General features: G+C 39.5%; 48 protein-coding genes and 1 pseudogene (1 of these 49 only partly in view). 20 read left to right on the top strand and 29 right to left on the bottom strand.

All coding sequences use genetic code 11. The features are described 5' to 3' along the window. Window positions 1-702, top strand: partial view of an ATP-binding response regulator gene (locus tag M595_RS01495; protein ID WP_023064159.1) — the 3' portion only. The gene continues 3 nt to the left of window position 1, outside the view; 702 of the gene's 705 nt are visible here — the last part of the coding sequence; the start codon falls outside the window, past its left edge; its stop codon occupies window positions 700-702. Window positions 703-712: 10 nt separating this feature from the next. Here the strand turns inward: M595_RS01495 and M595_RS01490 are convergent, their stop codons facing one another. Beyond that, window positions 713-1804, bottom strand: a complete 1092-nt coding sequence (locus M595_RS01490; protein ID WP_023064100.1) for an isocitrate/isopropylmalate family dehydrogenase — start codon at window positions 1802-1804, stop codon at window positions 713-715. A 140-nt stretch (window positions 1805-1944) separates the two neighbouring features. Between M595_RS01490 and M595_RS01485 the strand changes: the two genes are divergently transcribed. Both M595_RS01485 and M595_RS01480 read left to right on the top strand, forming a co-directional pair. After that, the gene (locus M595_RS01485; protein WP_023064076.1) at window positions 1945-3822 is read left to right on the top strand and encodes a methyl-accepting chemotaxis protein; all 1878 of its coding nucleotides are present in this window, start codon (window positions 1945-1947) and stop codon (window positions 3820-3822) included. Between the two features lie 104 nt (window positions 3823-3926). Then, window positions 3927-5234: pseudogene (locus M595_RS01480) on the top strand (TAXI family TRAP transporter solute-binding subunit). A gap of 10 nt (window positions 5235-5244) precedes the next feature. Here M595_RS01480 and M595_RS01475 read toward each other — a convergent pair. The 5 genes from M595_RS01475 to M595_RS01455 form a co-directional block, all read right to left on the bottom strand. After that, window positions 5245-6339 carry a GGDEF domain-containing protein gene (locus M595_RS01475; protein WP_023064203.1) on the bottom strand — a complete coding sequence of 365 codons (1095 nt, stop codon included), beginning with the start codon at window positions 6337-6339 and terminating at the stop codon, window positions 5245-5247. Between the two features lie 265 nt (window positions 6340-6604). Beyond that, window positions 6605-8491, bottom strand: coding sequence for a sensor domain-containing diguanylate cyclase (locus M595_RS01470; RefSeq protein WP_023064091.1), 1887 nt, complete (start codon window positions 8489-8491; stop codon window positions 6605-6607). A 161-nt stretch (window positions 8492-8652) separates the two neighbouring features. Further along, entirely contained in the window at window positions 8653-9186 is a 534-nt protein-coding gene (locus M595_RS01465; RefSeq protein ID WP_023064144.1) for a Rab family GTPase, read from the bottom strand. A gap of 2 nt (window positions 9187-9188) precedes the next feature. Then, window positions 9189-11852: a BON domain-containing protein gene (locus tag M595_RS01460; RefSeq protein ID WP_023064134.1), complete on the bottom strand. Its 2664-nt coding sequence runs from the start codon at window positions 11850-11852 to the stop codon at window positions 9189-9191. A 13-nt stretch (window positions 11853-11865) separates the two neighbouring features. Beyond that, the gene (locus M595_RS01455) at window positions 11866-12471 is read right to left on the bottom strand and encodes a hypothetical protein (RefSeq protein WP_023064113.1); all 606 of its coding nucleotides are present in this window, start codon (window positions 12469-12471) and stop codon (window positions 11866-11868) included. 240 nt (window positions 12472-12711) lie between these two features. On the opposite strand from M595_RS01455, the gene gatB reads away from it, so the two are divergent. Together gatB and M595_RS01445 are read left to right on the top strand one after the other, a co-directional pair. After that, a complete protein-coding gene (gene gatB / locus M595_RS01450) occupies window positions 12712-14196 on the top strand; it encodes an Asp-tRNA(Asn)/Glu-tRNA(Gln) amidotransferase subunit GatB (RefSeq protein WP_023064119.1) in 1485 nt (494 codons plus the stop codon). Between the two features lie 1457 nt (window positions 14197-15653). Continuing rightward, on the top strand, window positions 15654-16601 hold the full coding sequence (locus M595_RS01445; RefSeq protein WP_040483411.1) for a ribonuclease Z: 948 nt from the start codon (window positions 15654-15656) through the stop codon (window positions 16599-16601). Window positions 16602-16655: 54 nt separating this feature from the next. Here the strand turns inward: M595_RS01445 and M595_RS01440 are convergent, their stop codons facing one another. Then, a complete protein-coding gene (locus M595_RS01440; protein WP_023064169.1) occupies window positions 16656-17261 on the bottom strand; it encodes a hypothetical protein in 606 nt (201 codons plus the stop codon). 276 nt (window positions 17262-17537) lie between these two features. On the opposite strand from M595_RS01440, the gene M595_RS01435 reads away from it, so the two are divergent. Together M595_RS01435 and M595_RS01430 are read left to right on the top strand one after the other, a co-directional pair. Next, window positions 17538-19751, top strand: a complete 2214-nt coding sequence (locus M595_RS01435) for a phosphoketolase family protein (protein ID WP_023064209.1) — start codon at window positions 17538-17540, stop codon at window positions 19749-19751. A 167-nt stretch (window positions 19752-19918) separates the two neighbouring features. Beyond that, window positions 19919-21922 carry an adenylate/guanylate cyclase domain-containing protein gene (locus M595_RS01430; RefSeq protein ID WP_040483410.1) on the top strand — a complete coding sequence of 668 codons (2004 nt, stop codon included), beginning with the start codon at window positions 19919-19921 and terminating at the stop codon, window positions 21920-21922. Window positions 21923-22004: 82 nt separating this feature from the next. On the opposite strand, the gene M595_RS01425 is transcribed toward M595_RS01430, so the two are convergent. Then, entirely contained in the window at window positions 22005-24266 is a 2262-nt protein-coding gene (locus M595_RS01425) for a reverse transcriptase domain-containing protein (protein WP_023064137.1), read from the bottom strand. Window positions 24267-24271: 5 nt separating this feature from the next. Further along, window positions 24272-25090: a class I SAM-dependent methyltransferase gene (locus tag M595_RS01420; RefSeq protein WP_023064098.1), complete on the bottom strand. Its 819-nt coding sequence runs from the start codon at window positions 25088-25090 to the stop codon at window positions 24272-24274. Window positions 25091-25149: 59 nt separating this feature from the next. Between M595_RS01420 and M595_RS01415 the strand changes: the two genes are divergently transcribed. Then, window positions 25150-26118 (top strand): DUF1848 domain-containing protein, encoded by a 969-nt coding sequence (locus tag M595_RS01415; RefSeq protein WP_023064201.1) that lies wholly within the window; start codon window positions 25150-25152, stop codon window positions 26116-26118. A gap of 43 nt (window positions 26119-26161) precedes the next feature. On the opposite strand, the gene M595_RS01410 is transcribed toward M595_RS01415, so the two are convergent. The 8 genes from M595_RS01410 to M595_RS01380 form a co-directional block, all read right to left on the bottom strand. Further along, window positions 26162-26398: a hypothetical protein gene (locus M595_RS01410; RefSeq protein WP_023064204.1), complete on the bottom strand. Its 237-nt coding sequence runs from the start codon at window positions 26396-26398 to the stop codon at window positions 26162-26164. A 111-nt stretch (window positions 26399-26509) separates the two neighbouring features. Further along, window positions 26510-26755, bottom strand: a complete 246-nt coding sequence (locus M595_RS01405) for a DUF167 domain-containing protein (protein ID WP_023064182.1) — start codon at window positions 26753-26755, stop codon at window positions 26510-26512. A gap of 64 nt (window positions 26756-26819) precedes the next feature. Further along, window positions 26820-27275, bottom strand: coding sequence for a cupin domain-containing protein (locus M595_RS01400; protein ID WP_023064223.1), 456 nt, complete (start codon window positions 27273-27275; stop codon window positions 26820-26822). Window positions 27276-27634: 359 nt separating this feature from the next. Then, on the bottom strand, window positions 27635-27724 hold the full coding sequence (gene petN, locus M595_RS28945) for a cytochrome b6-f complex subunit PetN (protein ID WP_071809853.1): 90 nt from the start codon (window positions 27722-27724) through the stop codon (window positions 27635-27637). Between the two features lie 103 nt (window positions 27725-27827). After that, complete coding sequence (locus tag M595_RS01395) at window positions 27828-28277, bottom strand: 6-carboxytetrahydropterin synthase (protein ID WP_023064116.1); 450 nt, start codon at window positions 28275-28277, stop codon at window positions 27828-27830. 6 nt (window positions 28278-28283) lie between these two features. Then, entirely contained in the window at window positions 28284-28898 is a 615-nt protein-coding gene (locus M595_RS01390) for a 7-carboxy-7-deazaguanine synthase QueE (RefSeq protein ID WP_023064178.1), read from the bottom strand. 33 nt (window positions 28899-28931) lie between these two features. Further along, on the bottom strand, window positions 28932-29297 hold the full coding sequence (locus tag M595_RS01385) for a translation initiation factor (protein WP_023064150.1): 366 nt from the start codon (window positions 29295-29297) through the stop codon (window positions 28932-28934). A gap of 158 nt (window positions 29298-29455) precedes the next feature. Continuing rightward, on the bottom strand, window positions 29456-30034 hold the full coding sequence (locus tag M595_RS01380; protein ID WP_023064106.1) for a pentapeptide repeat-containing protein: 579 nt from the start codon (window positions 30032-30034) through the stop codon (window positions 29456-29458). Between the two features lie 188 nt (window positions 30035-30222). On the opposite strand from M595_RS01380, the gene M595_RS01375 reads away from it, so the two are divergent. Beyond that, a complete protein-coding gene (locus M595_RS01375; protein ID WP_023064189.1) occupies window positions 30223-31428 on the top strand; it encodes a 5-(carboxyamino)imidazole ribonucleotide synthase in 1206 nt (401 codons plus the stop codon). Between the two features lie 131 nt (window positions 31429-31559). Further along, the gene (locus M595_RS01370; protein ID WP_023064174.1) at window positions 31560-33350 is read left to right on the top strand and encodes a two-component system response regulator; all 1791 of its coding nucleotides are present in this window, start codon (window positions 31560-31562) and stop codon (window positions 33348-33350) included. 319 nt (window positions 33351-33669) lie between these two features. Here M595_RS01370 and M595_RS30955 read toward each other — a convergent pair whose 3' ends face one another. Then, window positions 33670-33810, bottom strand: coding sequence for a hypothetical protein (locus tag M595_RS30955; RefSeq protein ID WP_161809800.1), 141 nt, complete (start codon window positions 33808-33810; stop codon window positions 33670-33672). 428 nt (window positions 33811-34238) lie between these two features. Between M595_RS30955 and argZ the strand changes: the two genes are divergently transcribed. Both argZ and M595_RS01360 read left to right on the top strand, forming a co-directional pair. After that, window positions 34239-36350 (top strand): bifunctional arginine dihydrolase/ornithine cyclodeaminase, encoded by a 2112-nt coding sequence (argZ, locus tag M595_RS01365; protein ID WP_040483409.1) that lies wholly within the window; start codon window positions 34239-34241, stop codon window positions 36348-36350. A gap of 112 nt (window positions 36351-36462) precedes the next feature. Then, a complete protein-coding gene (locus M595_RS01360; protein WP_023064143.1) occupies window positions 36463-36645 on the top strand; it encodes a DUF8621 family protein in 183 nt (60 codons plus the stop codon). Between the two features lie 4 nt (window positions 36646-36649). Here the strand turns inward: M595_RS01360 and purN are convergent, their stop codons facing one another. Further along, on the bottom strand, window positions 36650-37300 hold the full coding sequence (purN, locus tag M595_RS01355; protein ID WP_023064210.1) for a phosphoribosylglycinamide formyltransferase: 651 nt from the start codon (window positions 37298-37300) through the stop codon (window positions 36650-36652). Between the two features lie 117 nt (window positions 37301-37417). Here purN and M595_RS01350 point away from each other — a divergent pair, with 117 nt between their 5' ends. Then, entirely contained in the window at window positions 37418-38311 is an 894-nt protein-coding gene (locus M595_RS01350; protein WP_023064149.1) for a carbohydrate ABC transporter permease, read from the top strand. Window positions 38312-38626: 315 nt separating this feature from the next. Beyond that, window positions 38627-39529, top strand: coding sequence for a ChaN family lipoprotein (locus M595_RS01345; protein WP_023064099.1), 903 nt, complete (start codon window positions 38627-38629; stop codon window positions 39527-39529). A gap of 7 nt (window positions 39530-39536) precedes the next feature. Here the strand turns inward: M595_RS01345 and M595_RS01340 are convergent, their stop codons facing one another. Continuing rightward, entirely contained in the window at window positions 39537-40823 is a 1287-nt protein-coding gene (locus tag M595_RS01340; RefSeq protein ID WP_023064165.1) for a Glu/Leu/Phe/Val family dehydrogenase, read from the bottom strand. Window positions 40824-41208: 385 nt separating this feature from the next. Between M595_RS01340 and M595_RS01335 the strand changes: the two genes are divergently transcribed. Continuing rightward, complete coding sequence (locus tag M595_RS01335) at window positions 41209-41802, top strand: DUF4126 domain-containing protein (RefSeq protein ID WP_023064131.1); 594 nt, start codon at window positions 41209-41211, stop codon at window positions 41800-41802. Window positions 41803-41812: 10 nt separating this feature from the next. On the opposite strand, the gene hemH is transcribed toward M595_RS01335, so the two are convergent. Further along, window positions 41813-42976: a ferrochelatase gene (gene hemH, locus M595_RS01330; protein WP_023064196.1), complete on the bottom strand. Its 1164-nt coding sequence runs from the start codon at window positions 42974-42976 to the stop codon at window positions 41813-41815. Window positions 42977-43078: 102 nt separating this feature from the next. On the opposite strand from hemH, the gene M595_RS01325 reads away from it, so the two are divergent. Further along, a complete protein-coding gene (locus tag M595_RS01325; RefSeq protein ID WP_023064195.1) occupies window positions 43079-43738 on the top strand; it encodes a class I SAM-dependent methyltransferase in 660 nt (219 codons plus the stop codon). Window positions 43739-43889: 151 nt separating this feature from the next. Further along, window positions 43890-44150, top strand: a complete 261-nt coding sequence (psaK, locus tag M595_RS01320) for a photosystem I reaction center subunit PsaK (RefSeq protein WP_009787601.1) — start codon at window positions 43890-43892, stop codon at window positions 44148-44150. Between the two features lie 159 nt (window positions 44151-44309). Here the strand turns inward: psaK and M595_RS01315 are convergent, their stop codons facing one another. Beyond that, window positions 44310-45869: an FAD-dependent monooxygenase family protein gene (locus M595_RS01315; protein ID WP_023064107.1), complete on the bottom strand. Its 1560-nt coding sequence runs from the start codon at window positions 45867-45869 to the stop codon at window positions 44310-44312. Window positions 45870-46009: 140 nt separating this feature from the next. Continuing rightward, the gene (locus tag M595_RS01310; protein WP_023064241.1) at window positions 46010-47062 is read right to left on the bottom strand and encodes a hypothetical protein; all 1053 of its coding nucleotides are present in this window, start codon (window positions 47060-47062) and stop codon (window positions 46010-46012) included. Window positions 47063-47279: 217 nt separating this feature from the next. Between M595_RS01310 and M595_RS01305 the strand changes: the two genes are divergently transcribed. Further along, window positions 47280-48149: a DUF4351 domain-containing protein gene (locus M595_RS01305; RefSeq protein WP_023064254.1), complete on the top strand. Its 870-nt coding sequence runs from the start codon at window positions 47280-47282 to the stop codon at window positions 48147-48149. A gap of 46 nt (window positions 48150-48195) precedes the next feature. Here M595_RS01305 and bchH read toward each other — a convergent pair whose 3' ends face one another. After that, window positions 48196-51870, bottom strand: a complete 3675-nt coding sequence (gene bchH, locus M595_RS01300; protein WP_023064249.1) for a magnesium chelatase subunit H — start codon at window positions 51868-51870, stop codon at window positions 48196-48198. 206 nt (window positions 51871-52076) lie between these two features. Between bchH and M595_RS01295 the strand changes: the two genes are divergently transcribed. Together M595_RS01295 and M595_RS01290 are read left to right on the top strand one after the other, a co-directional pair. Further along, window positions 52077-53042 (top strand): glycosyltransferase family 2 protein, encoded by a 966-nt coding sequence (locus tag M595_RS01295; protein WP_040483407.1) that lies wholly within the window; start codon window positions 52077-52079, stop codon window positions 53040-53042. Window positions 53043-53061: 19 nt separating this feature from the next. Continuing rightward, entirely contained in the window at window positions 53062-53715 is a 654-nt protein-coding gene (locus M595_RS01290) for a TVP38/TMEM64 family protein (RefSeq protein WP_023064155.1), read from the top strand. Window positions 53716-53740: 25 nt separating this feature from the next. On the opposite strand, the gene M595_RS01285 is transcribed toward M595_RS01290, so the two are convergent. The 5 genes from M595_RS01285 to M595_RS01265 form a co-directional block, all read right to left on the bottom strand. Further along, entirely contained in the window at window positions 53741-54331 is a 591-nt protein-coding gene (locus tag M595_RS01285; RefSeq protein ID WP_023064160.1) for a YkgJ family cysteine cluster protein, read from the bottom strand. A gap of 288 nt (window positions 54332-54619) precedes the next feature. Then, entirely contained in the window at window positions 54620-55324 is a 705-nt protein-coding gene (locus M595_RS01280; protein WP_023064086.1) for a metallophosphoesterase family protein, read from the bottom strand. A gap of 129 nt (window positions 55325-55453) precedes the next feature. Further along, a complete protein-coding gene (locus M595_RS01275; protein ID WP_040483406.1) occupies window positions 55454-56188 on the bottom strand; it encodes a metallophosphoesterase family protein in 735 nt (244 codons plus the stop codon). Continuing rightward, window positions 56181-56693 (bottom strand): L,D-transpeptidase, encoded by a 513-nt coding sequence (locus M595_RS01270; protein ID WP_040483405.1) that lies wholly within the window; start codon window positions 56691-56693, stop codon window positions 56181-56183. The genes M595_RS01275 and M595_RS01270 overlap by 8 nt, the downstream gene beginning before the upstream one ends. Before the next feature lie 71 nt (window positions 56694-56764). Beyond that, a complete protein-coding gene (locus tag M595_RS01265; RefSeq protein WP_023064164.1) occupies window positions 56765-57403 on the bottom strand; it encodes a bifunctional 4-hydroxy-2-oxoglutarate aldolase/2-dehydro-3-deoxy-phosphogluconate aldolase in 639 nt (212 codons plus the stop codon). Window positions 57404-57671: the final 268 nt, after the last annotated feature.

The following is a 57671-nucleotide window of genomic DNA, read 5'->3' as shown; positions in this document are numbered from 1 at the left end:
AAAAAAATACTGGTTATTGAAGATGACGAAGCAATTAGAATGAGTATCCTAGAACTACTCATGATCGAGCAATATCAAGGGATAGGCGCAGAAGATGGATATCAAGGATTAGAACTGGCAAAAGAGGTACAGCCGGATTTAATCATCTGTGATATTATGATGCCTGGTTTTGATGGATATAGTGTTTTAAATGAGTTACAACAAAATCAGGGTACTGCCAATATTCCCTTTATTTTTCTGACAGCAAAAACCGAACGCCATGATCAACGAATGGGAATGGAACTCGGTGCCGATGATTATATTACTAAACCTTTTACGACAACTGAACTGCTAGAAGCGGTTAAAACCCGACTCAAAAAGCAGCAACACTATTTATCTAAATATAAGCAAGAACAAGCTTATGTACAACAACTTAACGATAAAGTTGCGGCTTTAGAGCAAGTCAGTCATTCTAAAGAAAAACAGCTTACCCAACTTTCTGAGGATTTACGCGCTCCACTTTCAACGATTCAAATGGCAGTTGAACTGTTGAGTATGGCTCCATCTTCCCAACTCAATTCGGTCAAACTCAAGGAAAAACAAAAACGTTATCTAAAAATTTTACAAGAAGAATGTGATCGAGAATTAGAGATTCTCAAACAAATATCTAACGTTCAACCGGAGCCACAATCGACAGAAACAAAACCCATGCGTTGGGGTTAAAAACTCAATTTCAAGGATTTAAAGTTGACCAAACTTCTAATTTATTTTCAACTCGGCGAATCACTTCGTTTGTAAACTCACTCATCATCAACTGCCCCCCTAAATCGGGAGTAGCTTTGCCTGCTTGTAGGGTTTCAAACACACTTTCATAAATCGCGCGAGAAGCCCGTTCCGCTTCCGATGTTCCCACATAAACTAACAACGCCGCCCCTGCTAAAATCATCGCCATCGGATTAGCAATGTTTTTCCCTTGTAAAGCCGGAGCCGTTCCGTGGGGGGCTTCGGCCATCACGGTTGTTACCTGACTTGCCGTTTCATTAAACCCCAAAACTAAACTCTCGGAACCTGCAATACTTCCGTACATTTGCAAAACCATATCTGAGAGCAAGTCTCCATCTCGGTTCAACGCCGGAATCACCAATGCCTCACCTGTGGTTTGCAATAGTAGGGCAAAAGTGGCATCTATCAACAAAGGTTGATAAGCAACATCCCCATAACGCTGAGAAGCCGCATCCAATTCTTCTTTAAACATCCCCTCATAGACTGGACTGACCGTAAATTTCGGCCCCCCAAAGACTCGCGCCCGGGTTCGTTGGGCATATTGAAACGTAAATTCAGCCACCGCCCGACAGGTGAGGCGAGAAACTTTTGAAGTTCGGAAGGCAATTTCATCTCCATTTTCGCCTAACTCCCGCCATTCTTTGGCCCCGTAAGCATCATCAACGGCCATTCGCACAATCGCAATGGGTGCATACACTCCCCCAATTGGCCGAATACTGGGAATTCGTCGCCCGATGCGTAAAATTACTTTTGCTTCCAATGCTTCGCGTAAAATAGCATTGGGACTGCCAACATCGCCAGGAATTTCCGGGGTGACGGTTGCGGCTTTGAGGGCGAGTCTACTTTCACGAGTCGTTTGGGCGGCTTCATGGACTACTCGATTATTTGTAGCTCGGCGATTTTCTAAGCTTAAATCAAAATCGATGAAGTTTAAAGGTTGGCGAGTGACCGAAGGGTTGAGAACACGCAAGGCTTCTGCGAGTAACTCCTCTCCAGTTTGGTCGCCGTGCATGACAACGAGATTGGGAATATATTCGCTCATCAGCACAGGAATTAATTTATGATCGTAGTTTACGATATCACTAAGTCATCTAAATTGCTAGTCAACTCCAGCAAAATAGAATATCTCAACAAATTTACGATTGAAATGATTTCATTCACACTCCTTTAATCACTAATCCTATGTTTGATCTAACAGGCTTTTTTAAAAAACTTCAGAATAAGTTTTTAGCCTTGCTCATTATCAGTACAATTATTCCGGTCTCTATTCTCACTGGATATGGTGTTATTTCTTCGACCGAGGCTTTAACAGATTCTGCTTTAAACCGAGTTTATTCTGCGGTGAGTTATACCGGAAAAGAAATTGAAAACTTTCTTGAAGATGTCAGTGGAGATGTTTTATTTCTGAGTAATAGTCCGACTTTAGTTGAGATGATTCAGACTGAAAATAATCAAAATGCTAATCAGCAGAATAATTTATCCTTTGAGCAAGGTCGGCAGAATCTTCAAACTCTATTCTTTAATCTAGCAAAAATTAAACCCAATTATCTACAAATTCGCTATCTTGACGAACAAGGCAATGAAATCGTTAGAGTTGATTCTGTACAAAACAAGATTGATATTATTGCAGACTCTCAACTCCAAAACAAAGCAGATCGGGACTATTTTATGGAAACAATAAAGCTAAAAAAAGGAGAAGTTTATGTTTCTGAGGTGAATTTGAATCGAGAACGAGGTAAAATAGAAGTTCCTTATAAACCTGTAATTCGGTATGCGACACCGATTTATGATCAAGCTGATAATAAACAAGGCATCATTATTATTAATGTCAATGCAAAGGCTTTTATTTCGATGCTTCAGAATGCTAAATCGTTTGAGAGTAGTCAGGTTTTTTTGATTAATTCTGATGGATATTATTTGGCGCATCCCAACCCAGATAAAACTTGGGGATTTGAGTTTAATAAAAATGAAACAATATTCAATGATTATCCGACTTCAGTTGTTGATAAAATCCTCTCAAATCAGCAAATTGATATTTTAACAGAGACTGATCGGTTAATTGGTTACTATCGTCTTTTTCCTAATCATAATAACGAAATTATTGTGGTTTCCACGACTCCAGATGAAACAGTTTTTGCTTCGGTGACTCGCTTTAAACAGGTAGCTGGATTAATTGTTTTTATGGGATTACTAATTTTATTAGGGGTGCAGCTTTGGATTGTACAACGTTTGATTAATATGATCAAAGAACTGGTGAGGAATATTTCGTTTTTTTCAACAGAAATAGTCTCAAATATTAGCGATCAAGAAAATATGACGAATCAACAAGTTACAGCAGTGAATCAAACGACAGTAGCCCTTGATGAGTTGAATACAACATCCCGACAAGTTGCCGAACAAGCTGTGGCTGCTTGTGTTGCTGCACAACAAGCTTTAGCATTGGTTCAAGACGGAGTAGAAACGGTTCAAGAAACTCATTCAGGCATCTCAATGTTGGAGAAAAAAGTGATAGAAATTGCTCAAAAAATTACTAAACTTCAGCAACATACTTATCAAATTTCTACGATTGCTCAAATTATTCGTGATATTAGCTATCAAACCAATATGCTCGCTTTAAATGCCGCAGTTGAGGCAGTACGTGCTGGAGAACAAGGAAAAGGTTTTGGTTTAGTCGCCAGTGAAATTCGGATATTAGCGGATCAAAGTAGTCAATCCGTTGAGAATATAAATTTGTTAGTTGATGATATCCAACAATCAATACAATCGACTGTAAAAGCAACACAAGAAGGAACAAAAACGGCTCGAAATGGAGTATTAGTTGCTCAAGCCACAACCGAAGCTTTTTCAGGGGTTGCTCAAGCGGTGAATGAGATTGTTATGAATAATCAAAGTATTTCTCATGTGACTCAACAACAAGCCGTTGCGATTGAGCAAATATTAACCGCTATGACAGATATTAATACAGCCGCAAAGCGCAATGCAAACAAAATTAGCCAAACTCGAACTCAAACAAAAACCTTAAACGACTCTGCTGTGAGTTTGAAAACTGTTTTACAATAGAGAATCTCTAAAAAACATCAGGAAGTTATATTTATCTATCGATATTTTTTTGATTTTTCTGTTATCGTTAAAACTTCAGTCGTTCTAGCTTGTGTAATTTTATCATGCTGAAAAAACTTGCTTTTTCTTTGGTAATTATCAGCATTATCATGGTGAGTTTATTTACAATTTTATCTTTGAATAACCAGAGTAAAACATATAATTTAACGATAGCAACTGGATCTACAGATGGTGAATACTATTCTTTTGCTCAGGCTTTATCTGAAGTTATTTATAAAAATAATCATAAAATAAAAATTAATATTTTAGAAACTGAAGGTGCAAAGCAGAATATAGAATTGTTAAAAAATAACCAGGCAGATTTAGCTCTAATTCAAAGTGATCTCTCTATTCCATCTAATACTAAAGCGGTTGCTTTTTTGTTTCCGGAAATGTTTCATTTAATTGCCACAGATCAATCCAAGATTAACAAGGTTAGTGATCTAAAAGGAAAACGCATTGCTTTGATGCCAGAGGGAAGCGGTTCTTATAATTTGTTTTGGTTATTAAGTCAGCATTATGGTTTGAAAGCCGATGATTTTGAAGTCATTGCTGTTCCGCCTGAACAGGCTTATACTTTACTCAATCAGAAAAAAGTTGATGCTTTGTTTAGAGTAATTGCTTTAGGAAATGCTGGAATTAATGAACTGCTTAAATCTGGTGAAAATCGTTTAGTTCCTATCGAACAAGCGGCTGCACTACAACTCTTTCAACCTGCTTGAGAAGCCAGTAAAATTCCCGTTGGGACTTATAATGGTTCGATTCCGATTCCAGCAGAAGATTTACCGATTGTGGCTCTCCGATCAGTTTTAATTACTCAGAAAAATATAGACAAAACTGTAATTTATGAAATCACTCAAATTTTATTTGAATCTCGTAATGAATTAACAACTAAAAATCCCCAAGCTGCGATGATTCATAAACCGGAATCTCTACAAGATTTAGGTTTTTCTTTCCATCCTGGAGCCAAAGATTATTATTATCAAGATGAACCAACCTTTTTAGAGAAATATGCTGAACCGATGGGATTTGTACTTTCGGTGGCTGTATTAGGAATTTCGAGCCTCTGGCAATTTCGACTCTGGTTTCAAGGACGACAAAAAAATCGGGCAGATTTATATAATTTAGAACTGATTAGCATCATTGATCAAATCAACTCGGCTGAAAGTATTGCTGAGTTAAAAAACCTTCGTCGTCAATTATTTACGATTTTCAAAGAAGTGATTATTGATCTAGATAAAGATCGAATTTCCTCAGACTCTTTTCAATCTTTTACCTTCACTTGGAAAGTAGCAATCTCCTCAATTCATCACCAAGAGAATCTACTAAGAACTAATTCTCATCAACAGCTAACTGAACCCAAGCTAAATTAAAGTAAATCACTTAAAAATCAGATCGAACTAACACACAATCACCCTCTTTTTTAGCTTGTTTAAGAGCTTTTTCTGAATGCTGAATTAAAGTTTTGACTTCTTGAATTGGAGTGGGTATAATACTTGTAGTCCCCAAACTCATTGTCACATAACAACTCATCGGTGAATCTTGATGCGGAATTTGTAATAATTTCACCCGAGTCCGAATGGCTTCTGCTATTTTTACAGCCCCTTCTAGATGAGTATTGGGTAGAAGAATTGCAAAGATTTCTTGATCGTAACGAGCAACTAAATCCGCAGGTCGTTTAGCCGTTTCCAGAAAAACCGCCGCGACCAATTGTAAGCAAGAATCTCGGGCTGCACTACCATAAATTTGATGATAATGTTCAAAACCATCAACTTGACAAAGAATTAGAGAGAGAAAACAAGACTCTCGTTCTAATCGTTTCCACTCTATTTCTATGATTTTATCAAAATAGCGACGATTAGAAATTTGAGTTAAATCATCTTTAATTTTTTGTTGTTTTAGCTGTTCTTTAACCGCTTTTAATTGGATCAATAATTGAGCTTGTTGAATAGCAATTGCCACTTGCATTACTATTTGATTCAGAAAATTCAGTTCAAAAGGTTGCCAATCTCGCCGATCACGTTGATGAATAACAAGCATTCCCCAAAGTTGAGATTTAGAAGTTTCTTCAAAGTGATAATTGTGAACTAAAATTGGCAAAATGAGTTCAGATTGAATTCCAAGTTGAAACTGTTGAGCTTGAATTGATTCATCAATTTCAGAAGGATTACAAACTGTTCCTTGCTCAAGTTGATGTAAAATTTTGTCAGAGTTCCAGGAACTATATAAAATATTTTTCAGACTCAAACTTTCACTCTCTGATAAAGATTCAGAGAGGAGTATATCAAGATTGGCAACGGGTTTATGATAAATTAAAATGCGATCAGCCCGAATAATTTTCCGAACATTTATTGTAATAATATTAAGAATATCTTGAAGATTTTTCTTTTGATAAATTGCATAGGAAATTTTGCCCAGTACATACTCATGTTCTTGAAGCTGATAGCATTGAGTTTCCCATGATGTCTGTTTATTCATACCCCAGATGTGATCAAATAATATTAGATTAGATGAGGTAAAAGATTAAACAAAGCGACAAGATTAAAAGTTTTAATCTAGGCTGCAAAGATTTTTAGTGATAATCTAAGTCTCAATATTTTGATCCAGAAAATCACTGAGATTGGTCTAATCAACCTATGAATTAACCCTTGATTTTGATCGAGCGCCTTAGCCTAAAACCTCCTGTTGATTAGCCCTATTTTAGCTTTCAGTTCCAGTTTAACCTCATTTACCGGATCAGGCTCTAGTTTGCGGCTACAAAGACCCGATCGCGTCCATTTTTTTTGGCTTCGTAGAGAGCTTGATCGGCTCGGAGAATTAAGGTTTTGGGCATCAGAGGCGGTTCAGGAATGGTACTGGCGACCCCAACACTAATCGTCACATAGGGTGCAACGGGAGATTTTTCATGGGGAATTTGTAGCGCTCGAACTTTGGAGCAAATCATTTCTGAGACTAAAATTGCGCCTTCGAGATCGGTTTTTGGTAGGAGAATCGCAAATTCTTCTCCCCCATAACGAGCAACTAAATCCCCAGATCGTTTGACTTCTTCTTGCAAAACCTGAGCTACTTTTTGTAAACAACTATCTCCGGCTAAATGACCATAAGTATCGTTATAGCGTTTAAAATAATCAATATCACAAATAATCAACGATAAAGTTTCTGTTTCTCGCCGCAGTCTATTCCATTCTTGGGAGAGAATTTTGTCAAAGAAACGACGATTAGCGACAAGAGTTAAGCCATCCGTCATTGCCATTTTTTCAAGTTCTTGATTAGCTATTTTTAGTTGTTCATAAAGTTCCGCTTGTTGAATTACAACTGCTATCGGTGTTGCTAACTGTTCAAGTAAGTGAACTTCCCATTTTTCCCAACGCCGACTCTGAGTCAGTTGACAAGCAATCAACATACCCCATAATTTATTTTCAGGACATGATAAAGAAGAAGTTGATGAAGTTTTAGTGATGATGGGTATAATTAATTCGGAATTTATTCCGAGTTCTAGCCACCAGTTTCGTAGGTTAGCTGAGAGAAAAGATTGATTGAGATCATCAATACTAATAACAATTCCTTCTTCTAAGACTGACAAAAAATACGAAGGAACTAAAGCTTCTTTGGGTAAATTATTAAATTGTTTCGCTAAATTTAAACTGAAAGAATTGGCGACAATATTTCCTTCATCTTCAAAAGTAATTTGATAAAATAATACCCCATCAACTTTCAAGAGTTGTCTCACTTCACTAACAGTTGTTTTGAGAATATGTTCTAAACTTAGTGATTGGCGAATGCGTTGAGTCATTACAGTCAAAAGATTATTCTGTTCTAACTGATGATGAAATTGTAGTTCAAGTTGTTTTTGTTTAGTGATATCTCGACCAATCCAAAGTAATTCTTGACGTTCAAAGGGACTGCGGCTAAATATAGAGCAAGAAAAAGAGATAATAATTTCTTTTCCCGTTTTAGTTTTACAATAAAGTTCAAAACTATTATGGTGCATTTTGTCTAAAAGAAAATCTGACAAATCCATCGTATTTTTGGAGTGTTGATCTGAAAAAATATGAGCAATAGATTCATCAATTAATTCATCTTCTTGATACTCAAGTAGATTTTGTGTAGCTTGATTTATTTTAGTGATTATCCCAGATGAATTAGTAATTAATAATATATCATTCATGGCGTGAATGATTTGATTAGTATAATTATTGGCTTGTTCAAGTCGAGAAACAGAGAGTTCATACTCTTTATAAATTTGGCTATATTTTTGTTCTCTAACCATCCATTCAGTTTTGTCATCAAATAAAATGATAATTTCTCCATCTAAATAGGTAAAATTTTCTTCGTTTTTTAAAATATAAGCATCAAAATATACAGGAGAATCTGTTTCTACATTTCTCGCAATTCCTTTGAATTCAAAATGACTGATTTGATCTTCTAATAGTTGCTCATAAATGGATTCAAGTCCCACAAATTCAGGAAAACTTAAACTAATCTCATTTCCATGTTTAACATTTTCAGGACAGTCTGAAAATAGATTTACATTTAGAGAAAATTCTACAATAATACTCTCACTATCTATGGAGATATATTCATAGTCAATTTGTCGAGGGGAAAAAAACGTTTTGAGTAATTCATTCATAACGTACTCTTAATAATTATCCTATTGGTAAATACTTTTAACGAAAAATATCAAGAAAATAAAGAATTTTATAAAAAATCATCAATTAATTAAAATCTTAATTACAAAGTTATCTAATTTAAAAAAGATTTAAAAAATTCCCAGATATAATTCTTTGATCATCATATCTTAGGAATAAACTGATGTGACAATAAATGAAACATTTCGTCAACATAAGCCCCCGTTTTAGCCGAAGTTTGATAAGTTGACAAAATTTGATTTGTTTTGTTATTGGAAGATTGATGAATTAATCCCTCTAGGTTTTCAGGATCAAGTAGATCAATTTTATTGAATGCGACGACAACCCAGGCTTTTGGATTAATCGATAAAAACAAATTAATATGTTCAGAAATATTATCCAGCGTCTCTTGACGGGTAACATCCCCCACGACCACAGCCCCACTCGCACCCTGCAAATAACTGGGCGTAATTCCTTTAAACTTTGTATGACCCTCCAAATCCCAAATTAATAGTTGAATTGACTGCTGAGATCCAGTTTCAGAAGCAACTAAATCCACTTGTTTACGAGAAATTTTTACCCCAACCGTCGAAAGATACTGATCACTAAACTGACGATCAACAAACCGTCGAATTAAACTCGTTTTTCCCACGCCAAAGTCACCAATTAAACAGATTTTTTTAGAAATTAAAGCCATGACTACTTTCCCTGATCTTCTGGTAATATTATCTCAAAAATAACCGCTCGACTCAACCAATCTGGCTGATTTTCTTCAACTCCAGGTGGACGTTCATTTTTTCCGATTGCTGTCATTCGTCTACGATCAATCCCATAACTTTCTAAAGCTATTTGTACGGCTTGTGATCGCTTCCAAGCCAACTTAGAATTTTTCTTCGTTTTTTCTTCGGGATGACTATACCCAACAATGCGAACTTTTAGATTCGGATATTGCTTCAAATATTGAGACACTGGATAAATTTTGATAATCATATCTTCCGACCTAAATTCATCTGAACTTAGGTTAAAATAAACTCGGGTAGCAATCGGTACAGGTTCCACTTGAATACTCGATACAACTGAGTTCACACCCTCAATATTCTCAAAAGCTTGAGTCACATTTTCCCTATCACTTGGCTGAATAACTTTCCCCTCAATAGTGACTTGATCCGGTTCATACTGAGTAGAAATCGAAATCCCATTCATTTGATTGAGAGTCTCAGTCATCCGTTGAACTTCAGCCTCCACTAACACTGGATCAGGCGGAACCTTAACCGCTATAATATCGTTATCAACCGTCCAATTCGGTACAATTTGCTGCACAATTGTTTCTGCTTTTTCTCGTAAGCGTTGATTGGGTAACTTTCCATTTAACATCACTGTATTACCCTGAGCATCCACTGTTAACCGATAAATTGCTAATTCGGGTTCAGAATCCAACGCTGTCATGACTTCAGTTTCAACTCGATGAATCACACCACTACGATATTGAACAATTGCCAGAGGAATCAAAACCGAACCCAAAATTATCCCTGTTAGAAACAATAATGTTTTTGGAGATTTCTCCTGATGTTGCTTCGTTTCCACTTCCATCAGCTTTTCTAACTCAGCTAAAATTTCAGGAGGAACCGTTTCCGGATCACCCTCAAATGTCTCTATTTCCCGTCCATACTTCTGAGTAATTTTAATCAGCATTGTCCGAATTTTTTTCAGAAATTTATTTTTAATTTCACCTTGAACAATCACCGCCAAATAACAATATCCTGCCACTTCAATGACAATCCGAGAATCGCCGTATTCAATCTCATTGAGTTCTTGAACTTGCTCGGCTTGTACAATACAATCATTCACAAAACTCCGAATCGCGGTCAGCATTCCCGCCAACATTTCTGATTCTAATCTCGCCTCACCCGACTGCTGAACTTCTGAAATAATCAAACCCGAACCTTTATGAATCAAAAATACTGCTTGCACAGTACATTTCATCACCTCTTGCCAAATCAGTTCAGCCTCAGAAATTCCCTGTAGTTTTGCGCGAATTTTTCGGTTAATCCCCTCAATACTAAAAGCATTAGAAACTTTATCATTAATCTCTTGAATTGCTTCACCTAAATAGCGAGTAATGGTACTTCCAATCACAGGATAAAGCGCATCTACCATCGAATCTCGCTCTAAAATCACCTGTTCTTTGATCACTTTACCCATTGTTGGAGCTAAAGCATCTACAATTTCATCTTGATCTAAACGAATTTGTTCTCGAATTGCCGATCCAATTTCTGGCCCGATTGCTTGAGCAATTTCCTGGGGAGAATTGCGAATTTGATGTTTAATTGCTTCAGGGATTAAATCTGCAATTGCTGCACTCATTTGTTCACGATTATCCTTCGTTCTCGCCAGAATTACCTGATCAATAATCGGCTTCAAAGCTTGAATAATATCTTCTTTAGAATCATTAACTTTATGATTTAAAATATCGGCAATCCAGGGACGAATTAACTGAATCAGTTGTTCGGGTTCATAAATCTGATATTCAAGAGATTTTAACTGAGAAGAAATTGTCTCAAGTAACTGACGCACTTCCGGCAAATCCGATTCAAAAATCTGTTGTTTTAATTGTTCAAAATCTGAGCGTGTAGACCCAAAAATTAAATCTTGTAACTGTTCTAATGAATCATCAGAATTAGACGCTGTAGATTCAACCCTCAAGCTTTCAAACGCTTCTAATACCTCCTCTAGTTCTTCTGGATCAGATTGAGATTCAGCAGGAGAAGATTCTTCTATTGTCAAGTCTACTTCTGTTTCCGCTTGATGAGATTTAACAGGCGTCACCGAATAACTAACATCAACAGCATCTGTCGGAACTTCTAATAAAGTGTGTAGAGAAGTTAAATCAACATCCTCATAATTTAATAAAATTTCATCTTGTTTATGGGGTTCTTTTTTGGGCTGATCATTCTCAGTTGATTTGTGATTTTTTTGGAAAGAGACATCATTTTCTGGAGAATGATCAAAATGTTCTGATTTATGATTTTGAGCTGATGTTTCAAGAGTTTCTTCTGATGAATCAGCAACAGATGGATTGACAGCCTCAAACAAAAAATCCAAAACTTTTGATTCAGTATCAGTATTTTGTGAGGATTCTAGAGATTTATCTGATGTAGCTTTCTTCGGTTTTTCAGATGAATTGGATCGAGATAAATTCTCTGATTGAGTAGAAGTTGAAGTTTGCCCCGGAGACATCTGTAAATCAAGCAACAGTTCTAGTAAAGGCTCTAGAGCTTTTACTTCTGAAACGCTTGATTTTTCAACCCGAGATGCACCAGAATCAAATGAAAAAGAATCGGATTGTTTTTTGGAGACTGCCATCACTTTTCCCTAATTATTGATGCTGTCCTTCAGGAAGTAAATAATCGCCATTCACCTCTTGTTCTGTCGCTCCTTTTAAAACGGGGACAAACTCCGTTTTTTTCAATCTCATGCCCACTTCAAACAAAATTTCAGCCATCTCACCCCGAGCCACTTTACCTTCACTTAGATGAGAAAAACGACGTTCTAACTCCTCAAAAACTTGAGTCCTCAGCGTTTGAATTTCCTCCTGCGACTTATCTCTCGATTGAGCAATTTCTGACTTCATCGACTTCGTTTGGCTTTCTAAATTCTCTCGAATCGCATCAATATTATGAGCAAATTTTCGATTGGTTCCCTCAAGTTGGTGTCTGAGATCAGCCGTTTCTTCTTGAGTGCTAAGTGTTAAAGTTTTAATTTTTTTCTCAACTCCATCTACAGAAGTCTTAAGTTCACTCAACAAAGCGATCCGCATTTGCTCAATTCGATCCTGAAGATTTTGTTGAACTAAAGATAGGTTTGACTCCAATTGTTCAAAGCGATTATTATATTCTCGGGATTGTCCTCCGAACAGGATATCACGGATTTGGTCAATATTTCCCAACCGTTCTCGCATTTCTTCTTTAGATATATCAGCCATCAGTTTTCCTGTAACTATAGTTTGACAAAGGTTTTAAAGAGAGTCGGCACCAAGATCAGCGCACTCATCGGTTCACCTTTAGTTTAACTTGCACTGTTCACTAAACTATTATCAGGTGTGATAACCACTTATATATCTTAACAACCGGAATTCCCTCAACCTCAACATCGGTTTCCCTCAACACCCACAGTCAATAGAGCGATACAATAAAACCAGTCGTCGCTCAACATAATCCCGTCTATGACCAGTGCAGCATCGGTAAAAACCGAATACGAAGTTATTATTGGGCTAGAAACCCATTGTCAACTCAGTACCGAAACCAAAATCTTTTCGAGTTCCTCGACTGCCTTTGGTGCCGATCCCAACACCAACATTGATCCCATCTGTCTGGGCTTACCTGGAGTTCTGCCTGTCCTCAACCAAAAAGTCTTAGAATACGCCGTTAAAGCCGGGTTAGCCCTCAACTGCAAAATTGCTCCCTATAGTAAATTTGATCGTAAGCAATATTTCTATCCTGATCTACCTAAAAATTATCAAATTTCTCAATATGATCTCCCAATTGCTGAAAACGGTTGGTTAGAAATTGAGATCGTCGATGAGGATGGAAACGCTACTCGCAAAAAAATAGGCATCACTCGCCTACACATGGAAGAAGATGCAGGGAAACTGGTTCACGCCGGGAGTAGTGGTCTTTCCGGTTCAACCCACTCAATGGTTGATTATAATCGCGCCGGAATTGCCCTGATTGAAATTGTCTCCGAACCTGATATTCGTTCGGGAATAGAAGCTGCTGAATATGCCCAAGAATTGCGTCGTATTGTCCGTTATCTTGGGGTTAGTGATGGCAATATGCAAGAAGGTTCGCTGCGGTGTGATGTGAATATTTCCGTTCGTCCCGTTGGACAAAAAGAGTTTGGCACGAAAGTCGAAATTAAAAATATGAACTCTTTTAGTGCGATTCAACGGGCGATAGATTATGAAATCGAACGTCAAATTGAAGCCCTTGAAACTGGAGAAAAAATTAGTCAAGAAACTCGGTTATGGGAAGAAGGATCGCAACGCACCATTAGTATGCGAAGCAAAGAAGGTTCTAGTGACTATCGTTATTTTCCTGAACCCGATCTGCCTCCGATTGAAGTTTCTCCCGAACAATTAGAAGGCTGGAAAGCACAACTTCCTGAACTCCCGGCCCAAAAACGTCATCGCTATGAAACCGAGTTAGGATTATCCCCCTATGATACTCGTGTATTAACAGATGATTGTTCGATTTCTGAATATTTTGAAACCGCAGTTCAAGCGGGTGCGGATACCAAACAAGCCGTTAACTGGGTGATGGGTGATATTACCGCCTATCTTAAAAATGAAAAACTGACGATTAGTGAAATTGCCCTCAAGCCTGATGGTTTAGCGGAATTAATTGGTTTGATTGATGCCGGAACTATTAGCGGTAAAATTGCTAAAGATATTCTTCCTGAGTTGTTAGTTAAAGGCGATTCACCGAAAAAGTTAGTTGAGAAAAAAGGCTTGATTCAAATTTCTGACACTGGAGAGTTGGAAAGCATCATTGATGAAGTCTTAGCTGATCATCCCAGTGAAGTTGAAAAATATAAAGGGGGGAAAACCAAGTTGAAAGGCTTTTTTGTTGGTCAAATTATGAAGAAAACTCAAGGACGCGCTGACCCCAAATTAACCAATCAGTTGTTAGAGAAACGGTTAAACGCCTAACGAAATTTAACCTCTGATTTTGAGTTTTTAGCCCTTCTCCAACATCAGGAGGGCTATTTTTTGTCCGTGTTTTCTAGAGTTATCAACCTAGACATAGCATATATTACTGTGTATAATGAATAGGATCACAAGTTGAAAACTACACATCTTGATCGCTTTTATTGCCTCTCTTGTTCAGACTAACGGATTTTCCTCCGGTTCACAGATATTCAAAATAGTCTTGAGACTGATCTCAACGGGTGATAGGACATTCTCGCGGTTGGGAAAATGAAACCACAACACCCACAACAAAAATCGACAAGAATTTCAACTCAGCCGTTTCTAAAGTTGGATAGAGAAGTAGATTTACCTAAAATAACAGGTCTTTTTTTTGGAGATGAACCCGACTTCAAAAACGAGGAATGGGCGAGGAATTCCCCTGAACTGAAGGGTTTCAGACACTAATTCTTCTCCTCTAATCTTTCCATTTTGCTCTCTGACTTTACCGACCTTTACTAAAGCTTTATAAACAACCCGTCACTCTTTACCAAAGCTTTAAATGAGGGGCTTGACCCCACATCCCAAAACGGTTATATTATGATAGTAGATGCACCCTGATGGTAGGGAGAGTTGCCAAAGCGACTCTCTCTTTTCTTTTGTGCAATTGTGTGAAAAACTTGTGAAAGAATAAATCATCGGATCATCACTGTAACTTTACTCATAACTTTGCCGTATTGGTCTGTTTTTCAAAATGAACATGGCGTTATGCAAAGCCCAGGGAACGTCAAGCTTCATCGAAGACTTGTCTTACCTCTTTATCTTTAAAAATCCCACCCAGGCTTTTTTTAAAACCGAGACACGTAAGCTTTGGAAAGATGAGGAGATGAACCTTGTCAAATTCGGAGCAATTTTGTAAACTATCAAGATAGTTTTAGTGATAATATTCAGGAAATTATTGCTAAATTTAAGTTTCGTAACCAACGGGACACTCTCGAAAAAAGTAACCGCCTTTATGAATTAATTGAGAAGTTTATTTCTTCTAGTATTAACTTGAGTTATAAACCGCTCAAAAATACCGACAGTGAGATTATTAAAGGTCGAAAAACTGTTGGTGAATGAGAAAACAGAGTCTATGAACCTACTCTCGCTACATTAAAATATCTAACCCGAGTTGCAGAGCAAATTGAATTTGAGTCTGAATAAGCATAAAAGTAAAAACCCATATTGACATTTTGAGCAGTAACAACCACAATATTATTACAATACTTTGATCAAAGATGTGTACAAAATTTAAAAACTTGTGTCAATACTATTACTTATGTACTATAATTAATATTTTGACTCATTAATCAATTGAAATGGGTAGATTTCTCAAATTACGTTACAGTTGTCAAAATTACGAGAATCCTTTTTCAGTCAAGATTTTATTGAATTGATTGATGATTTTCTGCCTGTGTTCAATCATGGAATGATCAAAAATGCAGATTACTTTTTTAGGAACGAGTTCCGGTGTCCCGACGCGATCGCGTAACGTTTCCAGTATCGCTTTGCGTTTGCCCCAACGGGCGGAATTGTGGCTGTTTGACTGCGGTGAAGGGACTCAACATCAATTTTTGCGTAGCGATCTCAAAGTCAGCCAAATTAGTCGCATTTTCGTGACACATATGCACGGCGACCATGTGTTTGGGTTAACGGGACTGCTTGCCAGTTGTGGTTTAGCGGGAAATGTCAAACGAATTGATTTGTACGGGCCACCGGGACTACAAGAGTATCTGCAAGCCAGTCTGCGTTTCTCACAAACTCATATTTCTTATCCGTTTACGGTTCATCCTGTTCAGCCGGGAGTGGTTTACGAAGATGATGAATATATTGTCAGTTGTCAGCCTTTGAAACATCGAGTCACGGCGTTTGGTTATCGTATTACCGAGAAAGATAAACCTGGACGGTTTAATGTCGATAAAGCCAAGGCACTCGGAATTCCACCGGGGCCGATTTATGCGAAACTGAAACAGGGAGGGGTTGTCACGTTACCCGATGGTCGGAAAATTAACGGTTCTCAATTCTGTGGTCAACCTATCCCCGGACGGAAGTTTGTTTATTGTACCGATACGGTTTTTTGTGACAGTGCGGTTGAACTGGCCAAAGGTGCAGATGTTTTGGTTCACGAAGCTACCTTTGCCCATCAAGATGCAGAACTGGCCTTTCAACGCTTGCATTCGACCTCCACAATGGCGGCGCAGGTGGCGTTAATGGGGGGAGTTAAAAAGTTAATTATGACTCATTTTAGCCCCCGTTATGCGCCAGGAAATGCGATTTTATTGGACGATTTGTTAACAGAAGCAAAAGCGATTTTTCCCAATACAGAATTAGCGTATGATTTCTTCAGTTATGAAATTCCCAAACTTGAAGAAGCAGTTGTCGCTTGAAGGAATAGATGAGTAATTTGACCGTGATGCAAGTCTTGTGTCCCTCTCCTGATTTTACTCAACTTGTTCAATCAAATAATGCAAAATCCCTAGAACTTGACCCAAATTACTGAGATAATATTCATGCAAATCTATTTCTATTCTCTGATCAATTAGTTGTAGAAACTTCCAGTTTGTCCCGGTTGTTACACAGCCGTAAATGGTTTTGATTTCCTGTTGACGACGTTGGTTAAACAGTTGTGCGGCTAACATTTCAGCCATACATTGACCTAAAGCAGCAGGGATATTATCATTTTTGGCTTCAACGAATACGATAAAAGGAACTTCAATGGTGAGAGGATCGGAAGAATAACTAATTAAAAAATCACAGTTTCCACTTAACCCCTTTTCTAGATCTACTGTAAACTCTTGACCTGAAAATAGACTAATTTGAGTCTGAAGTTGGCTTTTGAGTTCAAATAATATCGGAGCGGTGATATATTCAGCTCGAGATTTTTGGCTATCAATTTCTAAGGCTAAAGGAACAAATTTTTCTAAAACTTGGGTTAAAAAAGGACTATACTCAACTTCAGAAATATTGGCAAAGATACCAAATTTTTCGCGGATTTCTATGCCAAAGTTTAATTTAATTTGTTCAATACTAAACTGGTTATAGGGCATACATCAATCACTCGCTGCAAAACTAAAATCCTTTCGGTAAAAACTAGAGACATTAACTGTGATCATAACGCGATCCCACCCTCACCGTGAAAATCAGCGCGCGGGAAATGACCTCACCACTCAACAATTGCGATCGCCATCTTTGAACTTTTTTGGATTAAACAATGATCTCAGATTATCCTTCACTAAAGCAGATGTAATTGGATTCAGTCCCCATCAATTGTAAAATAAACTTTAAATTGATTCAATGACTGTAAAATTGTTAGGGTATAAAATATGACAGTAGCCGCATCAAAACCCACATCAGCTACACCGGAGTTTTGCGAAGGAATTCAGCATTTTAGTGATAACTTTCCTGAATTTGACACCTATGGGAAAACCCCCGTAATTGCCGAAGGCAGTGTATCCATTAGTGATCCCACCGATCCGGCTGCCGCTTATCAGACGTTATTATTCGCCGATGCACTGCGTTACCTGATCCTGCAAGTTACCGCCAGTAAAGCCTCGGGACATCCAGGCGGTTTTGCGAGTCAAGTCGAAGCCTACGCTTCCCTGGTCTTGTTAGGTCACAAAAACATTATGACCGAAGTGGGGCATCATGCACCAGGATTTTACAGCGCGATGTTCATCGATCGCTCTTTAGAAGACATGGACATTTTTACCGTCCAACAAATGCGCGATCGCTTCCGAGAAATGCACGGACTCCTCGGCCACCTTTCTGGCTACATTCCGGGCTTACTCAACCCCGCAGGCCCTCTCGGACAAGGACAACATTTTGCAATGTCAGCGGCGATGTTACACCGGGACACGCTGTTTCCTTTCACCTTGGGAGACGGGGGGATGGGTGAACCCTACCCCGTGAGCAGTATCGCTCACTTCAACACCTCCTACCCAGAAGTCACAAACTTCTTACCCGTGTTGGTGTGGAATGGCTACAGCCAGGAGCATCATAGCATGGTCTCCACCAAAACTAACGAGGAAATGATCGCCTATTGGAAAGGCAACGGTTTCGCCGAAGTGGTGTTAGTCAATGCCAAAGACTTTGATGATCAAAACCAACCCGGAGATTACGTTGATAGTACGGCTTTTTCTTTTGCAAAGCGCATGGAATTCACCCAAGCCGTGTTAACGGGAATGGATCGGGCGGCGAAGTTAGCGATGGGCGGTAAACTCACCATCTTTATTATCAAACAACTCAAAGGCGCCGGGGTTCACGCACGGGGTTCTAAGTCTCACAACCTCTACCCGAAAGATACCCTCGACAGTCCCCACATGATCGAAGCCTTGAAACAACGCGCCCTTCCCCCAGAAGTTTGGCAACTGGTGCGAACTAATGCAGTTCGGGCGTCCGGCGGGCCAGCTTCTAAAACGGTTGTCACGGAGTTTGAATATCCTTTACCCGAGTTATTGGATGTTCCCTTAAACGAGTTTGCCGTCGGTGGAGATAAACAAGTTGCAACGACAGCGATGGGAGAGTTAGTCGCCTACGTTGGACAAAAAGATCCAAAATTTGTAATTACCAACGCTGACGGAAATGCCGCATCCGGGATCAATAACATTAATATTGCCCTGAAAATTGTTCACCCGACAACCGATGATCTGTATTTCCAAGGGCCAAAAGGTCAGGTGTACGAACCCCTGAGTGAAGATGCTTGCGCGGGGTTAGCCGCCGGGTTAGCGTTAATGGGCGTTCGTACCCTGTGGTGTTCCTACGAGTCCTTCGCTATTAATGGTTTACCCATCTGGCAAACGGTAACACAAGCAATGGCTGAGTTACGCCGTCTGACGCCTTCGACAATTACTTTATTCACCGCAGGGGCGTTAGAACAAGGGCGCAACGGTTGGACTCACCAACGTCCGGAAATTGAGGCTTATTTTGCGGCGATGATGCGGAATGGCAATATCTTCCCCTTATTCCCGACAGATGCGAACAGTATTCAGGTTTGTTATGACTGGGCGTTAACAACTAAAAATAAAGGCGTTACTATTACTGCGAGTAAGTCTCCTTTACCCATCCGTACAACCTTTGAACAGACTCGTTACGCACTCGATAACGGGGCGGTGGTGTTGCAAGAAATTTCGGGCGACAAAACGGTTGTGTTTGCGGTGGTTGGCGACATGACGTTAATTCCAGCCTATGAAGCGGCAGAACAATTGCAATCTCAAGGGATTGGGTCTAAGATTGTTTCGGTTATTAATCCTCGTCGTTTGTACCGTCCGAGTGATGTGGCTTGGGAGAGTTGTTCTCAACCGGATGGTCAGTTTATGAGTGATGAAGCGTTTGAGAAGATGTTTGGCGGCGATGCGTTAATTGGCGTAACGGGCGGCGGGAGTTTAATGTTAGAACCGATAATGTTACGCAGCACAACAAAACGAGATACTTTTGCTTGGAAACGAGGCGAAACTACTTCGAGTGCAGGTCAGTTGATGGCGTTTAACAATATTACCGCAGAGGCGTTAGTCAAACGGGCGGTTGAGTTCGTTGGCTAAGTCTCAACTCTCAAATTTGGTTAGTTGATTTCCTCCCCTATCTAATTTATTTAGGTAGGGGCTTGTTATAGTAAACAGGGGAGATTGATTAAACTGATGAGAATGGTGTTTATTGGTCAGTGCTAACCCACAAAGATATTGAAGTGTTTGGCTAATGGATCAAATTTATGGTGGTTAGTTCCTCCGCACTTTTACAATGGTTACAGCATAAAGCAGCTAATGTTTCCCTGCGAACCGTTTTGATTGTTCCGTTTATTACCCAGGTGGTGACAACTGTTGGTTTAGTCGGCTATTTTTCTTATTATAATGCCCAACAAGCGGTTAATGATTTGGCGTCTCAACTGCGAAATGAACTCACCGCCAGAATTAATCAACAGCTTGGAAGTTATATTAACGCACTTCATTCGATTAATCGTTTGAATGTGGATGCTATAGTTCAAGGTGAAATTGATTTTATTTCCGGGGACGGGGCGAACCAATTTCTACAACAAATTAAAATAGCGCCTTATGTTAATAGTGTTTATTGTGGGGAAGAACAAACGGGGAATTTTATCGGCGTGGGTCGTACCTCTGATATCAATTTTTTTGAACTAACAATTAGTAACGCTTCAACTAACTATAGTATGCACCGATATCGCTTGGATGTGCGAGCGGATCGAATGTATTTTATCCGCGAACTTAACCCTTATGATCCCCGTATTCGTCCTTGGTATCGAGCCGCTCAAGCTTCCGGTCAAGCGACTTGGAGCGAGATTTATTTGGATTTTACCAGTCAGCTTCCCACCATAACAGCAAGTTTACCTGCTTACAGCACCAATGGCAATAGTTTTGTCGGAGTTTGTGGAATTGATGTATTATTATCGGAGGAATTACGGAAATTTCTACAAAAATTAGAGATTGGGAATTCGGGAGAGGCGTTTATTGTTGATCGTTCGGGTAAATTGATTTCAAGTTCGGGTAATGATCGATTAAGAGTGAAAAATGAAATGCCGCTTAAAGCCTCAGAAAGCCGCAACTTGTTAGTTAATAAAACGGCTATATATTTAAAAAAAAATTATGGCAACCTCAAAAATATTCGCCGTTCTCAACACTTCGATTTTCAACTCGCAGGCGAACGTCACTTTGTCGAAGTTTTACCGTTTAAAGATGGTCGGGGTTTGGATTGGTTAATTGTGTTAGTAGTCCCAGAATCCGATTTTATGGCTCGCATTCATAGCAACAATCGCACGACTTTTTTACTCAGTATTATTGCTCTAATTATTACCACAATTTTAGGATTAATTACCGCCCGTTTAATTAGTTTTCCAATTACCCGCCTGAGTCAAGCCAGCCAAGCGATCGCTCACGGGGATTTTAATCAATCGGTTCAACGGGAAAACATCAAAGAACTGCGGATTTTATCGACATCTTTTAACAGTATGACTCAACAACTGCAAGAATCTTTTACGGCGTTAGAAAAAACCAATGAAGAACTAGAACAACGAGTGGAAGAACGAACTTATGAGTTGCGTTATGAAAAAGAAAAATCTGAACAATTACTCTTGAATATTCTCCCGAAAGCAATTGCAGATCAACTCAAACAAGGAGAAAGAACCATTGCTTCAGCTATGGAAGAAGTAACAATTTTGTTTGCAGATGTTGTTGGGTTTACGCCTTTATCCGCCAAGGTTCCCCCGATAAAATTGGTAAGTTTACTGAATAAATTATTTTCCAGTTTTGACCATTTAGCTGAACAATATAAACTTGAAAAAATTAAAACCATTGGTGATGCTTATATGGTGGTTGGCGGTTTACCCCTTCCCCAAGAAAATCACGCCGAAGCAATAGCAGAGATGGCGTTAGAAATGCAAGCTGTGATGGAAAATTTTCAAGCTGAAACGATTTTAGGAGAGATTGAAGACTGCGAACGGTTTCAAATTAGAATTGGTATTAATACAGGTTCAGTGGTTGCGGGGGTAATTGGAATTAAAAAGTTTATTTATGATTTGTGGGGAGATGCGGTGAATATTGCGTCTCGAATGGAGTCATCTGGAGAACCTGGAAGAATTCAAGTTACAGAAGAAACTTATCAACGATTAAAAGATCATTATTATTTGGAATATAGAGGGATGACTTCTGTTAAAGGACGGGGGAAAATGAAAACTTATTGGTTAATTGGAAAGAAAGGTTAACACTTTTGTCTGAGTTTTAACAGGCAATCTGATCGCAAAAAATAGATTTTAAACATTTTCTCAATGGTTACTTAATGCTAGATTAGTACATATAATCCGATATACTACCTGCGTTTGATTGCCGTTTACCGCTATAATATTTATCTCGAATTATTTTCGGTTCTTCATATTCAAATAAATCCGAATCACTCCCCTCTAACGCCACTTTAAAAGCTTCATCAAGCATATAATCACTATCTTCTCCTAAAACTTCCATGTTAATTTTTTTATCGTACATTCCCAAAATCAAAATATAGTTCTTTCTCAATCTTTTCATAGGAGGAGGATCGCTTTCCAAAGCTTGATAAATAGCATTAATGTGATCCTCTGTGGTGAACTGGTGTGCAACATGACTCAAGTGAAGCCAAGTTTCTGTAGACATTAAACATTCTACGATTGTACCCCCTGTTGGATATTCAACCATTTTTCCTGTCGGATATTCAACCCTTTTTTCTATTGAATATTCAACCATTTTTTCCCATACATACTCATTTATTGCGGGTAAAAATCGAATTCCCCGAAGAGTAACCGCTCTCATATATTCACTCCAAGATGTTGTTTGATCTTGATAAAATTCTAATATTTTTATCACCTCATGTTCTCCTCCTTGACGAGCTAGATTTTCTATAACTTGTAGTGGTTCAGGGAAAATCCAGGGTGTATAACAGAGAATATCCACAATTTCTTTTTTAACTTCTTGTAATCCCAACCAATACAGTTTATTAAGAGCAAAACGTATGCGTCTCTCCAATTGTTTTTTGATATTATTTGCTTTTTTTAGTTCGTTTTTTTTACTGTTTTGCATTTCTTTTAAATCGGTTAAACTTTCTTGAAATAACCGAATAAACTGATTGCTTAATTCATTTTTTTTCTGTATCCAATCCAAATTTAGGCTTTCAAAAGCTCTAGCCCAGTTCAAGATAGAATCATTCAAATCATCATAAGGGATTTCTGGGAACACTAACTCTTGCTGATTTTTTAATTGTGTTTTACGCTCTTCAGAATCGAATAAAAATCGATAGACTTTTCTACTTAAACGGGGTGGATCAACATAAATTTGAATAGAGTTCAAACAGGATTTGAATCTTTTTACTAGATGCCACCATAAATCATCATCATCTGTTCTATAAGACCGTTCAAATTCTCTACGAAGACTTGAACTTCCAATCCATAACAAATTCGTTAATTCATCAAAATTATCCTCTAAGTCGTTTAACAACTGATCTTCTTGTACAGTTTCTAGAAAATCTTCTACCCGAGTATAGATTTCCGTTTTATCTCGATTGAGATTTAATCCCAGATCACTTAAAGTTTTTGTTAGTATGTCCAAAACTTCATCTTTATCGTTAGGATCGGGGACAATAATAATCATCTCATCCACATATCGATAAAGCGTTGCATCCCACTGATTATCAGTAGGTTGCGAACCAAATATTGCATCAACAGATTTTAGGTATAAATTTGCATAAAATCCCGATCCAATACTTCCTTGAGTAATCCCTGATCCGATTTCATGCTCATTCAATTTTTTGTCCAGTAAAACTCTCAGTAACCAACCAATACGCTGACTTTCTGAAAATGTTTTTCCTGTCAACTCAATTAGATGATCCTGTATTATTTTTGTATAAAATGATTCTATATCGACTCGGATAACTACAGCATTTTCATAGTTTTTTGCATTATCTCGTGCCTTTTTAACAAAATCATTGTAAGCATCGATACGGTGACGATAAAGATATTCTGTCTCATCCTTATTGCAATTTAAACGATAAGCGTAGCTATTTCCTTGTAGCAATGAATTATCACCCAGTTTTTGGACAATTGATACAGATAAAATTTCTCCTTCTAGTCTAGATAAAGCTCGGGGACGACTCTGTGATGAACTTTTAACAAATTTGTAATTAAGATAGTCCTCCTGATGAGCAACTTCTTCTAGATATGCCATAAGTTGTTGTTGAAGTAATTTCAAGTTTTGAGTAAGATTTCTTTCAAATAAGCGAATCTCAACATCATCAAAAAATGACTCATGTAACAAATAACGTCTGGCGTGTACCCAAGCCAATTCTAAATTTTCTAAACTGGTAACTGTTTGCCAATCTTTATCTTTAGCCAAATGCTGATTAGAAATTGTCACAACAGTTAAATAGAAGGTTGCATGATAATTTTCTCTTGGATGTTTTGCCGATTCTCTCCAATAACAGCCTCTAGGATTTATAAAGTTCACTGTCTGTTTTTTCTGCTCACCAATATTTAAGGTTACAGAATGGGACTTTTTACGAAATTCTTGATCGAGAGCATCTTCCATCGCCTTTACAGGTTTTGAGTCTCTATCTGTACCGATTGTATTACAGATAATTTATCTATTGGAACTTCCTCCAAAACTTGTCTATAATTTGGAGCATATTCTCTGCTATAATTTGCGTAATCTTCGGAAATACAATTTGTATCAATTCCTAGTCTTTGCAAGCTCTTATATTTTTTGATTTGAGTTTCATGCTGCTCTTTAAGTAAATCGACAACTGTGGAATGAATCATTAAGACTCGGGGCAAAACAGGTAGATTCCATTGCTCGCGTTTTTTCTCTAACAAATCTCTGGCTTTAGAGCAAGCTTCTAATACCCGATTAGGTATGATATCAAACTCACAGTTAATATTGAGTGTAGCAAGTTTAGGCTTTAGCTCTGTCATAAACTGGTGATAAATTACCAAAGTAAATTCATTAATATCTATACCCACGCAGTAAATATTAAGTGATTGACGCAGATATCCTTCTTCTTTCAGGCGAATCAGTATCTCTAAAAAAGCGATTGATCCGGTTCCGCCTCCACAACCAATATCAAGAATACATATATTTTTGTTTTGTTCAATCCAGTTCAACAGGTAAGTCTTAGTAAGAACCTGATCGAAGGTATGTATCACTTTGAAATAGTGAGTATGAAAGAAATAAGAAAATTGAGCTGCTGCCATTTTTAAGCTTTCTTTCGTGAGCAACTCATCCATCTTTGCTTGATCACGATAAGGATAGGGAACCTGGCTATATCCTGCTGCTGCTGGCTGCTTAGATAGCCACTGATGTACCCCAGTGTAGGCTTCTTGAATCAAAGGATGAAATGATCTGGGTTCCGCCATTGTTGATGATAAAGTCAATAAGTGTTATAGTGTTTGTAGAGATTCACTAGGTGAATTCAATGAAAATCATCAGTGCTAGTCGTCGAACTGATATCCCGGCTTTTTACTCTCAGTGGTTTCTCAACCGCATAGAGGCTGAGTTTTGTCATCGACTCAACCCCGTGAGTAAGCAGGTTTATCGAGTTTCGCTTCGACCAGAAGACTGTTTAGCAATCGTATTTTGGACGCGATACCCCAGACAATTAATGCCTTATCTTGATTTGCTCAAAAATCGAGGCTATTGTTTCTACTTTCATTTCACCATAACTGGATATCAAAAAGCAATAGAGAACCATAATCCTCCATTAAAATTGGCGATTCAAGCCTTTCAAGAACTCTCTCAACAGCTTTCATCTCATCAAGTCCAGTGGCGCTACGACCCGATTATACTGAGCAATATAACACCTGAATCCTATCATGTGAAACAGTTTGACTATCTCAGTCAGCAGTTGGAGGGTTACACCCAACGCTGCTATTTTTCCTTTGTTGATTTTTATCAAAAAACCGAACGAAATTTAGGCAAAGTTGCACGACAAAATCAAATCCAATTTCAACATCCAACGTTAGAACAGCAAAAGCAACTGGTTGAAAAAATACGGGATATTGCTACATCAAGAGGAATCACGTTGTATTCTTGCTGTAATGATCAACTTGTAGGTGAGGGAGTTGAAAAAGCACATTGCATTGATTTTGATCTGCTGCAAAAATTACAACCTGATATTCATCATCGCTTAAAAGCTGCACCAACTCGACAGGATTGTGGTTGTGTTGAATCTGCCGATATAGGTGTCTATGAAACCTGTACTTTTGGATGTCAATACTGTTATGCTACGAATAAGCATGAAACTGCTGTGAAGCGTTTACAGGAACATGATCCAAGTGATACAGTTCTCTGGCGACCACCTGAATTATGTGGGATTGACTTAACTACACGAGAGTATCGTAAGAAACCAAAAAAAGCAGAAATAATTAATCCTTCTCTTTTCTAAGTTGTCAAAAATATCATCAATTTTGGTTATAAACTAATCGGGGTTAAAGTAAATCTTCAGGTGGCTTTCCATCCACCTCAACAACAACTAAATCATCAGAATAAAACCATTTAATTTTACCTTTGCGATCGCAAACGGCGACTAAATGATAATTATCTTCTTCTTCGACAACAGCCCACTCAAAAAACGCATTATTGCGAGCTGATTTATAAATCCCAAACCCAGTTCCCATTACAATATAACGTTTTCCACTTTTTTGATGTTCAACGATAGTTGCCATATTGACTCATGCTCTGATCTTGAATTAAAGGACTCATTTCCAGCTTGAATAGCTTCCTTGATGACTATCAACATTATTCTATCATCAAACTAATCCTTGCAACTCAAATCTTTAGTCCTCACTGATTATACAGGAATCGGGCAACTCAACTAATTTATTTTTCGAGGATAAACCGGATTTTATTGTAACTTGAGATTTGGGAATATTAAATTGCTTTGCCAAGACTTTAATTAATTCTTGATTAGCTTTGCCATCGACAGGAGGAGATTTGAGATGAATAATATAAGTCCCCTCCTCGTCTTTAAGCATTGATTGTTGTTTAGAATTGGGTTTTACTTTAACTGGTATAACGGCCAAAATACTCCTCCTAAACTGTATTAATAAAATCGTATTTTAGCACGTTTTTGTGATCATTAATCTATCAATTGAGAGTCGATCCTAAAGGAATTGGAATATTTAACGAGTGCAAAAGTGATTCCACCTCAGCAAAATCGTAAGGGAAGGGAGGCTGCATCGGACGATAATCTCGTTGGTGGGGTTCTCCATGACGTAAAACGGCATTCACAACTAAACAGGGTTCAGAACTCAGGTTAATCGCACCATGAGGAACACCGGGGGGAATTTGAATAACTGCGGGAATGCGATCGCTAACGGGAATATAATGATATTGACGATTTTGTAAGATTGCTATCACAAAAGTTCCTCGGACTCCGAGAAGTTGATCGGTTTGAAAGTGATGAACAAATAAGTCTTCAACCGCACCCGGAGGAACTTGAACAAGCAAGGTTTCGTGACTGGTTTGGGGAGTATAAAACTCAATCATTCCCGTTTTAATTGATTCTAAAGAACGGATTTCTACTTGTTTGATTAAACTCATATTGACTATTTTTTAAGTTTTTTAGAATTCTCTAACTTTAATTTAATTTATATTTTCTTTATTTTTTGTTAAAAAGATAACGAAATTTAATAATTTTTAGTATTGTTAGTTACCATTGATTAAAAAAAATTGAAAACCACACAGTTAACAATTAGTTGTGTAATAATAGAAAGTTTATAGCACTACGACGAAAGCTGAATAAATATTCAATAGAGAGGGGTAGGGTATATCAAACAATTAATTTAGTCATCGTTAAAATCAACATTTTTGTGATGTAATACACCTCAAAAGTTGATCAAAATTTAGGGTGGAAAAATATCCACCCCAAACATTAAGTGATCCTCCTAATTTCAGGGAATTTAGAAGCCGTTACGCCCCCAAACGACCATTGAAATAGAGAAAGTGAATACAACCAGAACAGCAACCCAACCCAATGAGAGAATATCCATAACAATCTACTAACGTAATGATGACAAAATTGTTTCACGTCTGATCATATCTCGAAATCGGCTTCTCCGCACAAACGTTTTGCCAGTTGAGATCACGATAGGGTTACTCGGAAAGCTGTAAGGTGGTGACTCGGCTAGGTGTTTCAGAAATACTGACACTTAGTAGTTTAACATGAGGTTCAACGGGAATCTGAGCAAAATACAAGCACATTTCTTCTGTGGTTCCGTGGGGACATAAGGGATGTTCATTAATTTTTTCGGGAAGTTTTTCCGTCCAAAGATTAAGTTTATTTTCCATTTCAACCATATCTAACCCATACAAATCTTCCGGTTGACAAATTGCAGCGAGTTCGAGAATAACTTCAAAGGTATGATAGTGAAAATCTGTCCAAATTGGTGGATTACAATGTTGACGACGAAAAGTCGCTTTAATTGTATAATTAAACGTGATCGGTTGATGATGAACTTGATTTTCAAGCGGAATTATTCCTTGATAGGGAATCTTTTGAGTCTCTTTAAGAGAAGTCGGATAGTGCCAACGAGAATCGATCATTTTTGATTAGTCTACACCCAAATATTTATGTAACTGAAGCGAAAGTCGATATTTTGGATATTGTTGGAGTAAGTTTAAAACGAGGGGTAAAGTATAATCCCGTTGTGTCCATTCAGGTTGTAAAAATATAGGAATTTGGGGTTTTAAGGATAAATATTGATCATAATATTTGAGTTCAGAACCCGTTTCAATCACCAATTTTATTTCCGAAGCTCGTTCCCACATTTGAGCAACAACGGGATAGTGAGAATTGAGATGTTCTTTCGGACTTAATGTGATCCAAGCTGAGGAAGAAATCGGTTGCCAAAATGAGCCAGATGTTTCTATAGAGACAGTGCGATTTGTGGCTTCAATACACTTGACTAAATCAGGAAGTTGAGGATAAATAAATGGTTCGCCCCCAGAAATCACGACTTTCGGCGATCGCAATTCTGCAATTAACGCCTCAAAAGAACGAAGATTGCGAGGTAAACCTTCACCCCCGTTTGCATATCCGGTATCACAATAATGACATTGAACCGGACACCCCGCTAACCGAATAAAATCTACAGGTGTTCCTGCCCAAAATCCTTCTCCTTGAATCGTATTTTGAAACGTCTCATGGATAGCAATTTCATTCATCAACGACGCCAAGCCTTTCTCCAACGCACTATTTTATCCTCCACTTATTTTAGCTTTGTATCCCAATTTTGTGAGAATCTCGGCTAACTTTTGAGCGTGATCCCCTTGAATTTCAATCGTATCGTCTTTAACCGTTCCTCCTGAACCACACTGCGCTTTGAGTTGCTTGACTAATTTTCCTAACGTTTCATCGGAAGTTTGAAAGCCGGAAATGACTGTCACCGTTTTTCCTTTACGTCCTTTGCGAGAAGCTTGTACTTTTAAATTTTGTTGGTTCGGGGGTAAATCGGGTTGACCTCGTTCGAGCGCAGCTGAATCTGTTGCTTGACCAAATTCGGAATAAATAACGCGATTTTTAGATGAATTTTTACCCGAATCAGAATTGTGCTTGGATGCCATAATTACTTTAGCTTTGAATTCCAACTCACCCAAAAAACTGAGTCTGGGTGTACAGTATCCCCCACGATTATCTAGAAATCAATGGGGGAAGTCACAGATTACTCCGCCGTAAAACGACGGAGACGGCACGGACCGTTGATAATAATCGCGAGTTAACATTAGCACATCGCTGCGTTGACCCGACGATTACTGCTCGCTTCTTCTAAAATAGCACCCTGCTCTTTGAGCTGGCTGACCACCTCAAACGCCAAACCCATCGCTTTAACAAACACCGCATCCTGAACAACCGCACCGGTCAAATTTGTTTGTTTGACATTGGCACCTTTGAGATTGGCATGAATCAAGGTAGCATTGAGGAGTTCAGCTTTGAACAGGGTAGACTTGCTCAAATCGGCATAACTCAAGTTAGCCCCCGATAAAATCGCCCCACTCAAGTCCGCACCGTGTAAGTCAGCCCCACTCAAGTCCGCCCCGGTGAGATCGGCTCGGGTGAGGTTGGCTCCGCTCAAGTTGGCTCCGCTCAGGTTGGCACAATACAAGTTAGCTCCGATCAAATTAGCGTTAAACAGACTCACCCCCAACAGGTTTGCCCGAAATAGGTTAGCCCGAAACAGGTTAGCCCTAAACAAGTTCGTCCCACTGAGGTTAGCGTTACTCAGTTCAGCTCGAAACAAGTCTGTATCCCGAAAATTTCGCTCTCCAGAGGCATAACGGGTTAAAAGTTCTTCACTATTCATGGTTAATGTTTGTTTTTTGTATTTTAGAGTCTATCTATTTCAATTTTCCTCAACCTGAAGCCAAATGAACCAATTGTTAGTGAAGACTTAATTGTTTGTAATTTTGAGCAAAATTTATTAATTTCGACGGTCAGTTTACCGTTTACCGATAAAATAAGGAGTAGTTTCAATCCATTAAGAAGCCAGTCATGGCAGAACAACTTCAAATTCGACCGCGAGTCGGTGTAATTGGTGGCGGACAGTTAGCCTCAATGATGGCAAGTGCAGCCCAGTCTTTAGGGGTTTCTGTGGTGGTGCAAACTCCCAATGCCAATGATCCGGCGGTTTCTCTGGCGACAGAGACAGTCTTTGCAGAGATTGAAGATGCTCAAGCCACGGCAGAGTTAGCCAATCACTGTGATGTGATTACCTTTGAAAATGAGTTTGTTGATCTCGAGAGTTTGTTTCCCCTCGCTCAACAGGGGATCTGTTTTCGTCCGCGTTTAGAAGCGTTAAGGGTTTTACTGGATAAATATGATCAGCTTTGTTTTCTGCAAGAATTGGGATTGCCTATTCCTCAGTTTCAAGCCTTAACAAAGGATGAAGAAGAAGATCAAGTTTTGAAAACGGTTGAAAAAGCTTGGGGATTTCCAGTTGTCTTGAAAACCCGTCGTCATGGTTACGATGGACAGGGAACTTTCATTCTTAAGGATGAGGCAAGTTTACGCTCAACTTGGGTAAAGTTAGGTGATTCTCCGGTATTATTTCAAGAATTTGTTCCTTTTGAACGAGAGTTAGCGGTGATTGCGGCTCGTTCGGTGACGGGAGAGGTGGCGGTTTACCCGGTAGTAGAAACCTGTCAAATTGATCAAGTTTGTCGTTGGGTGATTGCTCCGGCATCGATTACTCCGACTTTGACGGCTCAAATTGAAGCGATTGCCCACACCTTACTGAATAGTTTACACGCGGTTGGTGTGTTTGGCATTGAGTTGTTTTTAACGACTTCAGGTCAGATTTTGATTAACGAAATCGCTCCTCGAACTCACAATTCTGGTCATTTTACTTTAGATGCTTCTCATACTTCTCAGTTTGAGCAACATTTAAGAGCGGTTTGTGGTTTCTCTTTAGGAGATCCTCAAATGCACTGTCCTGGAGCAGTTATGGTAAACTTATTGGGTTATGAACAGGCGATGGTAAAACCCGGAATATTACAACCGTTGTATGGGGAGAAACAACAGCAACTCGCTGAAATTCCGAACGCTTTTGTTCATTGGTATGGTAAAACAGAATCCCGTCCCGGACGAAAATTAGGTCATGTAACGGTTTTACTAGAGACTCCATCGGCTGAACAACGCCAAAGAGAAGCTCACGCGATCGCACACAAGGTAGAATCGATTTGGTACGCTGATTGTTGACAGTTTAGCCTGTGAAATCGAAGATGATCAGGGGGGAATTCAAAGATGACTTCTGAAGTTGGCTGCTTATGTGTATTTTCTATTTTTTAAATTCTAGGTTGTGAATAGACTAACTTTTATTTTTCCTCAAAATGGATCAACAAACTCCTTCCCTCAACACTTCTGATATTCTCATTGTTGACGATCAACCCGCCAATTTGCGTCTGCTGTCACGATTACTCACTCGTAAAGGATTTGAGGTGCGTCAAGCGATTAACGGGACGATGGCTTTACAAGCTGTTCAGGCGAAATTACCTCAGTTGATCATGTTAGATATTATGATGCCTGATCTCGATGGTTATGAAGTCTGTTCTCGCTTGAAAGCTGATCCGAAAACGGCTGATGTTCCGATTATTTTTTTGAGTGCTTTAGATGATGTTTTTGATAAGGTCAAAGCCTTTACAGTTGGGGCGGTAGATTATATTAGCAAACCTTTTCAGTCTCAAGAAGTCTTAGCTCGTGTACAGCATCATCTCGCTTTACAAGCGATGAACCAAAGTATTTCTAAACTCAATACTGAGCTTGAACAGCAGGTTAAAGAACGAACTCAAGAGTTAGAAGAAGTTCATGCTCAACTCACCACACTAGCATTCCATGATGAGTTAACAGGTTTACCCAATCGAGCTTTATTTATTAATAGTTTAAATGAAGCTTTAAAAAATAATCAAGCTGATTCTTCTGATCAATTTGCTTTACTCTACATTGATTGCGATCGCTTTAAAGTCGTCAATGATTCTCTCGGTCATTCGGTCGGAGATCGTTTGCTGACGGCTGTGGCTCATCGGTTAAGCAATGCTCTCCCCCAGGTTAATATTTTAGCACGGTTGGGCGGTGATGAATTTGCGATTATCCTCACGAATATTCAAGAGATTAAACCTGCGGTAGAAGTGGCTGAAAAAGTGATTGAAACTTTATCAACTCCTTTTAAATTGGAAAAATATGATGTGTATGTTAATGCGAGTATTGGAATTGCTTTGAGTAATAGCAGCTACACTCAACCTCAACAAATTCTCCGAGATGCAGATGCGGCGATGTATCGAGCCAAAAAACAGGGAAATCGCTATCAAGTTTTTGACCCGACAATGCACCAAAAAGCGGTACAAACATTTCAAATTGAAACCGATTTACGAAAAGCGATTTCTCTGAATGAATTCAGATTAAATTATCAGCCTATTATTGATTTAAAGACTAATAAATTGATAGGATTTGAGACATTAGTTCGTTGGTTTCATACCAATCGAGGTTTGATTTCACCAATTGAATTTATTCCAGTTGCAGAAGAAACCGGTTTAATTATTCCGATTGGATATTGGATTTTAGAAGAAGCTTGTCAGCAGTTAAAAACCTGGCAAAATCAGGGTTTAGCCGATGAAGAATTGACGATCAATATTAATTTGTCGGCTCGACAATTTTCTCAAATTGATTTAATTGATCAAATTGACAAAATTTTAAAAAAAATTGATCTTGACTCTCGATCTATAAAATTTGAGATTACTGAAAGTGCAATTATGGAAAATCAGCAAAAAGCACAAAATATTTTAGAACAAATTCGCGACCGCGACATTCAGATCTGTTTAGATGATTTTGGTACGGGTTATTCTTCCTTGAGTTATTTGGACTGTTTTTCTATCGATACTTTAAAAATTGATAAATCTTTTACCGGACGTTTAGATGGAACTTTTGAAAAACGGGGGTTGGTTCCTGTTATTATTAATATTGCTCATCACATGGGGATGAATGTGGTTGCAGAAGGGGTGGAAACAGAAGAACAGTTAAATCAGTTAAAAGAACTTGATTGCGATTTTGGTCAGGGTTATTTCTTTGCTAAACCGTTGGACAAAGAAAATGCAACCAAGCTGTTAGAGTCTTCTCCTCAATGGTAAATCTGTAGGGTGTATTAAACCCGTTAAGTTTATTCAACCCAACAAAACTTTAAGAATTTGATGCACCCGACTTTTTAGCCTGAGAATTAATTCCCCGTCTAAAAATAAAAGTCGGTTAAAACCGACTCAACTCTTGATTATTGTATGAGTCCTCTGGAGAGGAGTTTGGATATCAGACAGGGGTTTTCACCTCTAATTTTTCTCTGTCTTTTATGGTAGAAATCGCCACAGTCTCCGCTTTGACAATAACATCTTTAGCTTCTACTGCAACTTTTTATTCAACTAATCAAGATTGTACTGTTACCCATTGTCCCAAAGATTATCCTTCAACTTGAAAACAAACTTGTTGCTTTTCTTCTCCCCATTCATAGGAAGTTGAAACGGCTAACACTTTACCTGATTTTACTTCACCTTTGATATCGTATTGAGTTATTTGAAACAACTGTTGGATACTCATCATGTATTCTCCAAGATAAGAAGGGATAATTGATGACTTTGACTTCGCACGGATCATCTTCAGTCTGAGTCTCTGATCAAAAAAATAATATTTTCACTGAAACCTCTACTCTTAAATTATACAACCGTGATCGGTAAATTTACGAAAATCAAAGATGCTTAAATAATCATCTTTTAGAATTACTCATTTCTGTGAAATTTAATTTCTACAAATGCAATCTAAAAATTCTCTGGAAAAAAGAATAAACCTGGGGAGTCAATAGTCAAGAAAATGTCATCAAGTGAACGTTGGCGTCCCCGAAGCTGCTACAATACTAGATTGGCATGATTAACAAAAAAGTTACCCACCTCTAAGCCTGAGAAGTGGGTTGAATGCTAATTGTATAAACTTCTGCTAAAACTCTGTTTAGCGTCTACCTAGTTCTACCTATTATGACCGATTCGATTCGCATCCTCATGTGTTCTCCAGACCACTACGACGTGGACTATGTGATCAATCCCTGGATGGAGGGCAATATTCACAAATCTTCCCGCGATCGTTCTGTTGAACAGTGGCAAAAACTTCATCATATTCTTAAAGATCATGCAATTGTGGAGTTAGTTAAACCCGAAAAAGGCTGGCCTGACATGGTATTTACAGCCAATGCAGGTTTAGTCCTCGATAAAACGGTTGTTCTCAGTCGCTTCTTCCACAAAGAACGTCAAGGCGAAGAACCCCACTTCAAAGCATGGTTTGAGTCTCAAGGCTTTACCGTTCACGAACTCCCCAAAGACTTACCCTTTGAAGGCGCTGGAGATGCCTTATTTGACCGCGAAGGACGCTATTTGTGGGCGGGATATGGTTTCCGTTCTGAACTTGATTCTCATCCTTTGATCGCAGAATGGCTGAAGATTGAAGTGTTGTCATTGCGGTTAATGGATGAACGCTTTTATCACCTTGATACCTGCTTCTGTCCGTTAAATGGAGGCTATCTGCTGTATTATCCGCCTGCGTTTGACTCCTACTCAAACCGTCTAATTGAAATGCGGGTTCCTCCCGAAAAACGGATCGCGATCGAAGAACCCGACGCCGTGAACTTTGCTTGCAACGCCGTTAATATTAACGAAACGGTGGTAATGAACAAGGTTAGCGATAATCTTAAAGCCAGACTCGCTGAAGCGGGTTTTAAGGTGATTGAAACGCCTCTAAGCGAATTTCTTAAAGCAGGGGGTGCCGCCAAATGTCTAACGCTGCGTGTGACTGAACCGATTATCCCCGATCGCCATGCAACGGTACAAATTGAAACCCGTACTGTTCGTATGGAAGGACATTTACTCGATGCGGGGTTAATTAACCAAGCCTTAGATTTAATTGTCGAAGGCGGGGGAAGTTTCAAAGTTCAACAATTTAATTTAGGTGAAGAACGTCAAAGTACATCTAATGCTTTGATTAAAATTACCGCACCCTCCCATCAGGTGATGGAAGATATTATTAGTCAGTTAATTGATATCGGGGCGGTTTCTTTAGAGGAAGATATTCAGGATGCGAAGTTAGAACCTGTTCATCAAAGTGGCGTCAGCCCAGATGATTTTTATGTGACGACTATCTATCCCACAGAAATTCGCGTCAATGGAGAATGGATCAGAGTTCAAAATCAACGCATGGACGGGGCGATCGCTGTTACCGAAACTTCCGAAGGAATTGTGGCAAAATGTAAATTACTGCGGGATCTCATTGTCGGCGAAAAAGTTGTCGTGGATGTCGCCGGAATTCGCACCATTCGCAAAACAGAATCTCGCGAACAACGCAATACCCCCCAAGAATTTGGCTTTATGTCAGCCGGGGTTTCGAGTGAACGTCGAGTTGAATTAATTGTCGAACAAGTTGCTTGGGAATTGCGCCAAATTCGCGATCGCGGTGGGAAAGTGATTGTCACCGCAGGGCCAGTTGTCATCCACACAGGCGGCGCCGAACATCTGTCTCATTTGGTCCGCGAAGGGTATGTACAGGCATTATTGGGTGGAAATGCGATCGCCGTTCACGATATTGAACAGTCGATGATGGGGACTTCGTTGGGTGTCGATATGAAGCAGGGAACAGCCGTTAAAGGCGGACACCGACACCATTTGAAGGTAATTAATGCCATTCGACGCTGTGGAAGTATTGCCAATGCGGTGGAAAAAGGGATACTCACCACCGGGGTGATGTATGAATGCGTCAAGAATCATGTTCCCTTCTCGTTGGCGGGTTCAATTCGAGATGACGGCCCGCTTCCCGATACGCAGATGGATTTGATTAAAGCCCAACAGCATTATACTGAGTTGTTGCAGGGTGCGGAGATGATTTTGATGCTTTCGACGATGTTACATTCCATTGGCGTCGGGAATATGACTGCCGCAGGTGTGAAAATGGTTTGTGTGGATATCAACCCCGCAGTGGTGACGAAACTTAGCGATCGCGGATCGGTTGAGTCTGTGGGTGTGGTGACGGATGTCGGACTGTTTTTGAGTTTGTTGGTTAAGCAGTTGGATAAGTTAACCAGTCGCTATCATCTAGAAGTTTAATCGGTCTTGCCCCCAATTTGGGGGCTGAGATGGATTGCTTTTTGAGGTCAAAAGAACCTCAATTTATGGTTTACTAAGGAATAAATCTAATCATTACAACCGAGAACAAACGATGACTACTCATTTTATTAGCGCTGAAATTGACATCCAAGACTCTCCTCAAAAGCTGCAACATGAGATAGAAGCGGAACTCCAAAAACGAGGTGAACCGTTGCGTTGGGCGATTACAAACGTTGATGAGAAACAGCAAAAAGTTCATGTTGAAGCGGTTGTGATTGGTGAGGAAAAATCTTAACTCATCATTTCTGTTGAAGTTGAGCGATCGCACCGACAATAATTTGATGTTCTTTCACCTGAATTCGAGCATGAAGGCTGTCTGGCGTATCATCTGGTAAAATTGGAACGGCTGCTTGCATTAAAATCGGGCCGCTATCGACTTCTAACTCAACCAAATGCACGGTACAGCCTGTAATTTTGACTCCGGCTTCTAAAGCTTGTTCAATCGCATGAATTCCCGGAAAACTCGGTAATAAACTGGGGTGAAGATTGATAATTTTCTGCGGAAAGGCATCAATTAAAACCGGGGTAACAATTCGCATCCATCCCGCCATGACGACCCAATCCACATCGTATTGATTGAAGGTTTTAACAAGATCTTGATCCAGGTCTTCTCGGGTAGAATAATCACGGTGATTGAGTAAAATCGAAGTGACCCCAAACTTTTTCGCCCGTTCGACCACTTTAGCTTTAGGGTTATTATAAATCAAAACCTGAATTTTAGCATTAAGTTTTTGGGCGGCGATCGCGGTGGCAATGGCTTCAAAGTTACTCCCGCTTCCTGAAGCTAAAATCCCTAATTTTAAGGGTTCTCCCTGGAATGGAATAGAAGGAAAAATTTCGGGAGAAATTAAACTTGGTGTTGGATCGACTGACATTAAATCGGAACTCATTGATACCTTAAAATTAACAAGTAAACGAACAAATAAACAAATAAATAAACTGATCCCTAAAATCTCGCTGTTGTTTAGAATAGTTCTACGCCCACCCAACTGCCAGCCAATTTGCAGATGAAACCTTTACCCACTTCTAACCAAAACCTTCTCGATCAAGAAGCGATCGCCGCTTGGATCTTTCTTGCTCCGGCTGCCGTTTTAATGGCTATCTTTGTAATTTGGCCGATTGTTTATCTATTCTATCTCAGCTTTACTCAGGGTAATTTTACCATTACTGGGGTGCATTGGGTTGGATTAAAAAATTATTGGCGATTACTGGTGAGTCCAGATTTTTGGCAAGTGATGGGAAATACGATTTATTTTACCCTTGCTACCGTCATTCCCAGTTTAGTGATTCCCTTACTCTTAGCAGTCTTGCTGAATCAAGCTTTAGCGTTGCGGGGAATTCTACGAACGGCTTATTTTATCCCTTCTATTACTTCACTCGTTGCGGTGGGTTTAGGATGGCGTTGGTTGTTTCAAACTGATGGCCCGATTAACGCTTTTTTACTGAGTTTAGGATTTGATCCGATTCCCTGGTTAAGCAGTACGGTTTGGGCGATGCCTGTCTTAATTTTACTCAGTATTTGGAAGCAATTAGGGTTTAATATGGTGGTATTTTTAGCGGGACTTCAAGCGATTCCTCTCAACCGTTATGAAGCCGCAGAAATGGATGGGGCAGGGTTTTGGCAACAGTTTTGGTACATTACTTTACCGGGATTAAGACCCACTTTAATCTTTGCTACTATAACCACCGCTATTTTTACCCTACGCAGTTTTGAGCAAGTTTATATGATCACCGGGGGCGGCCCTCTTAACTCTACAAATCTGTTAGTTTATTATATTTATGATCAAGCTTTTGCTCAATTTGACTTTGGTTATGCTGCGGCGGCGGCGACAATTTTATTGGCGGTTGCGTTAATATTAGTCTATATTCAATTACAAGTTTTTGGGGATGAAAATTATTAGTTTATATTTATAGAAGGTCATTATCTCTTAATATTTAACATCAAATTACAGTTTTTTGCTATCATTAACACTAGATTCACCTTCTGAATTTTATCACAGTAAATTGGATTCATCACAATAACCTGATCCGGACAGATTCGTATACTATTTCATCAAACCTTTACAAAATAGAGATTAGAGAATATCTCTCGTATTGGGACTGTTGAGATAAAAAGCCAAATTTTTGACAAAACGTAATCTTTGATGGTTAATAAAGCTAGGTTTTTTTTGTAGATTTAGCATTTCTAGCGTTGAGTTCTCTAAAAATCAATGAAAATGAATAAAGTTGCAGTCGCTAAATTTTTCACCTGGTCACTTGGATTATTTTTGTGGTGTACACCACCCGTCGGGGCTGAATATTCTCATCATCTGTATACTTTTGATTCTTCTAGCTTATACGCTGTAACTTCTTCTCAACAAAATATTTTACAAAATCTCGAAAGTGCAAACGTGGTGTACTTAGGAGAAACTCACAATCAACTTCAGGATCATCTTGCCCAACTTCAGATTATTAAACAATTATACCAAAAAAACCCTCAACTGGTCATTGCTCTAGAAATGTTTCAGCGTCCCTATCAAGGGGTTTTAGATCAATACATTGCCGGAAAAATCAGCGAAGCGGAGTTAATTGATAAAAGCGAATATTTACAACGTTGGGGTTTTCCGTGGGAAAATTATGCAGAAATTTTAAGATTTGCGCGGCAAAATAAAATCCCCGTTTTAGCGTTAAATACTCCGAGTGAAGTGACTCGAAAAGTGGCAAAAAGTGGCTTAGAGAGCTTAACAGCCGAAGACAAAACTTATATTCCTACTTTCAGTGAAATTCGCACGGATAATGCTGAATATCGGCAAATGCTCCAAGAGATTTACCAGCAACATCATCACGGAAAAGGCAATAGTACAGCTTTTGAAAACTTCTTTTTGGCTCAAGTGCTTTGGGATGAAACGATGGCAGAAACTATTGCTGAATATCTTCAGAATCATCCCAAATCTCAAGTCGTTGTCTTAGCGGGAAAGGGTCATATTATCTACAATTATGGAATTCCGAGTCGAGTGGAACGGCGGTTGAATGATCGCAATTTAGTTCAGCGTTCAGTGATCTTTTCTGCAAAAATAGAAGAATCGGTTGAGAGTAAAACTCCAATTGCTGACTATATTTGGAGAGTGGAATTAAAGTAAAATTGAGTTAGTTTTTGACATAAAAATCTCGGGTTCCTTTGGCATTAATCGCTTCTCCCAACCGATTTAAACCATGAACATAGGCTGCGGTTCGCATGGAAATACCAAGCTCTTGAGATAATTGCCAAATTTCTTCGGTTTCAGCAATCATTTTTTGTTTGAGACGAAGATTAACTTCATCTGCTGTCCAATAAAATCCACTGCGATTTTGTACCCATTCAAAATAACTGACCGTTACGCCTCCCGCATTCACTAAAATATCAGGAATAACCTGAATTCCCCGTGCTTCTAATATCTGATCGGCTTCGGAAGTTGTGGGACCATTGGCAACTTCAAAAATATATTTTGCTTTGATATCTTTAGCATTTTCAGCAGTAATTTGATTTTCCAATGCGGCGGGAATCAGAACATCAACATCGAGGGTTAACAGTTCTTCATTGCTCATCACATCATGTTCAACAATATTACAAACACTCCCTTCACAGTAAACCGCTTTCACGCTTTTGTTTGACTCTTTAAACTGTCGAACACTGGGAATATCTAAGCCATTTTTAGCATAAATTCCGCCTTGAGAATCACTCACTGCTACAACTTTATAACCCGCTTGGGCGAGAAGTTGGGCGAGAGTTGCGCCAGCATTTCCAAACCCTTGAATAGCAACGGTAGTATTAGCAGGAAATTGACTTAATTTTGCTAGAATGATTTCTATTACAAAAAAAGCACCCATTGCAGTCGCCGTATCTCGTCCTAAACTTCCCCCTAATGCGATGGGTTTACCTGTAACTACTCCGTTACAAAGTTGACGACGAATAATGCTATATTGATCCATCATCCACCCCATAATCATCGGATTAGTGTAAACATCGGGGGCGGGAATGTCAATATCAGGGCCAATAAAATCGGCGATCGCATCGACATATCCACGACTTAAACGTTCTAATTCTAGTTTTGAAAGTTCTTTGGGATTAATCGTAATTCCGCCTTTTGCCCCCCCAAAAGGTAAGTTTAAAACAGCACATTTAAAGGTCATCCAAAAGGCTAAAGAGGTGACTTCATCGAGGGAGACAGTCGGATAGTATCTCACCCCTCCTTTGGTCGGCCCTCTTGTGTCATCGTACCGCACTCGATAGCCTTGAAAAATTTTCAGTGAACCATTATCCATACGAACGGGAATGGAAACGATTAAACTAGATTTAGGAAACTTCAGTCGTTCGGTGGTATCTTCGGAAAGACAGACGTACTTCAAAGCACGTTCGAGTCTTTGGCTGGCATCTGCAAATAGGGAATCAGACATGAGTGTTGAGGGTAAACTTGATACTCTAACTCATATCACGGTAATTTTCAGTTTTTCAGATTGTTGATTCTATTTATCAAATTGCAATCAAAGTTAAGGAATCAAAGGTGAATAATAGTGTTTGACAATTGAACTTAGATGTGTAGTTTATCTGAAAACAAAACTTCAATCCAGATTTTAGATATTTTTTAATTTTTCCTTCCAAAAGAAGTCGCCAAATTTCGAGTGAATGTGTCAAACTATAGAGTAGGTTTAACTCTAAGTCAGTTCGTTTATATAAAATACAATCAGAATATATGGTTTTTAAACTCCAAATTCTGAAGATTAGAAAGTTAAGGTTGTATTTTCGCCTAAATTCTGTCCTACTACTCACCTAAACAATATTATGATAGAACTCCTAGCTGCACTCTCTGCATCGGCAGCAGCAGGGATGAGAATTGCTTTACCCTTACTTTTAATCGGTTTATTGCAAACGGATTTGTGGTCGCGTGTTCCTTTTTTGTCTCGGTTCTCTCCCCAGTGGATGGTCGGTATTTTAGTGAGTTGGTCGCTGTTTGAACTGTTCGCCTCAAAAAATGTACTCGGACAGCGAATTTTAAATTTTATTCAGCTTGTTTGTAGTCCCTTTGTCGGGGCGATTATGGGAATTGCGATCGCCCAGGCGACTGACGCACCCGAGTGGCTCGTGGGGTTAATTGGGGTAACAGGAGGTTTACTGGCGTTAGTGTTGCAACTGGTACAGGTGGGATGGTTTTACCGTTTACAAGGCTTACCGATTTGGGCGATTTTTTTCCAAGATATTCTCTGCATTTCCCTAGTGGTATTTGCGTTTGACGCACCACAACAAGGAGGATTAATCGCCCTATTGCTGTTGTGGTTAGCGATTCGCAGTTCCAAACAATGGTATCAATGGTACACCGCCCCAAATCAACCCAAACAACCTGATCGCTCTCGTCGTCACAAACGCAACCCGGATTAAGCCCCAGTGCTTACAATAAACCCACTAAATGCAGAGGGCCATGACCTGTAATTAACTCCACCAAAACAGCAACAATTCCAATCATCGCCAAACGACCATTCCAAACTTCGGCAGCGGTTGTCATTCCCCATTCCCAACGTTCTTGGGGATACATTTTGGTTTTTTTCGGAGGATGAGCCACTTCTGCAAATTTGACTTGAGGTGAGTCTAAAGCTTCAATCACCATATCGGCTAAATCTTCGATAAAAACCGGATGGGTATTGAGGGCAGGAACCCGATAAAAGTTCTTAATTCCCGATTCTTCGGCGAGATGACGATACTCCATATCGATTTCTTCAAGCGTTTCGATATGTTCAGATACGAAACTAATCGGAACCACCATCAAGTCTTCAACCCCTTGTTGGGCGAGTTCAGGAATGGCTTCTTCGGTGTAAGGTTTGAGCCACTCCACCGGGCCAACTCGACTCTGATAAGCCAGAGTATGGGGATTCGGACGGTTGAGAGTGTCCATGATCAACTGCGTACAGTTTTCGATTTCACTCTGATAGGGATCACCCGCTTCTTCAACGTAATTGACCGGGACTCCGTGAGCGCTAAAAAACAGATGAATGTGTTCAGAATCTTGACAATGATCGAGTTCTTGAGCAATGAGTTGACTCATCGCCTGTAGATAGCCCGGTCGATCATACCAAGAGGGAATTACGGTATAATTAATGTCTTGCAGAGCCGGATCTTCAGACCAAAGTCGTTCTAAGAGTCTAAAGCTAGAACCACTGGTACTGATCGAAAATTGGGGATACAAAGGCAAAATCACCAGTTGTTCGATTTTATCTCGCTTGATTCTGACAAGGGCTTCTTCGGTGAACGGGTGCCAATAACGCATTCCGACATAAATTTGAGCATCATGCCCTTTTTGGGTCAATCTTTCTTGAAGGGCAACCGCCTGTTCTTCGGTAATCCGTCGCAGGGGAGAACCCCCACCAATCGCTTTATAATTTTCTTGAGATTTGGTGTAGCGCAAGGTTGAGATTAACCAAGCCAGGGGTCTCTGCAACCAACGAAAGGGCAGACGAATAATTTCCGGATCGGAAAATAGGTTGTACAAAAAGGGGCGGACATCTTCTAGTTGCTCTGGCCCGCCCAGATTTAACAGTAAAACTCCGACTCGTCCCATAGCGGTTTGTGATCCCCAATTTTTAATCTTTGTTACCTATTTTAATAATAGTAGCTTGATATTGGGGCAAAGTCGATAGTAAAAAAATTCAATTATCTAGATATGGCAACAATTTTAAGAAGTCTCAGCTACCGTTACCAATGGCTTTACGATACTATCTCTCGTCTGGCAGCCTTGAGTGTGGGAGGAGAAGGGCGTTTTCGGCGATTGCCATTGGAAGGATTGTCTATTGATCCTAACACCAAAGTGTTGGATTTATGTTGTGGTAGTGGACAGGCGACGGGCGTTTTGGTACAACGTTCTCAAAATGTGGTGGGGTTGGATGCTTCTCCCTTGTCATTGAAACGCGCCCAACACAATGTTCCCACGGCAGAATATGTAGAAGCCTTTGCGGAAAAAATGCCCTTTGACAATGATGAATTTGATTTGGTTCATACCAGTGCGGCTTTACACGAAATGAATCCGGTACAACTCCGTCAAATTTTAGAGGAAGTTTATCGAGTTCTTAAGCCGGGTGGGGTATTTACGTTGGTTGATTTTCATCGCCCTCAGAATCCCCTATTTTGGCCGGGAATTGCCCTATTTTTGTGGGTGTTTGAAACTGAAACAGCTTGGCAATTACTGAGGACAGATTTGATGGCCTTACTCTCTGAGGTGGGCTATGACGCGAGTTTATCCGAAAGGGAAGGGTCTGATTTTCCTCAACAACGGCTTTGTGCGGGGGGTAGCCTTCAGGTGATTCAAGTTCAAAAGCCTGTTTGATGTTGCAATTGAGGAATTAACCCAGTTTTTGCCGGGAAAATATTAAGGATTGCAACAAGAACATCTTTCGTTTGCCAGTTCGTGATAATAAATGAAAACAAAGAATCTTAATCCGATTTTGTAAACCGCTAAAAACAAAGGAGAAAGTCAATTGATTTATTCAGAATTAATTGCCGCAACAGCAAATACTGTGACCACGACTCCTTGGAGTCCCAACACTGCAATTGTGATGCTGATTTGCAATATTGCTATGTTTGCCGTTGGTAAATTTGTGATTCAAAAACCCAATGTTGGCCCGGCACCGAATACGTTTTTAGGCATGAGTTTAGCTGCATTAATTGGGACAGCTTGCTTAGGTCATATTGTCGGCGCAGGTGTGATTTTAGGATTAGCAAACGTTAGCGGACTTTAGATTTGATTTGACTCAACTGTAGGGTGGGTGAAAAAAAATTGGTAATTTCAGCAGTAAAGTTATCAACACTCACCCACTCAAAAATAAAAGTGTGGGGGGTGAAAACCAAAAATTGGTAATTTAGCAGTAAAATGATCAAAATTCACCCACCCTACTGTTTTAATGATAATCTTGACCTGAACCATATTTCCAAGCCTCTAACCAACGATGATAGTAATATTGCTGTATGGGTGGGAGATTTTTAACCGAAGGTTCTAGGTTTTTCCCAAGAGAAAATAACGCCGTATAAGCGGCTAAGTTAAAATAGTGAACTGTCCACTCGAATAAAGGTGTTAACCCTACTTGGGGAATGATTTTAAACACAATATCGGGATGAGAAAGACCCGTTTTAAACAACGTTTGGGCTAAGGGTAAAAACTGCACCACATCCTGTAAAAAAGGTTTGAGAACTCCATCGCCCAACTGTTCCATCTCTTGAAACACTGCGGCTAATAAATGATTAATGGTATCGGGGTTAATGGTTTGATGAACACCCACACTCATCGAACGTTGAAACAGCCAAGTCACCGATAAACTCGGTTGATAGGGTTGCAACAATGTTAACGAATTTTTATCGAGACATTCTGTTTTTAACGCTTCTTCAATTCCAACGGTTAATCGGTGTAAATGACGCACCATTGAACCAAACCCGCCAAAACTTAAAGGAGATTGACTGGCGCTACTATCTCCAATGGGTAAAATTCTATCCCAAGGGGTTTTTAAAGGACTATTTTTATAACAAGGGAAAAAACCAAATAAAGCCCGTTTAAAGCTTAATTGACTCAATTCAACCTGTTGATATTCGGGTAACAACCGTAAATATTCTTCAAAAAAGAATTCTAAACTAAACCGTTCAGGATGAGCGTCTATATAGGTAAATAAATAAGTTGTGCGTCCATCTTTGGCGGGAAAAGCTTCCCAAAAATATTGACATTGATTTTCCAACGCCGTGAACGAAGCGAAAATATCTCCCGTTTCATTTTTCGGATATCCCGTCGCACAAGTTCCCACCACCAAACACACCGCATCGGGTTTTTCTCCGCGTCTGGCTTGTCGAACAATTGGGGAAAAATGCCCCATCGCATCTAATAGTAATCGGGTGTTAATATTAAGTTGGGATTCATCTTGTTTGGCTGTAATTTGCACCCCATTTGAATGAACAGTTGCAGCTTCATAGGAGGTGTTTTCAAAGAGTTTACCCCCGAGTTCTAAAAAACGGTTTTTGAGTGTTTTGAGTAAATAAACTGGGTCAATGCCAATATTTAAAACATCTTTTACCCAGATATCCGGTGTATTAGGGAAACTCAAACGAGCGGGATTATATTCAGTTGAGATGGCTTGTTTTAATTCGTCGATAGAGAGTAGATTCAACTCTAAAAAAACTTCTAATTCCTGACGAGAAATATTCCATTCCTGTTCTCGTCCTTTTAAAATTCCCCGTTCAATTAACGCGACACGCCAACCCCGAAAAGCCAACGCCGCCCCGATTAAAATCCCCAGTGTTCCGCCACAAATTGCCACATCATAATCAATAGTTCCGAGAGGTTCAAAGTTGCGTTCAACGGTTTGGGGAATAGGAACTTGATTATTTTTGAGCGAGTTCCACATATTATCTGCTTTTCGCAGTCCGTTAAGCGGGTTTCCGGGTATTTGAGAGAGAATTTCTTCAGTTAGAGACATGAAGGTTTGAATAATACACTATTACTAGGATAGAATATTTTGTAGTTTAGGCGATCGCAAGTCACAAAAAAGCAGGATAGACAATGCCTATCCTACGCCTGAGTAACTTAGATTTATGAATTACAGATTGATATTCGTTACTATTGAGTAACATCATTTTCTGGCGTTTCAATTAAAGAACTATCGTTGACAACAGAAGAACTATCAGATTGACCTTGATAGGAATATACAACTTTTTTGAATGGACGTTTGAATACAAATCGGTAGATAAAAATTAAGCCCAAGAGTAAACCAAATGCGGGTAAACCAAATCCAGAAGCAAAAGAAGACTTCACACCATCCATTAATCCTTCAGCGAATTGGCTTAAAGTCCAAATCGTAACGACTGAGGTTCCTTTGGCAACTCCCGATAGAGCGTCTCCTGCTATATTAACAGTAGCATTAAGAGCAGTGTTGGTTACATTGCCAGCAATATCAACTGTAGCCGTTACAGTATGAGAAATTGCATCCCCTGTTGCTGAAGCCGCATTTTGTACAAACTCTGAAGTACCAGTTGTAACTTGACCGAGAGTTTCACCTGTTTTTGAGGCGGTATTCGCTACAAAACTACCTGTTTCTGTTGTGATTTTACCCGCTAATTCACCTGTTTGAGAAGCAACATTTTCCATAGCATGAACTGTATTAGTTGTAGCTTGACCGAGAGTTTCACCTGTTTTTGAGGCGGTATTCGCTACAAAACTACCTGTTTCTGTTGTGATTTTACCCGCTAATTCACCTGTTTGAGAAGCCGCATTTCCCACAGCATGAACTGTATTTGTTGTAGCTTGACCGAGAGTTTCACCTGTTTTTGAGGCGGTATTTTCTGTAAAACTCGCCATTTCTGTAGCTACTTTGCTGACTACACTACCTGTTTTAGCCGTAGCATCTTCTACAACATTAAGTGTACTGGTTGTAGCTTGACCGATAGCTTCACCCGTTTTTGAGGCGGTATTCGCCAATACTTCCATTGAACTTTTAGCAGCATTACCAAGCGAATCAGTAGTTTGAGTTGTTAAATGTGTAGCTGCTTCTTTGCTTGATTCAGCAACTTTTGTTAGTTTATTCCAAAAACCAGCATCTTGAGCCATTTCTTCTGTTTGCTGTTCAAGGGAAACTAAATTCTCAGTCAAAGCCATCAATTTAGAAGTCATCATACTTTTTTAATTGTGAAATAATATCAACTCAGCTTGAATTTTGGCTGATAACTCTATATTCGCGGATATCGCCGTTAAAAGCATCAGGGATTGTACGGATTTTTTTGATAAAATTTATCTCAGTAAAAATACGGAAGTATTAAGTCAATCCTTCTAAAATGCGATAACATTACCAAACTATTGTAAAATAAAATTATAATATTTTCATCGGCTAACATTGGCTTACGATAACCTTTGTAAACGGCTTGCTGAAGAATCTCCGGCTACTTTTGCACGGTGGTTACTGGGAACAAATCCCGGAAATATTCAAGTTCTTAAAACCGAACTCAGTCTCGAACCCATTAGTGCGGATGCTATCACGTTTTTAGAAACATCTGAGCAAATTCTACATCTAGAATTTCAAACTCAACCCACTTCTGAACCGCCTTTACCCTTGCGGATGTTGGACTATTGGGTGAGACTTTACCGCAAATATCGCCGTCCCATTCAACAGTTTATTATTTTTCTACAAACGACAACTTCCGAAGTCGTTTTTACCGAAGAATTTGTCACGGAAACAACCCGACATCGCTATCGAGTGATACGGATGTGGGAACAAAATCCCGCTATTTTTCTTAATGATAGCGCTTTGTTACCCTTAGCGCCTCTAGCCCAAACCAATTCCCCGGAAAGGTTGTTAACCCAAGTCGCCGCAGAAGTGGCTAAAATTGAAGCAATAGAACAGCGTCGAAATGTCTTAGCCGCAGTTCAAATTATAGCGGGTTTAAGATACGACAAAACTCTGATTCAACAATTACTCCGGGAGGATATTATGCGAGAATCTGTTATCTATCAAGATATTCTTCAACAAGGAGTTCAACAAGGGCGAGAAGAAGGACGAGGAGAAGGAGAAGCGAGTTTAATTATTCGTCTATTAACTCGTCGGTTTGGTGAACTACCCCCCCAACTTCCCCAACAAATTCGGAGTTTATCTCTGACTCAGTTAGACGCTTTAGGTGAGGAATTGTTGGATTTTACAGAGATTGCGGAAGTTATCACTTTTCTCGAACAGTTTCCCTCAGAAACCGATTCAGAAAATGCGAATTAACACAGATATTTTCTAAAAACCTTCGTTTATTTGCAAAACCGGGTTTTTATATCTTGACTCCTTCGATATCGGCTTCGGCTGACTCATACAACTGTTGTAATTTCTGCAATTTTTCCGAGTCAGCTTGCCATAAACCTCGACCATTAGCTTCTAACATTCGGCTAACAATATTACGAAAAGCTTCGGGGTTTGCTTGGCGTAATTTTTCCGCCATTTGTTCATCTAAAGCATAGGTTTCTGCGGCTTGGTCATAAACCCAATTATCTGTAAAATTCGCAGTTCCGCCCCAACCAATTAAAGCCGTCATCCGTTGGGAAATTTCATAAGCGCCACCACTGCCTTGATTTGACATCGATTCTGCCCATTTTGGATTTAACAATTTAGTCCGGTATTCCATGCGAAGTAAGTCTTCTAAATTGCGAGGTGTGGTATCTTTTGAAAAGCTTTCGACAAAGCTAGTATTAACTTTTTTACCTCGTTTTTTTTCAGCCGCCCGTTTCAAAGCACCTGTATTGGCATAATATTCTTGAATATCTGTTAAACCGTACTCAACAGAGTCAATTTCCTGTACGATTCTTTCGGTTGTTTTTAGTAATTGTGTCATCACTTCAGGTCTGGCTTGACCTTTATCTTTGCGTCCATAACTAAACACATTTCGTCCTTCCCAAGTTTGGGCGAGTTCATCTCCAGATTCCCAATTTCCATCAACAACCCGGTCATTCACTAACGACCCAAAATCACCCGCAGGATTAGAAAAAAGACGGGCGGAAGGGTTATCAACGCCTTGAGATTGCAACTCTAAAGCGTGTTTTCTCACAAAGTTTTGTTCCGGGGGTTCATCGAGGTTAGCCGCCCGTTGAAATAAGTCGTCAATTAACTCAATAATATTCACAAAACTATCGCGGAAAATACCCGAAAGATTCCCTAAAATATCAATACGCGGATGACCGATTTCTGTTAACGGTTTGAGTTCATAACGAACGATGCGACCCGTGCCTTCTTTTAAAGGTTCTGCACCGACTAATTCTAACAGAATTCCGATTGATTCTCCCCGGGTTTTAATCGCATCCAAACCCCACAACATCACGGCAACCGTTTCGGGATATTTATCATTTTCTTGCAAATGTTGATTGATAATTTTCTTGGCAATTTCTCGACCCCGTTCGTAAGCCGCAGGAGAAGGCATTCTATACGGGTCTAACGCATGAATATTGCGACCTGTTGGCAACACTCCCGGCCCATCTCTTAATAAATCTCCTCCGGGTGCGGGTGGAACATATTCCCCATTTAAACCCCGCAATAAATTCGTTAATTCGTCGGTGGTTTGCATTAACAAATCCCGAATGATTTGGGCTTGAGGATGGGTGTTAACATCTATTTCTGTTGTTGCTTTACCATCAAAATAAGCCTGTAGATAGGAGTCTAACGCTTCCTCTGTAGGCGCATCTCCCAACGTATGTAAGCCCGATGAAAACAGGCGTTGTTCGACGATTTGTAAGTATTCATAAACCTTGAGAAAATACTGAGATAGAGACTCAACACTAAACATTCTGGCTGTTTCAGGACTGAACTCAATCCCCAATTTTTTCGCATCTTCAAACGGACAATCGACATCCAAACCCGTATCGATAATCTTTTTAGAAATTGCTTCTTGCAACGCCGAATTTTTCTGCGGGTCTTCTCGATATTCTGCAATCAAATCTCGCAGCGAAACCAATTCTTTATACAAGCCCGCCCGACTGTAGGGGGGAACGTTGTGAGAAATTAAAACCCCGTAACCCCGACGTTTTGCTAATATCGATTCTGAGGGATTATTCGCCGCGTAAATATAGAGGTTGGGCAGATTTCCGAGTAAAATATCCGACCAAGAATAACCCGTATTTCCCAAGGGAGAACCGGGCAACCATTCAACGGTTCCGTGCATTCCAAAGTGAACAACAGCATCGGCTTTAAATTCATTTTGCAGCCATTTATAATAGGCAACATACTGAGGATGAGGGGTTAAATCTCGTTCAAACATTAACCGCATCGGGTCGCCCGAAATGCCCAACGGGGGCTGAACTCCAATCCAAATATTCCCCAGTTGAACGCCACCAATATTAAAATCTTCCCCATCGGTTTTAATTCCCGTACCCGTGAGAGACTGCCATTGTTTTTCGATGCGAGTTAAAAACAAATACCCCAACCATTTATCGAGGGTTTTGATATTAACAATATTTCTCTGCTTACCGTTCTTTTTAGAAAAAACTCCGGTAACATCTTCGTCGGCTTCTTTCACTTTTTTAATCAGTTCTTCGCCATCTTCGGGAATTTCCCCAACGGTATAACCCTGTGATTTTAACGCGGTGAGAAACTTAATTAAACTGCGGGGAACGTTTAATAAGGCTGCGGTTCCTGTTGCCCCATAACCGGGAGGAAAACCATATAAAATAATTGCTATCTTTCGTTCGGATGGGGGCGTTTTTCTTAAATTAATCCAATTTTTAACTCGTCCGGTTAACCGTTTAACTCGTTCGGGTATAATATAGATATTTTCCCCCACCAAACCCCCCAAAGGAACCGTATCAATTGCCCCATCAAGTTCGGGTAAAGCATAAAGAACAACACTTTGTAAACCCCCAATTCCTTGACGGGTCCAAGAATAAATATCTTGAATGAGTAAAGGCGCCGCAATTAAATAAGGAATATTCTTGGCGGTGAGGATTTTTTTTGCAATATCAACCTGTCTTCCCGCTTCCATTGAACCGGCCGGACCACCAACGAGAGGAAAGCCAATCGTAGACACAATTGCATCAACTTCAACGGCTTCTTTTGACAGCGATAATGTTTTAATATTGCCCTGTTGACGCTGTTGGGTTTCGTAGGTAGTTGTCATCCAATCTCGGACTGCTACATGACCTTCAACGCCGTTAATAAATATGGGTAAAGGGATTAAACCCGCCTGTTCAAAATAACGAATTAATTGGGGAATATAGGGCTGTTTGGTAATAACGTGTTTGCGATAAAGTAAAATTCCAACAATACCCGAATTTTGAGAGTTTTCTCTGTTTTGTTGATACCAATCTAAATACTGTTTTGGAGAGTCAAAATAACCTTGATACTCTGGATGCAGTAAGCCCATATTGGGTGTTTCAAGCGGAGGCGGTATTTCCCCTATTTTTAGGTCTAAATAATTCTCGGCAATTGTCCAAAACATCGCGGCAACATTCTCGCTTCCGCCCGCATTCCAATAGCCGTAAATAATCAACCAATTCCGCAAATCTTGAACTTTTTTAACAGGTACAAACTTTAATAATTTCGGCCCTGTTTTGAGAAAACTAATATATCCAGCGAGTTTATCTTCTTCCCGTCCACTGGAAAATTTACTGAGGATAAATTGAACGGGTTTAGGCATTCCTTTCGGTTTATCACCGATTTTAAACGCCCCAATTTGAGTTAAACTCATCAATTCTAACGCCGACTCAAACACCAAACGAATCGGAATATTTTGCACCCGTTCCCGCAACCATAAAACTTGATCATAGTCAAATAATAAACTCGCAAAAAACACATCGGCTTGCTGTAAAGCCGCCTCTACTGCCTCGGGTTCGCTATTAATCGCGCGATCACACCAAACGTCAATTTTTAAATCTTCACAGCGACGAGAGGCAAAATTCGCCGCCTGACGGTACAAATCAGCATTAAACGATTCAAACCCAGCAATTAATACAATCCGTTTCATATAACAATCCCATTTAATTTTAAAACTGATCGGGCTGTTGACTTGATTCGCAAGCGTGTTTCCAGCGTATCAGTACCCGATATTTAGATTTTAATTGTAATTGTTTTTTGGCAACATAAACCTGATTCTCAGCATCTATACTGCTGTCACTGATAATAGATCATGGAGATCTTGTCTTTCTCCTCTAGTTTAACGGATCTGTGAATATGGTTTCAAATCTTGACTCTGTGGTGCTTTCTGTGGTGATTCCTTGCTACAATGAGGAACCAAATCTTGATGATTTATTTACTCGATTGATTACAGTTCTCGATCAACTTCATCTCACCTATGAGATTATTTGTGTCGATGATGGAAGTCGTGATCATACGTTAAAACGCTTGATTGAATATCATCATTCTAATCCAATGATTAAAGTCGTTAATTTTTCGCGTAATTTTGGCAAAGAAATTGCGTTAACTGCGGGAATTGAATATGCGAAAGGGGATGCGGTAATTCCCATTGATGCAGACTTACAAGACCCGCCAGAATTAATCCAAGACTTGATTTTAAAATGGCAAGATGGCTATGATGTCGTATATTGTAAACGGCGATCACGTCAGGGTGAAACTTGGCTAAAACAAAAAACTGCGGGTGCATTTTATCGGATTATTAGCAAGATGACACCTGTTCCAATTCCTCGTGATACTGGTGATTTTCGGTTAATGGATAGACGGGTGGTAGAAGCTTTAAAATTACTCCCAGAAAGACATCGATTTATGAAGGGTTTATTTTCTTGGGTTGGCTTTAAACAAATTGCGATTGAATATGATCGTCCCCCTCGTTCTAAGGGAGAAACAAAGTGGAATTATTGGCAACTTTGGAATTTTGCTTTGGATGGAATTACCTCTTTTAGTTCTTTACCCTTGAAAGTTTGGAGTTATATTGGATTGTTAATTTCTTTGTTAGCATTTATCTATGCAACTTTTTTGATTTTGAGAACGTTAATTTTAGGAATTGATGTTCCGGGTTATGCTTCTATTATGGTGGTAACGTTGTTTTTGGGCGGGGTTCAGTTGGTGAGTTTGGGCGTAATTGGGGAATATTTAAGTCGAGTTCACGATGAGGTTAAACGACGACCTCTGTATATTGTTCGAGACTGTTATGGATTTGAAAAAGACACACATAAGAATTGAAATTCTATCATTTTAATCCATGTTTAAAAATAAAAATGAACTGATTAAATTAGTTTTTTTATGTGTTTTGATTACAGTTATTGCGTTTTATTGTCTCAGTCGTTTTAACTTAGAACATCTTCAAACTCAGTTACAACAGATGGGAATATTTGCCCCCATTCTGTATATTTTTGTTTATACTGTTGCGACAATTTTAATTTTACCTTCTACCGCTTTAAACCTCTTAGGAGGGGCGTTTTTTGGGGTGTGGTGGGGTACACTTTGGACAAGTATTGCTGCGATAACAGCCGCTATTGTTGCGTTTACCTTTACTCGAACTGTTGGGCGAAAATGGGTCAAAAATAAATTAGCGGGACGTTGGCAAGTTTTAGATGCAGAAATTCATCAGGGGGGATTATTTTATCTGTTTGCAATTCGATTATTACCCATTATTCCCTATGGTTTAGTTAATTTTACCTCGGGTTTAACCTCTATTTCCTTTAAAGATTATTTCATCGCTACAACGCTTGGAACTGTTCCCGGTCTTTTGCCATTTGTGATGTTGGGAAGTTCGGGTTTAAAAGCGGTTAAAACAGGGGAAATTTTACCGTTAATTACCGCTTTGAGTTTAATTGGAATGCTTGTATTTGGGGCGACTTGGTATCGTCGCCATCGAACTCAAAAATTAAAATAATCTACAGATATTATAGACAACCTCTCTACTCATTTTGACCCAACATTTGCAAATAAAGTCCGACCTTCTCAACCGCTACTTTCAAGGCTTCATTAATGGGTAAACGCTGATGACCAAACCCCGGTTCTAAACTGGCTATTTGTTGGGAAATATCAGCAAAATTAGGCGGGTGAACTGTTTTTTCATCAATTGCAGCTTGAGTTTGGGCGACAATATGAGGCATTGCGGCTTTATGACGAACACAAGCGGCTAATTGTACCTGTCCCGACTTAGAATTAACTGTTGCAAACCCAAATAACCGACAAATTGTCGGCCGTGAATGATAAACTTGACAGCGACCATTTCCCCCCACAAAAGGGTCAGGTTTATAAAAAATACATTGCCCTTGATAATCAGACTCCTCGGCGAGTTTAAGCCACTCTTGAATCTCTCCCCGTTGAAACAATTCCACCACTAAAGGTAACATTTCTAAAGGCGTCGCTTCAACATTCGGGCTTTCACAACACCAACCGCATCCCGTCGGACAATACAGTTGAGTTTCAGTCTGAAAGGTTTCTATCTCTTGGTCAATTTGGGTATAAGACTCCATCACCTGGTCGGCGATATCTAAACTCATAAAATTTCTACGGAAGTCGTAGATCAATCAGGATAAGATCAATCATACTCGATTTTTTTTAATCTGATTAAACTTGATCCTGTTAAACTTGATCCGATTATTCTAGCCTAGATTAAAACTCTTGCCAAGAATGGCTAAAAGATTGTCCTTTGAGAGAGAAAACTTGGGCTTTTTCATTTTTTTCGGCGACAACTCCTGATCAATATCCTGTTTATACAGTTCTCGTTTGTCGGTGAAAGATTAGAACTCTTTGACTCAATTAAATATAGAGAAACTCAAGATAAAAACTTATGAAGAAATCGCACAATAGGTGCTAAATTCTTCAATCCAAGCAGTTCGTTGTTCTCCTTTTTGGTTAGCTTGCCAAATTTGACCGCTATTGACATCTAAACAAGTCAACCAACCCTTTCCATAAACCCAAGTATCAATACAAATTGCATACCCCAAACTAATCGGCTGACCGCTTTTTTGACTGGTATGACCACAAATCATCGTTTTACCGGAATAATGAGGTTGAGCATGATAAAACCTTGTCCAAAATAAATCGTGACTAGATTGTTGAGATAAAGGTTTATGAGGATTCACATTAGCATGAACAAAAAAATGCTCTTTTGTTTCCCACCAATCCTGACAAATATTAGTAATAAAATTCCAATGTTCATCGGGAATATCATTTAATTTACCTTTTTTCTTTGAGGAAGGTGCGTAGGAAGCTAGAGTTTCTCGTCCCCCGCAAGCCAACCACCCTTCTAACCGATGAGGATAACGGTCAGCATCCAGCATCATAATTTCATGATTTCCGCGCAATGCAACCAATTGTCCGGTATAATTTAATCCAATTAAACGATCAATGATGCCTTTAGAGTCTGGCCCTCGATCTACATAGTCACCTAAAGTAATCAAGCGATCAGTCGGTTGCAGTTTTATCGCTTCCATCAGCGTATCAAATGCCTGAGAACAGCCATGTATATCACCAATAGCAAGAATTCGCATAGATCTCCGAATTAAATTTTTAGAGTTAATCTTTCATGCCGTCGATGGCGTTAATTGTATCGAAATTTGGAGAATGGTGATGTAGTCCAGTGATCTAAATGGAAAAATTTAAGAATGAATTAATCACGCCTAAGCCCGAGAACACCGACGATGATGTTGACGATAATAATCATCAATCCAAGCCATCTTTATTTGTCCGGTTTGATTGGCTTGCCAAATGCGACCACTCACCACATCCAAACAAGTTAACCAACCCCTTCCATAAACCCAAGTATCAATACAAATTGCATGACCAATACTAATCGGTTCACCGCTTTTTTGACTGGTATGACCACAAACCATCGTTTTTCCTGAACAATGGGGGGCAGGATTGGTAAATTTTTGCCAAAATAGCATTCTTTCGGGTTGTTGATGAAGCGGTAAATTGGGATAAACATTGGCATGAACAAAAAAGTGGGACGAGGTTTCCCACCAATTCACACAAATATTGTCTAAAAAATTCCAATGTTCATCAGGTATACTCGCCAGACCTCGATTTGAACCCGTTTTCGAGTAAGATGCTAAGGTGCTTTCTCCTCCTCCGGCTAACCAGTGATAGAGTTCGTAGCGATCGCCTGAACGCGCCCGTAACATCATCAGTTCGTGGTTTCCCCGCAACGCCACCAGTTGTCCTCGACGATGCAGTTCAATTAACCGATCAATAATTTCTTTAGAATTTGGCCCTCTATCAATATAATCCCCAAGCGTGACAATGCGATCGCATTGTTGAAGCTTCACAGTCGTTATCAACGTCTCAAACGCCTTCAAACAACCGTGAATATCACCAATAACTAGCGTTCGTCTTGGCTTGTGAATTCTACTCATGCACAACTACAGGAGTTCCCACCGAAGCCCATTCAAACAACCACTTGGCATGATTAACGGCAACATTGGTGCAACCGTGACTCACCGGAGTGCCAAACAGATTATGCCAGTAGGCGCCGTGGATTGCCATACCGCCATCATAATACATTGTATAGGGAACGTCCGGCACATCGTAGCCGGGGCCTGTCATCCGGGTTTCTCGGTATTTGGTATAAACTTTAAATGTGCCTGTACGAGTCGGGGTTGAACCTTTACCTGTCGAGACAATCACTGCATAAACGGCTTTATTTCCTTCCCAAGCAATTAACCGTTGTCGGGTTAAATCAATCTGAATCCAGCGTTCTGTGGAGTCTTGTAACTCTAACATCCGATAAGCGATCAGATTGTGATACTCATCAGCCAGAACGGGTGTTGACTCAGTGGCAATCACATTTAAACTCAGCGCAACACTCGCGATTAGAGTTCCTACATTCTGCCATGTTTTCCGATTCCTAATCTTTTTCATACTCTCCTCTACATTGATCAATTCTCGGATTTTCGATGCAAATATTTTAGTTGATCTCGATGAAGTTTTACCTAAATTTTTGCAAACTGTTGGGTAAGGATTTTAGCTTGTTCTGCGATCGCTTTCCAGTTTTGTTCGGCTAATAGAGATGGTGGAAATAATTCACTTGAAAGTCCGACTGCAATTGCCCCCGCTTCAATAAACGCTTTAGCATTTTTTAAGGTGACTCCCCCGGTTGGAATTAATGGAATGTCTCCTAAAGGCCCTTGTAAGCTTTTGACATAAGCCACTCCACCCAGGCTTGAGATCGGAAATACTTTCACACAACTCGCTCCAGCTTGCCATCCATTTACAATTTCTGTTGGAGAAAATGCACCCGGAATAATCGGAATGTCTAATGATTTTGCTTCTTCTATTAATAGCGGATTGGTATGGGGAGTAAACAAAAACTCCGCACCACAATCAACCGCTTGATGTAAGTCTTCTCTCGTTAATAATGTACCCGCTCCAATCGTACAATTCGGTAATTGCGAACACAGTTTAGAGATTAATTCAGTCGGGCGATGGCTATTCCAAGTAATTTCTATCAAGCGAATTCCACCGTCTGCAATTGCGGTTGCCATTTGGGTTCCCTGTTCAAGATTTGGAGAACGAATTACAGCGATCGCCCGATATTGAGTTAATAACGCTCGCCAGTCTTGAGGCTTCATTGTCTTTATATAATATTGAGATTAATTGGTCAAACTCTTTATTATACAAGTTTTCTGATTGCAGGTAAAACGTGATTTCAAATCCGACAATAGAACAACCGCCCATCAACAAAAGCCGACAATCTGAACCGAGTTCACAATTGCCGACTGTCTAGATTTAAAATTGATTGAAAAAGATAGAATATCAATACCATTAATATTCAAATCCAATATTCATCAACAGAATTACAAATTATAAATTGATGCTCTGAAAGTCTAGGGGAAATCT

It is taken from the genome of Lyngbya aestuarii BL J (genome assembly GCF_000478195.2).
GTDB classification, from domain to species: Bacteria; Cyanobacteriota; Cyanobacteriia; order Cyanobacteriales; family Microcoleaceae; genus Capilliphycus; species Capilliphycus aestuarii.
Note: the sequence above shows the minus strand (reverse complement) of the source record. Positions and strands in the feature narration are given on the sequence as shown.

Excerpts from the sequence above, each read along its gene's own strand:
- M595_RS01490 (WP_023064100.1), bottom strand. The coding sequence starts at position 1,804 with ATGAGCGAATATATTCCCAATCTCGTTGTCATGCACGGCGACCAAACT.
- M595_RS01485 (WP_023064076.1), top strand. The coding sequence starts at position 1,945 with ATGTTTGATCTAACAGGCTTTTTTAAAAAACTTCAGAATAAGTTTTTA.
- M595_RS01475 (WP_023064203.1), bottom strand. The coding sequence starts at position 6,339 with ATGAATAAACAGACATCATGGGAAACTCAATGCTATCAGCTTCAAGAA.
- M595_RS01470 (WP_023064091.1), bottom strand. The coding sequence starts at position 8,491 with ATGAATGAATTACTCAAAACGTTTTTTTCCCCTCGACAAATTGACTAT.
- M595_RS01465 (WP_023064144.1), bottom strand. The coding sequence starts at position 9,186 with ATGGCTTTAATTTCTAAAAAAATCTGTTTAATTGGTGACTTTGGCGTG.
- M595_RS01460 (WP_023064134.1), bottom strand. The coding sequence starts at position 11,852 with ATGGCAGTCTCCAAAAAACAATCCGATTCTTTTTCATTTGATTCTGGT.
- M595_RS01455 (WP_023064113.1), bottom strand. The coding sequence starts at position 12,471 with ATGGCTGATATATCTAAAGAAGAAATGCGAGAACGGTTGGGAAATATT.
- gatB (WP_023064119.1), top strand. The coding sequence starts at position 12,712 with ATGACCAGTGCAGCATCGGTAAAAACCGAATACGAAGTTATTATTGGG.
- M595_RS01445 (WP_040483411.1), top strand. The coding sequence starts at position 15,654 with ATGCAGATTACTTTTTTAGGAACGAGTTCCGGTGTCCCGACGCGATCG.
- M595_RS01440 (WP_023064169.1), bottom strand. The coding sequence starts at position 17,261 with ATGCCCTATAACCAGTTTAGTATTGAACAAATTAAATTAAACTTTGGC.
- M595_RS01435 (WP_023064209.1), top strand. The coding sequence starts at position 17,538 with ATGACAGTAGCCGCATCAAAACCCACATCAGCTACACCGGAGTTTTGC.
- M595_RS01430 (WP_040483410.1), top strand. The coding sequence starts at position 19,919 with ATGGTGGTTAGTTCCTCCGCACTTTTACAATGGTTACAGCATAAAGCA.
- M595_RS01425 (WP_023064137.1), bottom strand. The coding sequence starts at position 24,266 with ATGGAAGATGCTCTCGATCAAGAATTTCGTAAAAAGTCCCATTCTGTA.
- M595_RS01420 (WP_023064098.1), bottom strand. The coding sequence starts at position 25,090 with ATGGCGGAACCCAGATCATTTCATCCTTTGATTCAAGAAGCCTACACT.
- M595_RS01415 (WP_023064201.1), top strand. The coding sequence starts at position 25,150 with ATGAAAATCATCAGTGCTAGTCGTCGAACTGATATCCCGGCTTTTTAC.
- M595_RS01410 (WP_023064204.1), bottom strand. The coding sequence starts at position 26,398 with ATGGCAACTATCGTTGAACATCAAAAAAGTGGAAAACGTTATATTGTA.
- M595_RS01400 (WP_023064223.1), bottom strand. The coding sequence starts at position 27,275 with ATGAGTTTAATCAAACAAGTAGAAATCCGTTCTTTAGAATCAATTAAA.
- petN (WP_071809853.1), bottom strand. The coding sequence starts at position 27,724 with ATGGATATTCTCTCATTGGGTTGGGTTGCTGTTCTGGTTGTATTCACT.
- M595_RS01395 (WP_023064116.1), bottom strand. The coding sequence starts at position 28,277 with ATGATCGATTCTCGTTGGCACTATCCGACTTCTCTTAAAGAGACTCAA.
- M595_RS01390 (WP_023064178.1), bottom strand. The coding sequence starts at position 28,898 with ATGAATGAAATTGCTATCCATGAGACGTTTCAAAATACGATTCAAGGA.
- M595_RS01385 (WP_023064150.1), bottom strand. The coding sequence starts at position 29,297 with ATGGCATCCAAGCACAATTCTGATTCGGGTAAAAATTCATCTAAAAAT.
- M595_RS01380 (WP_023064106.1), bottom strand. The coding sequence starts at position 30,034 with ATGAATAGTGAAGAACTTTTAACCCGTTATGCCTCTGGAGAGCGAAAT.
- M595_RS01375 (WP_023064189.1), top strand. The coding sequence starts at position 30,223 with ATGGCAGAACAACTTCAAATTCGACCGCGAGTCGGTGTAATTGGTGGC.
- M595_RS01370 (WP_023064174.1), top strand. The coding sequence starts at position 31,560 with ATGGATCAACAAACTCCTTCCCTCAACACTTCTGATATTCTCATTGTT.
- M595_RS30955 (WP_161809800.1), bottom strand. The coding sequence starts at position 33,810 with ATGATGAGTATCCAACAGTTGTTTCAAATAACTCAATACGATATCAAA.
- argZ (WP_040483409.1), top strand. The coding sequence starts at position 34,239 with ATGACCGATTCGATTCGCATCCTCATGTGTTCTCCAGACCACTACGAC.
- M595_RS01360 (WP_023064143.1), top strand. The coding sequence starts at position 36,463 with ATGACTACTCATTTTATTAGCGCTGAAATTGACATCCAAGACTCTCCT.
- purN (WP_023064210.1), bottom strand. The coding sequence starts at position 37,300 with ATGAGTTCCGATTTAATGTCAGTCGATCCAACACCAAGTTTAATTTCT.
- M595_RS01350 (WP_023064149.1), top strand. The coding sequence starts at position 37,418 with ATGAAACCTTTACCCACTTCTAACCAAAACCTTCTCGATCAAGAAGCG.
- M595_RS01345 (WP_023064099.1), top strand. The coding sequence starts at position 38,627 with ATGAATAAAGTTGCAGTCGCTAAATTTTTCACCTGGTCACTTGGATTA.
- M595_RS01340 (WP_023064165.1), bottom strand. The coding sequence starts at position 40,823 with ATGTCTGATTCCCTATTTGCAGATGCCAGCCAAAGACTCGAACGTGCT.
- M595_RS01335 (WP_023064131.1), top strand. The coding sequence starts at position 41,209 with ATGATAGAACTCCTAGCTGCACTCTCTGCATCGGCAGCAGCAGGGATG.
- hemH (WP_023064196.1), bottom strand. The coding sequence starts at position 42,976 with ATGGGACGAGTCGGAGTTTTACTGTTAAATCTGGGCGGGCCAGAGCAA.
- M595_RS01325 (WP_023064195.1), top strand. The coding sequence starts at position 43,079 with ATGGCAACAATTTTAAGAAGTCTCAGCTACCGTTACCAATGGCTTTAC.
- M595_RS01315 (WP_023064107.1), bottom strand. The coding sequence starts at position 45,869 with ATGTCTCTAACTGAAGAAATTCTCTCTCAAATACCCGGAAACCCGCTT.
- M595_RS01310 (WP_023064241.1), bottom strand. The coding sequence starts at position 47,062 with ATGATGACTTCTAAATTGATGGCTTTGACTGAGAATTTAGTTTCCCTT.
- bchH (WP_023064249.1), bottom strand. The coding sequence starts at position 51,870 with ATGAAACGGATTGTATTAATTGCTGGGTTTGAATCGTTTAATGCTGAT.
- M595_RS01295 (WP_040483407.1), top strand. The coding sequence starts at position 52,077 with ATGGTTTCAAATCTTGACTCTGTGGTGCTTTCTGTGGTGATTCCTTGC.
- M595_RS01290 (WP_023064155.1), top strand. The coding sequence starts at position 53,062 with ATGTTTAAAAATAAAAATGAACTGATTAAATTAGTTTTTTTATGTGTT.
- M595_RS01285 (WP_023064160.1), bottom strand. The coding sequence starts at position 54,331 with ATGAGTTTAGATATCGCCGACCAGGTGATGGAGTCTTATACCCAAATT.
- M595_RS01280 (WP_023064086.1), bottom strand. The coding sequence starts at position 55,324 with ATGCGAATTCTTGCTATTGGTGATATACATGGCTGTTCTCAGGCATTT.
- M595_RS01275 (WP_040483406.1), bottom strand. The coding sequence starts at position 56,188 with ATGAGTAGAATTCACAAGCCAAGACGAACGCTAGTTATTGGTGATATT.
- M595_RS01270 (WP_040483405.1), bottom strand. The coding sequence starts at position 56,693 with ATGAAAAAGATTAGGAATCGGAAAACATGGCAGAATGTAGGAACTCTA.
- M595_RS01265 (WP_023064164.1), bottom strand. The coding sequence starts at position 57,403 with ATGAAGCCTCAAGACTGGCGAGCGTTATTAACTCAATATCGGGCGATC.